Below are 47,545 nucleotides of genomic sequence, written 5' to 3' on the forward strand. Positions count from 1 at the left end.
GTAACATACGTGGCGATGATATGTTTTTGCTTGTAATGCTGCAACTTGTTCCATGGGTTGTACCACTTTTACCATTTGGAATCCTTATGTTTATGGCTGTATTACAGGCATTTGTGTTTATGATTCTTACTTATGTATATTTGGCAAGTGCTGTTTTGCTAGACGATGAGCACTAAAAGTTATAAACATAATGTATAAAACCGAAATGAGACGCTTTCTAGCGGTAATGGAGTTTTGTTATGGCTTTCTCTTTGGTGTAGCACTTTTTGGAGCAACACTCACTTTTCTCATTACGCCAGATTTTTTTCCAGCAGTTTTGTTTGCTGTGTGTGTTTTTGCATTTTTTATTTTTCTTGCTGCTATTGTGCGTTATTGCATTATACGTATAAAACTTGCTGATCAGATGTTGCAGGTAGCACTAGAAACACGAGATTTACAAGAGCAATGTTTGCAAGACAAGGCACTGCAGGTTATACAACACAATGAATAACCTATACATAAAAGATATAAAAAGCGAAACAATATTAAGATAAGGTTGTGTGTGTTGTACACATGATTCTCCAATACACGAATGTGTTTCGTTATGTAGCAGAGGATTAGGCTATGAAAACAAAAAAGAAGGATAAAGAGACACAACATATAACACTTTTGCATGATTATTTGGCGTTAGTACCACAAGAGCCAAACAAGAGGATGTATACTTTCTTCAATTTGCTTTATGTGCAAAATCCACCGCATTATATACTCTTAGAAAATCCACTGCAGGTATTAAAAGAAGAAATAAAAGATTGTGACATATATGAAGCCGCTAGTCTATTGCTTGCCTGCAATGAGAACAACCTTAATATATTTATTGTGATTCCAAGCTTTCTAAGACTATGTAACACGTGTTGCAAAAAATTTGACTCCATCCCCACAAAATATCATTTAGACTATATCAAATATCTACAGGCAAGCATTTTATATCATCTTGATTCTAAAGCAATACGACAAATAATAAAGCATATAAGAGTATTAAGAGAACATGGCATTATAAGCTTTCATGAACAAAAGTGTATTGGAGTGTTAGCTCAAGTTGATGTTATAGAATCACATGAAGCAACAAACACCAATTCAATCACTATGAATTCTTTTATACATTTATCTCCAGATAAAACGCCATTATATAACCAGTTTAAGGTTATTGCAAAAGCAAAAAAGTTTCTAAAAAGAATCTCATGGGCTAGAAACCTAATTTTTTTGTGCGAAGAAGATTTCACTAAAAAGGTTGTAGTTATAGGTGGACAAAAAACAGGTAAATCAACACTTATAGCAACTATGCTTTATGATGATAAAAAGTCTATTGAATCTAATATGCCATTAGAAGCAAAGGCACCTATTGAATACTACTATGGTAAAGGCTCTGCAAATGCGGTTTATATGCACCCAAATGATTTACAAACCCTACAAGAATCGCCATTAGCAGATGTTGCACAACATTATAAAACATTGCAGGAAAATTTCTATGATTGTCTAAAAAATGGTAATGAAAAAGTTCAATATGAAAAGATCTATGATTTATATCTTAAGAACAACAAAATTGACATTGTAGATCGTATTTTAGTACCACAGGATTACAATTTATTGCAATTTATACATTTCATTAACACACCATCGCTTATACCCCATACTTTTCGCCATTTACAAGTATATGGTCATGCTGCAAGAAGTGATATAGTTTTATATTTGGCTAGTTTTGATGAATTGAACATAACGTCATCTTATGACAAAATTATTGCTGTTTTATTACGTTTACTAAAAAAGGCAAATATTTCTCACATTCATTTTATTGTAACGCATATTGACAAGGCAAATATGACTTTACGAAAAAAACAAAACCTTTGTCAAAAGCTACAAAGTACAATAGAAGAGCGTCTTGTATGTACGCAAAAAGAAAAGCAAAATCAACTCACAAAGCTAAACTTTCATTTTATTGCTACAGAGGTTGCCTACTCAATGCGATGTCATGGTGTAAGTACATCAGAAAGTGGATTTGATATAACGACAAGTGGGATTTTAGAGCTAGAGTCTGCTGTTTTTACGCATACATTTAACACCCCATCCACACATTTTAATATTCAAATGTTAGAGCACATACTCACACTTTGTAAGCTATCCAATGAAACTATGCAGGCAAACCTCATAATAGAAAATAATAAAGAAGAGATAAAAACACAAATAAAACATATAAAGTCCTTATGTCAAGAAGTCACAAAAAGACTTCCGACACAATACTACTCCTTTTATGATGCATTTGCAAATTTACGTGACAATTTATATTCACAATTCATACAAGCCCTCAATTATGAGACAAAAAAGCGAGGGAATATTGATATACAGAAACTAAAAACTTCTATGATACAAAGTCTTATTGTTGGATTGAAAGAGCTTGCTAGAATTCTACAAGAACACTTTTTTACTTTTAAAGAGTTACACGAAATCACAACTCTATTGCAACCAAACAATACAGACTCTATAGCAAAATTTGCAATAACAAAAGAACATAAAAAGATTCTTGATCTTATTTTCACTCGATACACAAATAGTATTAAAACTGATTTTTTTGATGATAGTAATGCGCTTGTAGTAGAACATCTCTCATATCGATTAGATATTTTATTACCAAACACCATCAAAAAGACAGAGATACAAGAAGATTCTGTAATCAAACCATTAAAAGAAAGTTTTGATTATTACTTTTTACTATTAGAGCAAAATATCAATACGCTTTTTCACAATAAAATAAGTCTTTTTAACATTCAAATAGATCGGCTTGAATGTATTCTAGAATCTTGTTTTATCAAGTATTTTGAAGATCCTAAAGGATATGAAACAGAAGAACTCGATACACTCATTACAATGCTTACACATGGAGGAGGTAAATGAGCTTATTAAAGCAATTTATACAAGAATACGATGATGTATATTACACAAATCTTAATAAAGAAAATACAGACAATATTCTGCAAGAAATAAAACAGGCAGAAAAGATTATCAATATGCCAAAACTACATCCTACACCAGAGATAAAGCAATGCTACAAGCAACTAAAAGAACAATATAAAAGTGCATTAGTAATGCATCTTGTGGGTGATTGCCATTTAACTATGATTGCATTTTTAAATATACTTTTCAAAGATTCTCTTATACCTTTAAACAACTCTTTAGCACAAAAAAAATTTATCATTCGCTTTTGCCAAACCTCTTTTGTAAGAGCACATTATAAGCACAATAATATTAATATAAATCTCTACACACTAGATTACTCCTTAAGTAATTTAGAGGCGATTGAATATTTTGAAGTCTTTGTCAATTTAGACTTATTACAGGAATGTGTGATTATAAAAGAAAGTGATTTTAGCAATAAAAAAACTCTCAATGCTATAAAAGATTCAGATTGTATTTTATGGGTATTAAGTAAGCCTGAGAAATGCAAAAAGGAAGATTTATTAAAAATCATTAAAAAAAAGCCAAGTATCGCTATAGTTTCATATGACAAAAATAAAAAAGAAGAGCATGAAGCATTAGAGCAAATATCTACACTTAGAAAACAGCTAATTTCACAATATAATCTGCAATCTCTCCATGATTTGCATGTATGGAATCTATTTGAATCTCATAGGCTTGATGAGAAATTTACATTATGTAAAATCATTAACAACTTTGCTAAACAGCAGCTATCAGGCAAGATAAAAACATCAGGTAGCATTCTATCTGCATTAGAGCAAACAAAAAATCTCATAGAATCTTTTTATGCACAAAAAGAAAAAGACACATCAAAACAAGATATAACACAAAATACAATTATGCAAGACATTGTAGATAATATATATGAAGTTTTACAACAAGCAAGACTAAAAAGGGGAAATACTATCCTTAAAGTTGCACTTGAAAAAAATAAAAATATAGACAAGCATTATAAAATCATCTTTCAACACTATAAAAAGCTTGATGTAGCCTATCATAAGGCAAATGAGCATTTTATCACAAGATTAAATAAAGTATTTGCTGATTATCACCATGAAGTTTTTGTTACCATTGCAAAAGATCTAAAGAGATATTTAGATAGTATCATAGAGAGTATCTTAGATAATCTTGATACAATTAAAATAAAGACGAGGCCAAATCAGCTAAATTTGCTTGGTATGCTGACAAATCGTCGTATTGTATATGAGAGTTTCCAACTCAATAAAGACGAACTACTAAGGGAAATAAAAGATTCAAAAAGTCTTTTGGCAAGAAAACATAAAAATTTATTGCAAAAACTTGCAAAGCTTGATTCTAATATTACGCAAAGTATGCTAGATATTATGCAAAATTTCGAACAGGTACTCCAAGAATGGGGGGAAGAAACACATCATCTCATATTGCAAAAAAAGCCAAGTTATGTAAGCACGGATAGCTATATTGATCTTGAAGAATTTCAACTTGGAATTTTTCAAGACTTTACCAAACAGCATAAAGCAATTATAGATAATTCTCTTATGAAAATGCACACTGACATTGCAGCCATAAGGATATGGGTAGAAGCTACAAAAACTCTCTTGCTTGAGTGTCTTGTGTTACGCATAGATCAAAAGTTTCATGCAGATAAATCTCTAGTAAAACAGAACAATAAGATACATATAACCCCAATTGATAAAGCGTTCCTACGAGATTGCATTGTTGAGTTTTTACCTGAAAGAATTGAACAAATTTTTTGCTCCCTCCCTATTCTACATACAACTTTTGATTCTACTCCAAAACAACTCTTGCAAGTAACAAAAGAACATGAGAGAAATATCCGAGATAGAATAAGAGATATCATCGACTTACGCCAAACTCTCAAAGCTGGTACAAAAATTCTGGAAAATGCCATTGGAAATAGAGGAGAAACTAGCTTGGGCAATGAGTGATTAAGGAAATCTATAGGATTTTACCAAAAAGCCCTTAAGTCATATTTGCTTAAAGTCTATAATGCCATGAATTATAGAATCTAGTCTTGTTTCAGAAGCATTTGTCTTAGAGGTATTTAAGAATGCCTATTGCACACTAAATCCTATATCCAACAATATTTTATTCAATACTTTTTAATAGTCTAGCTCACTCATATAACCCCTATCTCACCTTACATCCATTTCCATTTCATATTGGGTGAAAACAGCTTGAATATAATTTGAAAATACATCATATTGCTATACAAAATCTTTCTTACAATAAAATGTCTTTACTTAAAATTCTTATATATTAAAATAATCTGCAATTATTTCTACACATGCAATCTGAAAAACTATAATAATATTTTAGATTCACCGCTTTTCACAAACTAGGACTTATGACTTTCACTCTCTATAGGATTATAAGTGCAAAAGATATTTGCAAGTTATAAGAATATTAAAAGAATTTCTTTATGCAAAGCTTTCAAGTTTTATATGCAATGTTTTATTGCAAATAAGGGGAGATTATTTATATCTTCTCATTGTGTCATATTTGCTTGTATAGTAAATCAATTGCACAATATATCTTAATCAAACACATTTTTATCCTGATAAAGCGAAGGGATACCAGATTGATTCAGCTCTCTATAAGAATCGCAACCTTCTTGCATACCAATATCACATGCTTTTCCATAAAACTCTTTTGCGAGTGAAAGATCATGTATCAAAACTTTTCCGCTTTTATGCAGATTACCAAGTGTAAAACATGCGTTGGGATATTTTAACTTGCATGATTTTTTGTACAGCATAGCAGCCTTGTCGTAATCCTGTCTAATACCTTTGCCATACTCATAAAGGTTGGCACTCATAAAGCATGATGGTGCATGTTTTTTATCACACGCTTTTTCAAAATAAGGGATTGCTTTTAGGAAACTATTATTTTGTGTTCTATATAAACCGACAAAATAACAACCATTCATATCCTTTGCTTCACATGCCTTTTCAAAATAAGGGATTGCCTGTCTTGTAGAATCTGCATACCAAAATATTTCCCCTATTATGCTACACTCATTTTTTGCCTTGCATTCACTTAAAGTTTTTAAACCGATTTCAATCACTATTTTGCATGATTCTGCATTCTTATTGAGGCATTGTTGTGTATGGACTTCCCAAGTTTCTTTACTGAAATTCTTTGGTTGCTGTATGCGAATAGAATCTATTATGCTTGCCAAACATACATGTAATGTAAATACCACAAAGAATATAAAACGCATAAGCTCCTACTTCACAAAAAGATCCCATACAATTTTACATTGTTTCTATATAAAATAAACTTAAATGAGATATATGCTGACAACTACTTATATCTTTTATACGATTTTGCAAAATAGATATGTTGAATTATGTTATACAAAGTCATGCGACTTTTGTATCTTATTGTCTTTTATTTTTGGCTTATTGCTCTTAAATATCTCTTAGCAAATATTCTAAAACTTTATAAAAGTTCTCTTTTGTAGTTTTGTCTAAACGTTCATTATTTGCATTATCCCCTTCATTATCTTTTGCCCATAAGATATGCTTTTTAAACGCAGATGAGATGCCACCACTTTTGGTTTCTAATCCATACTTTTCATAATCTTTTTTACTAAATAGAGATTCTATTTCTTTAAACTTAGAATCTATCTTGTTCAATTTAACGATTTCTTATATTTCTTTTCATCATAAATGAATGCTTATTCTTTATTACAATCCATTTGAATCCATGCAGATTCTGTATTGCTGTAATCTTGCTGTAAGCAAAAGTTTAGGCTTTGCGTTTCTAAAATATGATCATATATACGTTCATACATGAATGGATATTGCTGTTTTTTATGATATAGCGAATCAATTTGTGTGCTATGTATGAGTGCTTCATGGTGCAAAAACTTAGAATACTCATACTTATGATACAAAAAAGTGGACAGATAAAATGCAAAGATACACACACTTGCAAATGCAAACATTTTTATAGTAGATCGCATATTATAAAATGCCTTTGCATAAAAGTGTGTATATGTTGGTTTTGTACGAATATGTTCTAATGCAAGTATATGTAAACAATCTTTTAAAGGCATATTAAACAACGTTGTAATATCTTTGAAATCTAATAATAAATCTGCTTTGCCGCTAAAATCACAATAAAAGATCTCTCCAAAATCATCAATTAATGAGTAATAATCTTGCAATGCTTCTGTGCGATCTGTGATAATGCTTACTACCAATAAACCATATACATAATGACACAAAGCGTGTTTCTTAGAATCTTGAAAGATTATTGTATATCTTTTGAGATGTGGATAAAAAGCAAAAAGAGATGAAAATATTTCAAGTGGATTTAGGCATATTAATTTACCTGAATAATGCGAAGCGTAATGCTGCAGGATCTCATCTTTTATAGCAAAAAGTTGAAAGTTAAAATGCGTTTGTGTTTGGTGTTGCAAAAAATACCTACATTCATAATTATGTGGTATAGAACCGCTGTTTTTAGCTCTCAAGGGCACAATACTATCAAGCATACCCATTTGCCTTAAATCACCTTTTTCAATCTCAATATGAGTTGCCTTTAAATAATCTAGTGGCAATATACCATAATACATACGCATACTTCTTTTACAATATAACATCTTTGCTAGTGTGTGTGGCTTTGTCTGTTTATTATGTAATTGTGCCAATGTAGTATATGGAAGCTCTAAAATATATTGTAATGATGTTATTGTGGCAGGGATTTTTGAGTGAGTCTTATGCGTAGAGTCTGCGCTATGTTGCATTGTAGAGATATTCTGTGTAGAATCTATTTTATTGTCTTGAACATATTGAGTGTGAGTTTTAGGATATAAATTCATGAAATCTAGATTCTTTTTGTTTTCTGAAGAGATATTATTATGAACATGGGGTAAAGAATTTATATTGAGTGTTGTACTAATTTCTTTATGTTGGTTGGTATCAAGAATTTGAGGATACAAATTTTGTTTAGAAACATCATTGTCTTGCATATTGATAGACTTAGAGTCCAAATAACCATGATGAGGTATGCTAGATTCCATACCTACTTCCAAAGGGGTTAGGTTAAGATTTTTAGACATTTTGCTTTGATCTGTATGATTCACAAAAGATTTAGATGGATTATGTTGAGTTTTTAAGGAAGGCAAAGCCTCTTCATCTAAATCTGTTTTAGAATCTAATCTTTGCCTATTTTGCATTTTAAAATTATGTAGTGTATCTATATGTGCAGAATTTATAATGCTTTCAGCCTGTGTTGATGTATCATTCTGTGTGAAGAGAGGCTGCAAAAAGCTCTTATCCTGTGTATCCTTACTATACAGAGAATCTATTGATGGGGTTTCACTATGTATAGGCTTTGCATTCTTGGAATTGTTTGTATTTATAGATTTCTCAACTTGTGCGAAAGCATTGATATTTGATAGATTATTTGCGTTTGATTTTGTATGTAGATTACAACTTAAATCCACATATGTGTAGGTAGTAATATGCGTATGCCAAAATTCTCTAAATGCCCTATAGCTGTGTATAATGGCATTTAACATTTGCATTTATACATCCCCAAACCTTATCTTTATACAAAAGTTGTGCCACCATCAATTACAATAGTCTGTCCTGTCAACCAAGAGCTTTGTGTATTATCGCAAAGGAAGAATGCGGCTCCAGCCAAATCATTTGGCGTTCCCATTCTTTTTAATGGACTTTGTTCCTCAACCTTTGCCTTTACTTCATCGTAATCTGGAAATGCCTTCAATGCATCTGTATCAATTGGTCCACCACTTACCGCATTGACACGAATGTTAAACTCACCCAAGTCTTGTGCAGCGTATTTTACCATTGTTTCCACTGCATTCTTAGAGTTACCATGTCCTGCATAGTTTGGCATGTAGACAAGATTCCCTGTGGAACTAAGAGTTACAATATTCCCACCACCTACCTTTTGCATACGCTTAACCGCCTCTTGTGCACCCACGACGAAGGCCAACACAGTTGCTGTGTAAATATTATTTAATCCCTTAGGTTTTAAACGCATAAATGGTGCAAACCCACCAACTACGCTTCGTCCGTAAATAATAGCATTTGATATAAAGAAGTCCACTCTATCAAAGTCTTTATCAATTTGCTCAAATAGACCAACATACTGCTCTGGCTCCAATACATTAAGCGGATAGTATCGAGCTTTAATCTGATATTTAGACTCTAAATCTTGTGCAATTTTTTGTGCTTCCTCTTCATTCTTATTATATGTAAAAGCCACATTAACACCCTCTCGTGCAAAGCGATAAAGAATAGCTTTGCCAATACCTCGAGTAGCACCACTTATAACTAGAGTTTTGCCTTTCATATATTCACTTGTAAGTTGTTCTTTCATTTTTGCACCTCATAATGTTGTAAAGTTTTCTCAAGCAATGTCATACACGCCTTGCTTGGCTCACACAATGGCAGACGATATTCTAACGTAGGAATAAGCCCTTGTAAAAACATCGCTGCCTTAATAGGAATGGGATTGCTTTCAAAAAACAAAGCCTTATTTATACCATAAAGTTTATTAGAAATAGCTAAACTCTCATCAATTTTTTGCTCCATTGCAAAATGGCAAAGATCAGCAATCTCCTTTGGAAAAATATTTCCAGTTACTGATACGACACCACTACCCCCGCTACATAAAATCCCATGATTTAGCGCATCATCACCACTTAGAACATGAAATCTAGTGCTCAAATTAGTATTAGATTCAATTCCTTCTTTCTGCATATTGACAAGCGAATATACTTTATCAAGCATACCACTTGCTTCCTTAATTGCGTATATGTTTTTTGATGATTGAAAAAGTCTTATGGCGGTTTCTACTTCAATACTACATCCAGTTCGTGAGGGAACATTATAAAGCATGACTGGTATATCTACAGAATCTGCTATTGCTTTGTAATGTCTATAAATACCCTCTTGTGTAGGTTTATTATAATATGGAGCAACTGATAATATAGCGTCCGCACCGCATTTTTCCGCAAATCGTGCCAACTCAATAGCTTCAATCGTATTATTACTCCCTGCACCCGCTAATACTTTTGTATTCGTACCCTTACATGTTTGCACTGCAATTTCTATACATTGTTTATGTTCGCTATGACTCATGGTGGCACTCTCGCCCGTCGTGCCTGCTGGCACACACGCATCCATACCATATTTGATTTGTCGCTTTATAAGATACTCATAAGTCTGTGTGTCTATTTTTCCACACTTAAATGGGGTAATTAACGCACTCATCGCACCTAATGGCATATATTCCTCACTTTTCATAAGCAGATAGCTGTTATAATATCCAAAAAATGTTGAAGTTTATATGTATTATTCATTTTTCTCACACTATTTTATATTGGTTTACACAGATATGAGGCTGATAGCCTAGATTTTATTGGTATTCTCATTGAGATGCAACAATGTATTTCACAGCTATAAAAATAAACTTCTACCCTCATGCAAGATGACACCTTATAGATATAGTAAAAATTTATATCCTATATAATTTATAAAGTAAAGAAAGTCTGGAAATAATCTACATAAATCATTTTTGGTAACAAGCATATATATATATAAAGAGTCTATTAGGCTAAGAGTTTATTAGAACAAAGTGTATCTAGTATCATGTAAAGCATAACAGATAAACTCCTTCAAATTGTCAAAAAGTTAGGGTTTAGAATCTAGGATATGACATCACTATTTACTTATTTGCTAGAGTATAAAAGAGAGTTTGAGGCTAAAATGGTTAATATACACTTATCATTACAAAGCTATGTCAATGCCATAGTTCTATTCAAAACCATTATTATGTAAAGAAAGCGCATTATTGCAAAGTGTGCCCCATGCAGAAGTTGTGCCAAGCGCTACACATGCATCAAGAGCTTTTTTACTATTTTCCATGTATTTTAATGTATAGTTAATTGTAGCAATCTTATAGAATCTTTGCTGCCTATCATCAGTTGTCATTTTAAATTCTTTAATACGATCAAGCTGCTTTAATGCTTCTGTATAATTATTTTCATTTATCAGAGTATTGATATAAATAAAATTCACATAAGGACTATAATCATATTCCTTTATCCTATCCTGTAAAGCCAGTATTGTTTTTGCCTCTGTGCTTGCAGCAAGCGGATCTTTTTTGTGTTCAGCCTCATTTAATAATGTAAAATGAATTTCTAATATTCTCCTATCTGTTGGAAACCATTTATCCATCCTCTTGCTTAAACTTATTGCTTCGTGTCGCGTTGCTTCATCATTGTAAAAAGCATGAAACATTTTGAAACCAATATCATAGTATTGCGGTTTACCCATAGCAAATGCCAAATCCATAACATCGCGTCCTGCTTGAATTGCTTCTTTATTTCGACCAAGCGCAAAAAGCGTATTAGATTCTAAGTAAAGCCAACGCAATTGCTCCTCTCCGTCTTTAATGTGTCTGTGTAATTCTGAAAAAAGTTCATGAGCTTTTTGAAACGCAGTTTGGTTATAAAGACATTCAAAGGCTTGTAAACTCTCATGTATACCCAAATGGACCTTGTTTGCACGACTAAGCACGCCTGCTACACCATTACAATTATTTTCTTGTAAAAAAATCATAGTTTGATTGTCGATGGCAGCTTGAAGTATTTTGGAATCTTTTGGTAAGAGAGACTGCATTTGCAAAATGTCCTCATATTTTTTGTTTTCAAGATAGAGTTTTGCTTTTAGCTCCAATGCTTTTTTTGCAGTTTCTGTATTTGGGTAATTGGCAAGCACATAATCATAGCGTGCAAGTTTTGTTTCATAATCTCCTGTTACTTGGAATAATAAGGAATCATCCCTTGCTTTAACCTTTTCAGCTAACTTATCATTAGGATGATAGTGTAAAAAATCTAGATGTAGCTTATGTGCCCTATCAAAATCTCCAATCTTAGTATAAAATTCAGAAGACTTATTCAAGAGCTTTGCGTGTAAATCGCTATTATATGGGACATTCCCGCTTAAATATTCAGCAATGGGTGCTGCCATGGTATATTGCTCTGCTTCTTCAAGTTCGCTTAAAAGCTCCATCGTAGCATCTTTATCGATAAGAAAGAAAGCTGGAAACACATTATAGACTTTGTGTAACAACTCGTTTGCATACTCTACATCATCATTTCTTAGGCTAAATTTTGCCCATGATACAGCTATTTCTCCTGCAGCTTCAAGATCTTGTGCTTCTTTATAGGCTTCTCTATAAATAAGTGGCGCACGCTTTATATCGCTTGGAGATTTTAATGTATTTGCAATTTGCATTTTTGAAAGTGCTGCATAGCGTGTGCGTGAATATTCCTCAATTGTCCTATTAAGATAGTAGTAAGCTTCTTTCATCTTGTTTTGCGTTAAAAGTGTCTTAGACAAAAGATACATAACCTCTGGTATTTTATCATCACTTGCATATGCTTTTATCCAAGGAGTTGCAACCTCGGCAAGATAAGCTTGCGACTCTTTGCTTTTAGAATGACTTAGAGCAACAATCGTGTAATACATCATATCTTTTACAAACAAACTATTTGGATACGCTTTCAATGCCTTTGCAATTTTTTCAAGAGCTTCTGGATATTTTCTAGCATTCATCAATTCTCGTATTTCTAAAAACGCATCAAGATCTTTACCTGCGATATAATCAAGGGGTTTGCGGTTGATATCAAGTTCACTAATAGTTGGCGTTGCAGTTTTTGGTATAGAAACGGGAAAATTAATAGAATCTCTTTTTTCAAGGTTTTCATCAGGTTTTAAAAATGGTATTTTTGTATAATAGGCTACAATTTGATAGCTTTTGGAATCTGTTTGCCTTGTTACAGGGATTGGATTCTCCGTTTTTAAATCACTAAAGACAGAGAATAACTGCAACTTTACTCCTTTTTCTGGTGTGATCTCTATAATCATAGCTCTTTTTTCATCATCTTGTTTTTTTGCTTCCATAGTGTAGTTGAAGCTTAACATAGGACTTTTTGTTGGATTAAATCCGCTTTGTGGGATACCCACTATTCTGCACAAAATTTTCTCTACATCACCATTAATTTTTAGCTTTGATTCACAGCTGAAAGGATGTTCATTACGTAAATTTAAAACAGCAAATGTTTCTTTATTTTCTTTTCCGTAATTAAGTTTCATATCCAAGCCAAAGAGTGGCACATAGCACGCATAAAAATAGCATAATAATAGAATAATAGAAGATTGAAGTCGCAATAAAAATCCTTTGCCTCTACGCTTTTTATGTGTTTTCATGTGTGCAATTATACGATAAAACATTACATTTTCCTACCATTTTCCTGCATTTTACAAAAGAGTATTTTGTTTTTTTTGCTATGCTATAATCCGTTTTTTTGTAAAAAATTGCAAAATATATTTTGTCATATAAGGAGTAGATACTATGCAATTTAGCGGTAAAAATGTTTTAATCACAGGTGCAAGTAAAGGAATTGGTGCAGAAATCGCACGAACTTTAGCGGGGTTTGGTTTAAAAGTGTGGATTAATTATCGCAGTAAACCAGAGATTGCAAATACGCTAAAAGAAGAAATAGAATCTAAGGGTGGCAAAGCAGCAGTGATTGCTTTTGATGCAACAGATGAAGAGGCATTTATAAAAGCCTTAAATCTTATTAAAGATAGCGATGGAGAGCTTTCTTATCTCGTCAATAATGCTGGTATTACAAACGATAAACTCGCGTTACGCATGAGTGTTGATGATTTTTCAAGTGTTATTGATGCAAATTTGAAATCTTGCTTTATTGGTTGCAGAGAAGCATTAAAGATTATGAGTAGACAAAGACATGGTAGTGTTGTAAATATTGCTTCAATTGTTGGGGAAAAGGGAAATCCTGGGCAAACAAATTACGCGGCTAGTAAAGGCGGTATGATAGCAATGACAAAAAGTTTTGCACTTGAATCAGGTTCTAGAAATGTCAGATTTAATGTTGTTACCCCAGGTTTTATTGAAACAGATATGACTGCAGGATTAAGCGAGGAAGTGCGGAATGAATATGTCAAAAATATTCCGCTTTCACGACTTGGTAAACCAGAAGAAATCGCAAATGCGGTTGCGTTTTTATTAAGCGATTATTCTACATATATAACAGGTGAAGTCCTAAAAGTAAATGGTGGATTATACATGTAAATATAACGAATGTATCCGTTGTTAGTAGAGCTGTTTCAAGCAACAAAGAATGGTAGTAAACCACACACAAACATGGTAGAATACAAAACTTTGTTATTTAATAAAATCACTAAATGCTAGTAAAGGAAGCCAATGAGTTATGCAATTGATGAGATTATAACAGCATTGCAAGTAGGTGCAGTCCAAGTTGCAAATTTATTACAAAAGCGAGATGTCGAATACAGCGATACAGAGAATACAAGCGGCGATAATCAATTGAGGGTTGATATTCTTGCAGATAGACTCTTTGGTGATATCTTAGGAGAGTTAAACATCAAGGGTTTTGCGAGTGAAGAGAGGGAAGAAGCAGTTTGTTTAAAACAAAACCAATACGCCTATGACAATGATGCATTTGATATAAAATCCCACTCACTTTTGGTTGCTTATGATCCACTTGATGGCTCATCACTTATGGATAGCAATCTTACAATTGGTAGTATTTTTGGAATCTATGTCGATGAGTTTCAGGGAAAAAATCTTGTTGCATCTTTATACTTCCTTTATGGTCCGCGTTTAGAAATGGTTGTTGCAAAAGACTCTAAAAGTATGCATTATCTTTATGATTATACAAAGCATACATGGGAATTTATCCAAAGGTTAGAGCTTAAAGAAGAAGGCAAGTTAAACTCACCAGGGGGCACACAAAAGTATTGGTATGCCAAGCACAAGGATCTTATAGAGAGCTTTTTTCTCAAAGGATATAGATTGCGTTATAGTGGCGGTATGGTGGCTGATTTACATCAGATCTTATGTAAAGGTGGTGGTATTTTTAGCTATCCTGCTACAACAGATTCTAAACAAGGAAAGTTACGGAATCTTTTTGAAGTTTTTCCTTTTGCATATATTTTTGAAAGTGCTGGTGGCAAAGCTACAAATGGTAGTGAGAGATTACTCGACATACACACAGATTCTATACATGCAAGCACACCTTGTTTTTTTGGTAGTAACAATGAAATGCAAATTGTACATGAGACATACAAGTCATAATTTATTTTAATCATTTTATAAAGTCTTTCAGAGGAAGTAATGCAGTCACAAAAATCACAAGAAGTACATGATGAGATTCTGTTCATCGGTGATCCATCGCAACAAATACACATTCATAAACATGATGAGCATAAGGATGCATTAGAGGATACACAGATCTTGGAGTGTGTTTTTACTTTTGTGCGTAAAAGCACTTTGCATAGCAAGGCATTGCAAAGTATTCTTGTTCGTTTGCTTTACGAATTAAAACAGCTTCTTAACATCAAAGAAATATTTTACAAAGATAATGAATTAGATAGTTTTTATATCTATGTACAAGCAGATTCAACAAATATACTAGCACTTGCAGATAACCTTAGTCATAAGCTACCCTTGGGACTTGATTTCACATTTAAAGATATTAAACAGCTTGGTATCGATGAATTTAATCATGCAAAGACTAAAGAATGCGTGTTTATACACACAAGTAATAAGGGATTAGATTCTGATACTACAGAATCTCACATCAAAGATCATGTATCTTCATATCCTAATTTTACAAACTCTTTGGTATCAGATTCTAAAATGCCAAATTCTACTTCAATAACCACGCAAATTATTCATACAAACCATTCACAAATCAAACCTTTGGAATCTAAACAATGCCCATCCCTTTTACTACCAAATGTAGATGAGATGCACATACTACTTAAAGGTGATATAGAGCATAGTGTGGATATGATAGGTAATGATACCTTAAGGGTTGTATCCCAAGCACACGAAGTAAGCCATTTAGATTCTAACCTACCTAAACAAACCGATGAATGTGAAATACAAGGTGATAAAAATTTAGATCCTGCACAATCCACTTTAAAAAGTCTAGAATCTACTCAAATACTAGGCAGTCTGGATTCCACAAATAAAACAGTATCAATTACACGCTTTATCAAATTACAATCTCTTAATGTAAAACCCTATGATGCAGACAAGTTGGCAGTGCTCAATGAGGAGCAAATGGGGCATTTCATAAAATACGAGCTGATAGAAGCACTCGCTCAAATTCTCATGAATGATACAACAATTACATTAAAGCGAAATGCTATCACTTTCACGCTCTCACTAAGAAATATAATGCCAAATGAGATACAAGATGAAGCGCCATTTATACTTTTTGGCACATTAGATTCTGCACAGAGTTATTTGCGTATGAGTGAAGCACAAAAAAGCATGTTGGCAAGTTTTGAGAAGCCGTTTGTAAGCACACAGTGCAAAGAAGTATTTGCTAAGGAATTTGGTGCAGATACCATACTAGCTGGACTTTCTTCTGATATTATCGTGCTTTTGCTGCTTTCATATCTACAAAGCAAACATGAAATATCCTATCTATTTTATATGCCACATTCAGATTCTATGCAGGATTTAAAAGTCATGCAATCTCATGACGCCCTGCTATCCTATATAGATGCCTATCCATACACTTATGTAGATAAAAATAAAATACTAGAATCCACGTATAGTGTAGCTGAACACATTTATTTAAGCCATTTGCAAACACATAAGAGTTTGTATGCATTGCTTAGAAGCAATGCAGCTAAGTCTGCTAGATTTATTACTTTCTTATCAACCACACATAGGAGCGAATTTCTCATAGAAAAGCCGCAAAATACAGAATCTAACCTACAACAAATCTTAGATATTTCTTTTTTTACTGATTTGTACAAACATTTAGAAATCTTGCATAGTTATAAAAATGGTGATAAGTTGATTTTTAATTTCACAAAGGCAAATGCAGATATTGTAACAAAATGGAATCTTACGCAAAATGAGTTAGAAAAGCTTGGCATTCACGAGCTTATCAAACCCTCTGCGGTAACTAGAAAACAACATATAGAAACAAATAATTTACTTGACATACTAGAGCTTATTGAGCAGATTCTAAATATAGAATCTAGTGCATTAATTTATGCAAATCGTTGTGTAAGGGATAGAGGACCACGCATTGATTATAAGCTTATTAGACAAGGTGATTCTATCGTGCTTGATTATGCAAGGTTGTTGCGTAGTGTAATGAGTTTTCAACTTGCTGGGGTGGAGAATGAATTAATATGCTATGGTGTTATTGATTCTTTGGCAGAGTTTATAGGCACATTAGCAGGTGATATGATGCTAAATTATGGTATACAAGAGGTTTTTGTATGTGGGGATTTATTGCTTAAACAATGCTTCCTTGACAAGATAATCAAAGCTATCCCAAAGAATATGAATGTTGCATTCGCTGGGGTTGGTGGTACGGATTATTTGGACTAGTATGGTTATTTTAGGGATTGATCCAGGTAGCAGGAATTGTGGTTATGGCATAATTAATGTAGAATCTGGTAAGGCTAGTCTGCTTGATGCTGGCATCATTAAGATTGAGACAAGGGAACTGCAAAGTCAAATTGTGGAGTTTGTTGAAGGTATTGATTTGATCTTAAAGCACTATCAAATAGATGAAGTAGCAATGGAAGATATTTTTTATGCTTATAATCCAAAAAGTGTGATTAAACTTGCACAATTTCGAGGTGCAATTAGTCTGAAGATTTTGCAGGATTTAGGAAACTTTGCAGAATATACACCCTTACAGGTTAAAAAGTCATTAACAGGCAATGGCAAGGCTGACAAAAAGCAAGTTGCCTATATGGTAAAAATCTTATTAAAATTGCAATGTGATATCAAACCACTTGATATTAGCGATGCTTTAGCAGTAGCTCTCACCCATGCACAAGCATTAAGATATGGGAGATAAATGTTTGCTTTGTTGGAATACATTTTCATCGTGTTATTGCAAAGATGTATGCCCATGTAATAGCATAATATAAATTGAGTAAAAAAGAAAATGCGAATCTAAATTGCATAAGAATATTATCTAACCCCACTCCTTTACTTTGAATTTGTACTACAATTAGTCTTATTCTACAAAAGGAGCAGTCATGCCAAATCATGTAATGCAAAACCAAACAATAAGCGAAAGTGAACTTTATGGTTTTTTAGGTAAGTATGGGATTAAAACTCCAGCGTGCAAGAGCGTGGGTTTAAATGAAAAAATTACTTTTGATGCTTTTCCAGCTGTTATTAAAATACAATCACCAAAGGTAGTGCATAAAAGCGATGTAGGCGGCGTGATACTTAATCTTACAAGCAATGAAGAATTAGAAGAAGCTAGAAAAACGATTATTGCAAACTTAAAAAGACATAATATAACACTTGATGATAACGATGGTTTTATTGTTACGCAAATGGTATTTGGTGAAGAGCTCTATATTGGAAGCGTAGAAGATTCTACTTTTGGAAATGTTGTCTTATTTGGTAAGGGTGGAATCTATCTTGAGCTTTATAAAGACGTGTGTTATATTGAATCTAATGCCAGAGAAGATGAGATTAGAAGAGCTTTAGCTACAACAAAGATTGCTAAGCTTTTTGATGGTTTTAGAGGCTTTGATTACAAAATTGAATGGGTGATTAATCTTGTTAAAAGTGTGCAAAAAATGTTGCAAGACAATGAGATAAAAGAGCTTGATATAAATCCTTTGAAACTCACAAAAGATGGTCTAGTTGCAGTAGATGCTAGAATCTTAAAAGGCAAATCTCAATATACTGAAATACAAAGAGAAAAAAAGCGTCCAGATTTTTTAAAAAATGAACGGGTTGTAATCGTTGGTGCAAGCACAGAAAAGGGCAAAACAGGCTATACAATAGCTAAAAATGCACAAAGTTTTAAGGGAGAGTTACTTTATGTCAATGCAAAAGGTGGGGAACTCTTTGGCAGAAAGCTCTATAAAAGTGTAAGCGAAATTAGTGGAAATATCGATACTGCAGTGATTGTGGTTGGAGCAAAATTTGTTATTCCTACAATACATGAACTTATCAAAAAGCAGCTTAAAAATCTCATTATTATTACCGCGGGTTTCAAAGAAAGTGGGCATGATGCAGAAGAAGAAGAGATTGGCAGGCTAGCAACAGAACACAACTTTAATGTTATTGGTCCAAATTGTCTTGGATTCTATGCAAATGAAGAAAGGCTAAATATCACCTTTGGAACGGGTGTGGTGCATGATGGAAAACACGCGTTTGTATCACAAAGTGGTGCGGTTTTAGCAAGTCTTATGGATAGAGCAGCTGAGCTTGGACTTGGTTTTTCACATTTAATTAGTGTAGGAAATGCGGTAGATTTAAGGAGTGCAGAAATTATTCCAATGTTAAATAATGCAAAAAGTTGTGAAAGCATTGCGTTATATTTGGAGGGTGTAGCACGCGGTAAATCTTTGTGTGAGAGTATCAGAAATTGTAATAAACCAATATATCTCTTTAAAGCCGCAAAGTCTGAAGCCGCAAAAAAAGCAGCGTTTTCACATACAGGTAATCTGAGTGGAAACTATGCTATGTTTAATGGGATTATGCAAAGCTTAGGCGTTAAGGTTGTAAATACTCTAGATTCTCTGCTTTTTGCACCATTATTTAAAGATGTGAGAACTATTGCAGTAATCACAAATGCTGGGGGTCCAGGAACCGTTTTGACTGATGCGATAGCAGCACGCAATAAGGAATTATACGAGCTTAGTGAAGCACAGAAAAAAGAGCTAGATTCTGTATTACCACCGATGTGGTCGCATAATAATCCAATTGATGTCATAGGCGATGCCTTGCCAGATAGGTATGAAAATGCTTTAAAAATTGTGGATACATTCTCAAATCTTGATTTAATCTATCTACTTATCACACCACAAGATATGACTGATGCACTTGGCACAGTTAAGATTCTCAAGCAATATGCATTTCAGCACAAGGTAGTGCCTATTTTGCTTGGTGGAGAAAACGTGAAAGATGCTAGAGAATATTGCTTAAAAGAAGGAATATTGTATTTTACAAGTATTGCGCAAGCATGTGAATTTTTAGGGTAGTTTTGCATGTATCATCTGTATGCAACTTTAGGCGATATAGTGTTGTTCCAATAGTTATTTTTATAATCTTAATTGGGATAGTTTTTGTGCTTTATCTTAAAGTGTATTTGTGAAGAAATTACACTAAAAGTTAAAGTAAATCCTAGCAGGACTTTGATGATTGTTGCAAAAATATAGCTAAATCTTGAAGTTTAATGATAATAATTAGAATCTACAAAATGGATATTTGTCTTCAGGAAGGGTTATCATGCTATTTTTTGTGCCAACTCCGATAGGAAATTTATTGGATGTATCTTTGCATACTCTTATGGTTTTCAATAAATGCCAAGTAATTTTATGTGAAGATACGCGTGTAACAAAGAAGTTGCTCACCTTATTGTTACGCAATGATCTCATACAGCAATATTATCCAAATATCAATCCAAAAGAAAAGCAATTTATAAGCTTTCACAGCCACAATCAGGAAGATTTTCTAAAGAATGTAGATAAAGATTTTTTCACACAAGATATTGCCTTTTGCACGGATGCAGGTATGCCAAATATTAGTGACCCAGGAGCTTTGTTGCTTCGTTATATGCGAGAACATGGTATAGATTATGAGGTTGTGCTTGGTGGTGGTGCATTTAGTCATGCTTTTGTGTGTAGTGGTTTAGAAGGTGCATTTTATTTTGGTGGATTTTTGGCACATAAACAACATGATCGACAAAGATATTTAAAATCCTTGCTTGAATATCACAATGAAATGCATATAATCCTCTATGAAAGTCCTAAAAGACTTAGAGAATCTCTTGGCGACATAGCACTTATTATGCCACATTCTACACTTTTTATATATAAAGAACTTACAAAACTATATGAAACAGAAATCATGGGTACAGCACAAGAAATACTCAATAAATTGCCAAGCAGCATTAAAGGGGAATATTGCATAATTATCCAAAAAGATTCTAAAAATCTCTCTTCAGAGACTTCAAATACTCAACAAATTTTGCGATTAAATCAAGATGATATCTTAGCTCTTGATATACAGCCAAAACAAAAGGCAAAATTGTTGGCACAAGTGAGTGAAAAAAGTATAAAGGAGTGGTATGCAATATTAACGCAAGGGTAGACGTTGTAAAAAAGCGGTGAAGTTTTAGCTTTTTATGATAAATTAAGTTGAATTTTTATACAATTTAGAATAGTTTTTTGGTATCTTGTGAAAAAGGAAAAGTATGTTAAAGTTTAAGGGTTTTGAAGGCAGTTTAAAAAGTAAAAGTACTGCTAGTCGCACTTTTTTAAGTGGTGGTGTGAAGTCTTTATTGTGTGCTTTTACACTAAGTGGAGTGTTAGCTTCATCTGCATATGCTGGTAATACGGCTACAGATTTTATGAAGACTTCTATGTCAAAAATGTTTGATTATGTTAATAATTTTGAGTGTGAAGGTGGTGAAAGAAGCGCAATATGTAAGATTGATCGCTATGAAATTGGTAGGACGAGTGGCTTTGTATTGCGTGATTACAGATATACTGTTGATTATAGAGATTCACGTGTGATTGAAAGAATGAGTGCCAAGGTTGAGGCACCTAGAAACCATGATTTGAAGGCTTTTGTGCCAACGTATTTTGAATGCTCAGATTTTACCCAAATTCACAATGAAAAAAGTCAAGTAAATAAGCAGCTTGTTTGCATGGTAAGCAATGATTTATATAAATTAAACATCCGTTTAAGATCAAAAGCAACCTCGTCTCTGTTTGCTAATGTAGATTCAATGTCTTTGCTACAAAAAAGTGCAGCATTTTGGGATAAAATGCTAAAGGAAGTAGTCAAAGCAAGAGATGAGAAGCAATTGACTAAGAACATTAGAGATATATTAAGCGATATTGATGTAAATCTTTATGGTATAGACATTGCTATTACAAAACCTCAATTGCCACAAAAAATTTATGAGCATATTTTTGCTGATATGATTGATTATTCTGATGAAGCTTCAGATTATGCCAATAAAAGATACAACCAACAAGCACATGCAATCTATAACTCTGGTGTAGGTTATATATATGGCAATATAATGGGCTATGTATGGGGTAATGATACAATTGATGATCGCACAAAAGAAAGTCTTAATAAACTTTTTGTAGCATTAAGAGATTCTGCTATGCTTGATTCTAACATTAAGACTATATATATTACAATTACCAATCGCACAAACAAAGGATTTAATCTTAGTCGTGCGTATGATAAAGTTACACGAGATACAGAAAAATTGGATCAATCTGGTAAGGACGTAGCAGGACAAGTGTTGGATCTCTTTAATGGTGATGTGTTTAATCGATATAGAATTGAAGTTGGAGTGGCTCGTTTCAAATAACAGGGCTAACAGCATTTATTAATTTACACTAAGATAATCTCTATACTTTATAACATGAGCATGGTTAAGCATCGCACCATGCTTTCTTTTAATAAACTTTTTTAGATAAGCGTAAAGATACATAAGTGGCTAATCTTGCATAGTAATACAGAATAATTAAAGGAATTTTATGAAATTAAGTGAAGCAATCAATAAGGCTTTTGGTAACAATGCGGTATTAAAAAATTGTATTACCAACGATTTTACGCTGGAAGGGTTAGCACCCCTAGAATCTGCCACACAAAACCAGGTAAGCTATATACAACAGGATAAATACATTCAAGGGTTGCAAGATTCTAAGGCAGGTGCGGTACTAATTAGAGAGACTATACAAGATAAGGTACCAAGCCATATACAACCACTTATAGTTGATAATCCGCATCTCGCATTTGCTTTACTATCACAATTATTTGCAAAGGGTGATTTTATTGCAAGACCGCATGTAGATTCCAAAATTGATACGAGTGCCTCAATCGCAACCAATGTTGTCTTAGGAAATAATGTCAATATCGGTGCTAATACAGTAATTATGCCTGGTGTTGTGATTGCCGATAATGTAAGTATTGGATCAAATTGCAAAATTTATCCAAATGTTGTGATCTATCGTGAAAGTGTAATAGGTGATAGGGTGCTTATCCATGCTAACAGTGTTATTGGAAGTGATGGTTTTGGATATGCACAGAACGCACTCGGAGAACACGTAAAAATTGAGCATAATGGACGAACAATTATTGAAGATGATGTAGAGATCGGTGCGAATAATGTAATAGATAGAGCTGTTTTTGGCGAAACTCGTGTTAAAAAAGGAAGTAAGGTTGGACATAGTTGTGTTATAGCACACAATTCTGTTGTAGGAGAGCATTCTTTACTTGTTGCACAAGTTGGTTTGGCAGGCTCCACTACAACAGGACGCAATGTTGTTTTGGGCGGGCAAGTTGGCACAGCTGGACATGTGCATATTGGAGACTTCGTGCAAGTTGCAGGTAGAGGAGCAGTATCTAAGAATCTGCCACCAAAGAGCAAATGGGGTGGTCATCCTATTATGCAGCTTGATGACTGGATGAAATTTTATGTAAATTTGAGACGTATGTTGAAAGAAAAGAATGTATCTGAAAAATAATTTAAGATTCCACTATTTTACATTTTGCTCAACGTGATTAAAACTGGTGATGAACTTCTTCTTTGGTGTTTTGGTGTAATTCTTATGCTCTAGATGTTTGAAGTAAGAACTTTAAGCATTTTTACCCAAGTTAAATGTATAAAAACTAGTTGGTTGAAAGTTTTTGGATAGATTTAAGCTAGTTAGGTATATTATATTAATCTGTATGTAGTATAAGAATAGCGTAGTGCCTTTCTTACATATGCTTTCTCATGGATACTTTTATATGTATTATAATAGTGTTATTAAAGTTAAATGAATAATTACATTCTTTATTTTATACGATTTTCTATCATTGCAAAAAGACAACTTAGAAACTTTTATATTCTAAGCATGGTTTAAGTTTCATTGCATTACTATTCGCTACAAAATTAAGATTTTTATAATTCTTGGAGCTAATTGCATGAAACTTCTTATGATACTTGCCATGATGGGCTGGGGACTTGTGTGGCCATTATCAAAGATTATGAGTGAGACACTAAACCCAGAGCAGGCTTCATGTATTCGCTTTATTATTGTAAGCCTTAGTTTTTTACCAATCATGTATATCTATAAAATTCCATTTAAGATTCCTAAAAATGCCTTACTACCCGTATTACTCACGGGTTTATTTAATACAGCTTATAGCTACCTTATGTATATTGGATTGTTACATGGTGATGCTGGTAGTGCTGGTGTTATAGCAGAAGTTTTGCCAATCATTATTGCAGCCTTTTTGTATAGTTTTATCAAAAAAACAACATTATTAAAAAGAGAGAAATGGGCATTATTTTTTGGAATCTTGGCGGGTATTTTCCTTATTGATTTATTTGAAAACTGGCGTATGATACTTATGCCTTTTAACATCATTTTTCTACTTGCTGCATTGGTTTGGGCTATGCTTATTATTAGCTCTCGTTACGCAACTGAACATATTTCTGCTATATCATTAAGCTTTTATTCTAGTCTTTGTACAGCGATTTTGCTACTACCTAGCTTTTTATATTATGGCGTTGCACCTTTAAAGGAGGTTGGTGTGAGTTTTTGGATTCTAGCCCTTGTTACTGCACTTTTTTGCACAACTTTTTCAACAACGACTTATTATCGTGGGTTGTATGTACTAGGTGTAACACAAGGTGGAATCTATGCTTTGCTTGTGCCACCTTCAGCACTCTTATTTGCCTGGCTTATTCTAGGTGAATTACCCCAATGGCATACTATTATAGGCGGACTAATTTCTATTTTCACTATCTATCTTATGAATTATTATAATTCAAAGCATTTTAGAATCTTCAAACGATAAACTAATATTTTTTTGCAAGAAAACAAATAATATGGTATGTAAGAGTGTTATTGTGAGATTCTGTATATTGTGTAAGCCATGATTTTTTGATATAACATGTTTGCAAGGCATTTACTCCACCTTTTTTAATATGACGAAAAACTTCAAGCGGATTCTCAAACTGTAATGTAATACGTTCTTCATGCCATACTTTGCACTCAAAGCTATCTGCCAAATATTCCTTCATAACATGAGATTGCATATATGGCAGCCCAATACCCGTAACTTCTCTTATTTCCTTAAAATTATCCACACCAAAAGTCCCAATAAGAAGCCATCCATGTGCGTGCAACATATGCTTTAGATTCTCTAGAGTTTCAACAAATGGTAACCACTGCAAACATGCATTTGAAGCAATAAGATGAAATCGCTGTGAGAATACAGGTGTATCTTTCACACTACGCATATCAAAACAAAGATGCTGTGTATTCTGTGGAAGCCTGATATCTTTATATTTATTTATATCATTGCAAATATATTGTTTATAATCTAAGTGTCTAGTAAGCATATAAGTAAGCTCACATTGCCCACATCCAAATTCAAAGATATCTGGAAAGTCTTTTTTATGCGTATCCAAAAGCATTCTTAGTAAATATTCGCGCATATAAGCCTGAATTGGTGTATTGTCTTTGTAACTTTGTTGTGCTTTAAGAAAACTTTCTAGTCGATATTGCATAGTCCTTCCTATGTGTCAAAAAAAGATAGAAGATGTTGTATAGATAGCTTATATGCTCTAGCACTATCTTCCAATATCTTACAATAAGTTTGGAAAAAAGAAGTGTGTTATTGTTAGTCACACAGATTCTAATTAATGCGAGTAATGCGTGTTGCGTAATTACATAAAAGTTGTGTTGGAATTCATCTTTTAAATGTAAAATAAATATAGAATAAACATCTTTAGCTCCGCTTAGATTCACTCCAATAATAGTTTTTCTACAATCAGCTATATTAAGTTTTTTATTGTATAACAAAATATGATAGGGGTTAACATTATCAAATTTATCAATACGTATTTCCACCTTGCTAGGAATAATTTTAAAATAAAATGGTGTGTGCCACACATTAGAAAATCTTGCAATCATGTTAGCTTTTATAACACATGCCATGAGATTGAATGAAATGTATTGCTCCAGCTCTACATCCATGCTCAATAAAAAATCATTGCAATCATAAGACACAAACGTATTGACATAAGAATCTAACAAATATATACGATGTAGATAATGGCTTACAAAGCTTGTAAAAAAATATATAGAAGCCTTTTGTTTTAGGTCTTTATGCTGTAGGCAACGTTTGTACATATTTTCCCTTAGTATGCTATGTAGTGCAAGTAAAATAGCGGGTATTATACTGCATTATTGTATGATATTTGCAATTAAGGTGATATGTATCATGGCATTGAGCCGTGAGTATATGGGTATTTAATAATGAAGTTTATTAAGATATATAAGCTATAAGCTTTTCCATCCGTAAACGTAAATTGGTAATCTTTGTATAACATCTTTTATGTAAACTATATGCCTTATCAAAGTCTCATAGTTCTAATGCAGATCTATAGCCTAGTTTTTTCATCCACATTTATACATTATGTCCTTTTTCCTCATAAATCTTATTCTATGCTACTACTTTTATTCATCATTCACCATAATCGGAATATATGTGCGAGTGTAATAACGCTGCATCCATGCAGACATATCTTTGTTTGGCCATCCCTGTTTATCTTTATTGAGATATTGAGTTGATAATTGCATGGTTTCAATATCTTTTGATGTTAATATGATTTCTTTCAAGCCTTTTTCTTCTGCATGTTGGAATAATGAAATAAGTGTATCTTGTGTGTTGAGATTATAATATTTTACAAAATTACGTTCAAAAATATTCACATTCTGTAACATTGTACAAAATATAAAACCAACAAGTAAAAAATTGCTACACCATGCTTTTACAACATGTGTGCAAGCGGCAAACTCTAGTAATGCTAAGATCAACACAAGAGCAATCAACATAACCTCAAACCATATTCCTGGAACTTTAATACATGCAAATCCCACAGTTCCTAGTAGCCCTACAAATAATACAATAATTTTAAAATACAAGACCTCTGTTATTTCTCTCTTTTTTATCCAATGCACCACAAGGTAAATAAAGTATATAAAACCAATAACAATAATACACATATTAAACATATTAACTTCCCTGAAAACATATATCATATTTTCAAAGAGCGTTGTTTTTTCTACAACATTTAGTTGAGTCTGTCCTCTACCAGATATCATTGTTAAGATAAATGCAAGTGGCACAAGAATTAAAAACAATCCCATGTGATAATAAATGAAATAAGGGATTGCAAAACTACTGCGTCTCCAGTACATATACAGCAACATCAATAGTGTCAGACCAAATATAGGTAATGTCGAAGTTTCTATTTGAAAACTTGCCATGTAAACAAAGAAAAACAATAATCCGCTCTGCAAGTAAATATTATTACCTAGAAGCACAGTCTTTTTGTATATAAAAAAATATAAAATAGGCAAGAATATAAGTAAAGCTATGCCAGCACTACCAATATATGCTGCAGTTGTTATATAATCAAATCTACCATCAATAATAAGTAAAAAACTAAGAGAAACAAGCATAAAAATTAATCTAAATTGCTTTTTAGCATTGAGCAACCAAACAAATAATGAAGAACTAATAAAAAACATAAAGTAAAAAATAACCGTAAAAAATGACGCAAAAATATTAAATGCACGAATGGGACTCATGCCTAAAACAACAAACATCTCCCCAAGCGGTCGCATACTAAGAGACATAAAAAGATCCGCAAAATGTCTACCCCTTTGCCAACCAATTGTTATATCATAAAGCATATAAAAGCTATCATATACTGAACTCATAAGCCAGTTATCTCCATCCAGCGATATCATATTATATTGGGTGATAAGAAAAAGCCCCAATAACAAAATATAGAAAACAAAAAGATATGAATAGAGAGGTGGAGAAATGATTTGTATACCCATCCTTGCATCACATGTAGCTCCACTCACACAATTCTGTATCTTACTTACACAAGTTGGTATACTCACTCCAGCAAGAAGTATAACTATATAACTAGTAAACAACCAATATAACACACTGTCATTTAAAGAGCGTATAATCGGAATTGCTTCTATGTTGTTTTCTGTAATCTTTTGTGTACTCACTAAATTTCCAAATTTATCACCATGGTTTATCATATATGCATACTCTATATCTTTGCCTAGAACACTAAAATTTGGATATATATTGTAAATAAAATTTTTTCTGAAAATTTTACTATCTGGTGATAACGTAAAGCTATATACATATTTATCAATTTGATCATCAAGAAAAATATCTTCGTCTGTATAATAATCATCAATTTTCTTTGTATCTTTATGTTCTCTATTGTAAAGACTTATAGTCTCATGTTTGTTGATGTTTATCCTTATTAGATGTGCAGTTGTGTCACCCTGTGCTAAATATAGCACAACATATAATATTGATAATAAAATACATATAGATACAGCAAAGAGCATATTCCTCTTAATATTCATCACCAAGCCTTTTTAACTTAAAATAACTTTTCATTGTATCGAATTTGTGTTAATTAATGTGGTCATCCGAGCACAATAAGTGAGCAAGATTGATTGGGCGATAACGACAAAGCAACACAGAATTACGCATTCTACGTTTCTTGTTTCCTCTAGTTGATAATATTTTATCACCACAATCACAAGTAAATTATCTAAAAAGACGCGTAACACACACTTTTAAATCCTTTTTATCCTTAAAATAATTCTCAGTCATTCTATTGCTTTCATCAATAACGAGTGAAACATCTAAAATTATCATAAAATAAATAGTGTTTTTCGTGTATTTGGTACTTTTTTAAATCAAAATTCATTTTAAATACCGATAAAATCACCATCAATCGTACCTAAAGCTTGTTTATAACGCATTCTTCTCTATATTCAAAGCATACTATCCTATTAAATTTGTAGCCAAGATAACACACAACTTTGCGTTTGTTTATATTAATTTGATTAATAATACTCACTTACAAAGTTTATAGTTTTCTAAAGATTTTCCTTGCTAATAAAGTATAGACTGATCTCTATAGTTACTCTTGATACTCATCTCTTGCAATTTGAATCTGATTATCTTTTACTCCTTTTACAAAGACCTTATCTCCATCTTTTAAGCCCTCGATCTGATTGCTTTGCCAAAGTGCACCTTTATAATAAATTAATCCATTTTGAATTACACCCTCGCCGCATTCATCTAAGAAATTATCATTCAAATCTTCTGTCTTCTTACCTCGTTTAAATTTTCTTTTAAAAACAAATAAAGAAACAACAGAAATAAAAACAATGAGTAAAACTTGCCATACCAAATTGAATGGGATAAAAAGACTTAAAAGTCCAACAACTAAAAAAGCTAAAGCAAAAAATATTATATAAAAACTACCAAGCAAAAGTTCAGTAATCGCAAGTATAAAAGCTATAGCCAAAAGTAAATATGCATTAAGCATCCTTTCTGCCCATAGAATCTTTAAGTATGCTGATAGCACCAATTAAGTCAGCACTTTCATATGGCACTAAAATTTTATCTTTTGATGCACTTTTTGCAAATTCATTAAACGCTTCAACTCTATCTTTTGCGAGTAAAAATTCTGCGGCTAATGGGCTTTCTTGCATAGCCTTATTGATATTTTCCATAGCCTCTTTTTGTCCTTGTGCGATAGCGATTTGCTCATAACGCTTTGCATCTGCCATTCTCTCAATAGCTTCAGCGATTAAAACCTGCTCTTGTTTTTGTGCCTCTGCATTACGTATCATAGCCACCTTTTTAGCTTCCGCATTAAGCTCAATCGCTCTTTTTTCGCGCTCAGCTTTCATTTGTAAATTCATTGCTTCTTCTATACCTAAAGGAACAGAAATTTCTGAAATTTCAACACGCATGATTTTTACACCCCAGTTATCTGCGGCACCACCCAATGCAATTTGCAAAGCTCCATTAAGCCTGTCGCGACTACTTAGAGTATCATCAAGATTCATCCCACCAATCTCTCCACGCAAAGTTGTCATTGCAAGATTTGAAATGGCTTTTTTATAATCTTCTACATTGTAAAGTGCCATTTTTCCATTTGTTACCTTGAGATACACGATACCATCAACTGAAATATTGACATTATCCTTTGTGATAACTTGCTGTCTTTCTATATTGATAAGTTGCTCACGGATCGTAATGACTGCACGTGGAATATCTAAAAATGGGATAATTACATGAAAGCCACCACCAATCTCTTTGTTAAATTTACCTAAACGCTCAATAATCATAATATCACTTTGTGAAACTATCTTTATACTTAGCTTTAAAAAAACTCCAACTAATATTAGCAAAATAACTATCCAAAGATAAGACAAACTGATCCCAAGCATAAACCCTCCTTAAGGCAAAATGATAAGACAACTATTGTATTAAAAAATAACTAAGATTTTGTTTTAAATCATCTAATAACAATATTGTTCAGCATGGCTAGGCTTAAAACAATCTTACTTTAGTATTTTAATAGAGTTTTATTATCTTTATTCTTTTTTTGGTAATTTTTTGTGGCTTTTGATATTGAGAGTTTAAGGTAGTCTCATTGTTTAAGGAAGCTATTGATGTAAATGCTCCCACGTCGAGATAATAAAGAGGTATGATATAACCAAACTTAGCAGAATTAAAATTTAACCCAGCCATTTTACTTTGTCAAGCTTTTTTCACCCATACCTAAACACTTTGAATGTTTTTAAATGCAAAAAAGCTTAAACAAAATATGTTCTTCATTTAAATTCAATACCTCATCATTTATTCTATCATTGTTCTTTGATGGCATAAAATAAACTCATTTTTTAGAATTCTAAAAATAAGATTATTGTAGATTATACATTTTTTCCTCTACCTCTATATAGTAATTTGCAATTTCTTGATATGCTTTCTCCCATGCTTGCAAGATTTCATCAGTTGCATTTTCTTGCAACACATTTTTAAGTGCTTTTATTAAGCATTCACCAACAATTGGATAATGTTCTTTTTTTACATTAAGCTTAACATGTGTTTTACCAATAGATTCTATTTGTGAACGAATTGAATCTAGGTTTTCAATATTCATTGCAGCATTTAATACAGCCATAGCAAGTGCCTTTGGTTGCTTACCATTTTTTTGCTTTGTCATATCAAACATACCTTGCACTTGTGGATAATTAGTGAATAAAATGCTGTAAAACTCTTTCGTGATTGTTTCACCATGAGTTTTTAAAACAGGAACTGTGCTTTTTACAATTTCTATACTGTGTTTATCTAACATGAAAAATCCTTTATAATTAAACTTAAATTGATGCAATAGTAAATGATAATTTCGGAATAAAAATTGATATGTGTTAATAACTTTATTTTTTGTTTGTATTTTACAAAATCTATTAGTTAGTAATTTTTAAAATCAGCAAATCAGCATAAGATGAGATCTCTGATAGATCTAACATCTAGCAAATTGTAAGCTTTCATAGATTGAGAGTAGAGATAGTGCCCTCATACAATTTAGATAGCACTATTAAAGTTACATTAATGTATTGAATTAATAGGTTTCAAAAATATTTGCGATAGCATCAAGTCTGTTTGTTTTTGTTAATGCAAGCATAAGTAGAATACGTGCTTTTTGTGGGTTTAAGTCATGTGCACCAATAAATCCAAGTTTAGAATCATTACTATTTGCAAGCACAATACCAGATCCAACTCTTGAACTTTGCACAACCACTAAACCTTTTTGCATAAGATTCTTTAATACTTCTTTTTGATATTTATGAATACTACCAGCACCGCTTCCAGCTACAACAATACCTTTTGTACCAGCCTGAAATAAAGCTTTAGCAGCAACACCAGAACCATCATTCGCATAAGAGTATAAAATATCAACTTTTGGGAGAGTATCAATTCTGTCTATATTAAAAATGCTTTTTCTTGTATGTGGTTGCAATGGCACATAATTAAAAAATACATTTCCATCAAGAATATAACCCATATCGCCGCTATTTGGCGACTTGAAGGTTTCCACATTGAGTGCATGTGTTTTTGTGGCACCTCTTGCACTCTGAATCCTATCATTCATTGCAATCATTACACCTTTATTTTTTGCTTTTGGGTTTGCAGCAAGAGCAACCGCATTGTAAAGATTTTTTGGACCATCAGCACTCATTGCAGTGCTTGGTCGCATAGCACCCACTAGCACTACAGGCTTATCACTTTTAATCGTTAGGTGTAAAAAAAACGCGGTTTCTTCCATAGTGTCAGTGCCATGTGTAATAACAATGCCATCCACATCACGACTTGCTAAAAGTTTATTGATACGCTTAGCAAGAGTTAACCATATCTCATCAGTCATATCAGCGCTATCAATATTTGCGATTTGTTCACCTTTTATATTAGCAAGATTTTTAATTTCTGGCACAGCATTAATAAGTACATCAACGCCTACAACACCTGCAGTGTAACCTGTTGTTTTAATATTAGAATCAATAGAACCAGCAATCGTTCCACCCGTCGCAAGAATGACGATATTTGGTTTTTTTTCTTCTTGCATCTCTTCAATAGACAACGCTTGCAACATTACCATGTTTCCTACAGCTAACAGAAAAACTGCAAAAAAAAATCTTTTCATACAATACCCTTTAGGATAGATTTGGAATAAATCCATGGGATATTATAGCAAAATTTGTAACTTTTACATGATTACTGCTTTTTTGCTAGTCCTTTAAACAATTTATCTGTATTAAGAATTATTGTAAGCATTTGTGTATTTGCAATCTTTGTATCTACAAAATGGAATATAAAGCTAAAACGAGCAGTGCAATATGAATTTTTATGTTCCCAATACATTTCTAATCGATCATAAAATTTTGCTTGATAAAATGGCAAACCCCAATATAGAGATTCTCCATATTCATTAAAATACTTCATTTGTGGTTGTCCATAATATAAACTATTTTCAATGCCAAACCCTTTATATTGTGCCTTTAATAAAAAATCTAATCCAACATTATTTGAGAATGGATCAAGTCCGCTAGAATGTCTTCTTTTACGTTCTACAGAGCCAAGTATACCAAGACTAAAATTCATAGAATCCATGTAGGACATAAAATGCTTTTGTAAATCTAAGCCAGCAAATACATTATAATATAGCCTATCAAGTAACCATACATCTTTATTTGTGCTTAAAGGATTAAGGATATCATCATTCTTTGTATGATAAAGCAGGAATGAGCCGCCAAGAAAAATATTGTCACGCCATAAATTCTGCTGCACGAAACCCTGTGCCAAGAACTCATCAATTCTTTTTTGTAGATTTCCACCATACCAATCAAATATAAATTCTGCCTTCAGATCATTATCATTGCTTTGATATTGTAAGGCAAGCCCATTTGTCATAGGATTTTGTAGTAAAAAATCTTTGCGATAATAGAGATTAGGATATACTCCAATCCAATGCTTCCGTGGAAAGATTCCAAAATAGCCACTGAAATTCTTGTAATGTGTATCATAATAAAGACTTAAACCTGTATTTTGTGGAAATTGTGGGATTTTCTCGCCCATATTAAGAATGTAATACCCACCAACACGCAGATTTTGCCCATAAAAATGTAAGCCTATTTCAGGAAATATACTTGCTTGAAGCAATGTGCGTGTGTCCCAATATGGGAAGGAATCTTCCAAATTATCACCAAAAAACACAAAATCAAAACCATACAAAACATGTATATCTTTGTTATCATTGTTGTGATTTATAGTTTTAGTGTGTGGGATTGTTGTTGTAGGTTCTATATTGTTGGAATTGGTGCTTATGGATCCTGTTGTCATAGAGCTTGTATTTGCAAAATCTGTAATTACAGAATCTTTATGCTTAGATTCTGTTTTGGAAATGGTAGGATTTATTGTTTGTTTTGCATATATTATACTCGTCGTGATCGCACATATACACAAATGTATGCAGAGGTTTTTATACATTTTATTATCTCGCTTTTCTTAGTTTAGAGTTTAGAATCTATTTTTAGCTATTTCTTGCATTTATAACTTTTGTATTGTTCTACATATTTATTACTTAATTGTGTTCAATGCCCAAAATTATACCCTACTTTTATTCTTCTACCACTCTTCAAATATTTGAATTAACTAAATATTTTTCTCAAAATCTTAGATATTCATTCTATCGATACGAAATGATATAGAATCTATGCTATAAAGCTAAGAGATATTTAATTTATTTTTAGTATTCAGCACACAATTTCATACAAACTAAATAAAGTTTATATACATAAACTCATATTTTATGCTAAAATAACACTAAAAGTTTTACGAGGTGCTTATGGCAAAAAGTTTATATCAAACATTAAATATTAGTGAAAATGCGAGTGCAGATGAAATTAAAAAAGCATATAGGAAACTTGCAAGACAATATCATCCAGATGTGAATAAATCTGCAGAAGCTGAAGAAAAGTTTAAAGAAATAAATGGTGCGTATGAGATTCTAAGCGACCCACAAAAAAAAGCCGAGTATGATCAATATGGCGATAGCATGTTTAATGGACAAAATTTTAGCGATTTTAGTCGTTCATATCAAAGTGCTGATTTAAATGATATTTTAAAAAATATTTTTGGTGCTCGTGGCAGAGGTTTTAATGGCGGTAGTGCAGGATTTGGTTCATTTAATTTTGGATTTGATAATAATATGCACGATAGTATTGACTTGGATATTGAAGCACATGCGACTATACCGCTTAAGAGTGCGCTTCTAGGTGATACCTTGCGTTTACATTTAAATGGGTCAAGCTTTGAGTTAAAAATTCCAGAAGGCATTACAAGTGGTTCAAAGCTGCGTGCAAAAGGTAAAGGTAAAAAGCTTGGCAATATGGTTGGAGATGCAATAATTACTATCGATATAACACCAGAAGAAGGATATAGTATTGATGGTTATAACCTCACTCAAGTTGTAGAGGTGCCATTAAAAGCGATGCTTTTTGGAGATAAGGCACACATACAAACAGCACGAGAAGAAATGACAATTAAGATCCCAGCAAATACACAAAATGGAAAAAAAATGCGTATTAAAAATAAAGGCTTTAAGGATAGAAAAACAGGGCAATATGGTGATTTAATCTTGCAAGTATATGCAAAGTTACCAGATCCCAACACATTGAGCGATGAGTTAAAAGAATTATTGCAAAAAGAATTATAATTTTTAGAGAAGGATGTAGCATGGATGCAAGTTATGATGAACCGGTTTTTTTGATTAGTGTAGTAGCAAAGATACTTGATATTCACCCACAGACTTTACGACAATATGAAAAAGAGGGGCTTATTGAACCATCACGCACTGATGGAAAAATGCGTCTTTATTCACAGCGAGATATGGATAAAATTAAAACAATCTTAAAGCTTACTAGGGATTTGGGTGTGAATCTTGCAGGTGTGGATATTATCTTGCGATTGAAAGAGAGAATGGATGAGCTTGATAGCTTAAATGATGATCTACGCAATAATTTACACAAGCAACAAAACACAAAAAGTGTTTCAGGAGATTTAACAATTGTAAAAAGCTCTTATGAACTTGTCCTGCATTCAAAGAAGCAGTAAAAAGATTCTGTAAAAAGGAAAAATATGAAAACTTTATTTGGAAAAATTTTTGGCACACGTAATGATAAGATTCTAAAAGGCTATAAAAATCGTGTGCGTAAGATCAATGCACTAGAAACAGAGTTAGAAACCTTAAGTGATGAGTCCTTGCAACAAAGATTTCAGACTATTAAAGATGAAGTTGCACATAAACTTAGCAGCTTAGATAATGCTGATTTTTCTATACAAGTTGTAAACTCACTTTTAGACTCCAAGCTTGAAGAAGTCTTTGCACTCACAAGAGAGGCAAGTAAAAGAATTCTTAATATGCGACATTTTGATGTGCAGCTTATTGGTGGCATGGCTTTACATGAAGGAAAGATTGCAGAGATGAAAACAGGTGAGGGAAAAACACTTGTAGCAACTTTACCAGTTATATTAAATGCATTATCAGGTAAGAGTGTGCACGTTGTAACAGTGAATGACTATCTTGCAAACAGAGACGCAGCAACCATGCAACCACTCTATAACTTTTTTGGCTTTAGTGTAGGTGTGATTACAAATGCAATACAAAGCGATGAAGAACGCTTAAAAATTTATGCAAGTGATATTGTGTATGGCACAAATAATGAATATGGATTTGATTATTTACGTGATAATATGAAATACAATTTAGAACAAAAAGTGCAAAAACATCACTTTTTTGCTATCGTTGATGAAGTGGATTCTATTCTAATCGATGAAGCAAGAACTCCTCTTATTATCTCAGGTCCTATTAATCGCAAAATGGAAAACTATCAACTAGCAGATTCTGTAGCAAAAAAAATGCAAAAAGATTCTGATTTTAGCGTTGATGAAAAAAATCGTGTAGTTTTGACAACAGAAGATGGGATTAAAAAAGCAGAATCTCTTTTTAATGTAGAGAATCTTTACGCAATCGAAAACGCGTCTTTATCACATCACCTAGATCAAGCATTAAAGGCAAACTATTTGTTTGTAAAAGATAAAGATTATGTAGTCCAAAATGGCGAAGTCGTGATTGTAGATGAGTTTACAGGCAGACTAAGTGAGGGTAGAAGATTTAGCGAAGGGCTTCATCAGGCACTAGAAGCAAAAGAAGGCGTAGCAATTAAAGAAGAGAGTCAGACTCTAGCAGATATTACATTCCAAAATTATTTTCGCTTGTATGATAAATTAGGGGGCATGACAGGAACAGCCCAAACCGAAGCAACAGAATTTTTAGAAATATATAAACTTGAGGTTGTCTCTATACCCACTAACCTCCCTATACAACGAAAAGACTTAAATGACTTAATCTATAAAAGTGAGCATGAGAAATTCCAAGCAGTATTAGATAAAATCACAGAACTTTACAAGAAAGGGCAACCAGTGCTTGTTGGTACAGCAAGTATAGAAAAAAGTGAAGTGCTACATGAATGGCTTAAGAAAGCTAGAATCCCACATAACGTATTAAATGCAAAACAACATGAAAAAGAAGCAGAAATTATTAAAAATGCTGGACTAAAAGGTGCAGTTACTATTGCTACAAATATGGCAGGTAGAGGGGTGGATATTAAAATCGATGATGAGATAAGAGAGCTTGGTGGGCTTTACATTATTGGTACAGAGCGACACGAAAGCAGAAGGATTGATAATCAGTTGCGTGGTCGTGCGGGTAGACAAGGAGATCCTGGTGTCAGCCAATTTTATCTAAGCCTTGAAGATTCATTGCTTAGAATCTTTGGGAGTGATAAATTAAAAGGTATTATGGGTAAGCTTGGTATGAAAGATGGCGAGAGTATAGAATCTAGTATGATTACAAAATCTATCGAAAAAGCACAAAAAAAGGTAGAATCTTTGCATTTTGAATCAAGAAAACATCTACTTGAGTATGATGATGTGAGTAATGAGCAAAGAAAGGTGATATATAGATTCAGAAATGAATTACTTCAAAAAAACTTTGATATGGCAGGACGCATAGCAGAAAACCGAGAAACAAGTGTGCATAACCTGCTTGAACGCAATCAAATATTGCCGCATGATGTGCCAGAAAATTATGATATTTCTGCTCTTTTAGCTGTGTTAAAAGAAGAATATTTGCTCGATTTAGAAGAATCTTTGCAGGCAAAAACTTATCATGAAATACAAGAGATTCTTATATCTGCATTGAAAAACGAATATGAGAAAAAGTTTGCAAATACAACTCCTGAAATGCGTAATGAACTTGAGCGAATTATTTACTTACAAGTTGTAGATAATGCATGGCGAGAGCATTTATATTCTATAGATCACTTAAAAACTGGTATTGGTTTGCGAGGATATAACCAAAAAGATCCGCTTGTAGAGTATAAAAAAGAAAGCTATAATCTATTTTTAGAACTCATAGACAACATTAAGATTGAAGCTTATCGCACATTGCAAATCATTCAGTTTAATACGCAGGATATGCAGCAAGAAGAAGAGAAGATTCTCTCTAATTTAGAACACGATAATGATAATATCGTGCTAAATCATAGCGGACTAGAAGAAGAGATAAAAGACAAAAAACCAGCAAGAAATGAAATATGTCCTTGTGGTAGTGGTAAAAAATATAAGCATTGCCATGGCAAAAGCGGACCAAAAAGGGGTATGCTTGCAAAACAAGCAGAAGATGTGTAAATAAGCCAAGCATATATCAAAAGTGATCATAGTTTTTACTTGAATTTGAGACTAACCTATACTTAAATAATTTACTTAAACAATCTTGTGTTAGGCTTAAAAATCTTGCCATGAGCTATGTAGCTGTGTGTAAATTAGCAGAGTTTAGCCTATTCTCACTTTTATTTGTAAAACAAACAAGGGTAAGAGACTTTTAGATACATATCTCTTTTAAGCACATTTATATGTGCCTCACTGCTTCTATGTATTAACATACATTAATAAGTCTTTTAATACTTTTAAAAACCACAACATACAATACTAGATATAAAAACCATCTAATAAATATATTGCAAAAGTGTTTATCTTTGAGAATCTCTTTATAGATCTGTTTTTATGATATGAAGGATATAGAAGACTTCAGTATAGCCCTTTAGATATTTCTATAAAGTATACAATTTTTACTACATTATTTTATGTTTGCTTTACTTATTGGAGCCTAAATGCTCAATCTTGCTTATGTCTGTTTTGCTGTTGCAAATATGTCTTATAAGGACTTAAGGTATAAAATATTCTTTTGTTAGCCTACAAAGCAAAATAATTTAAGTATGCCATTGTATTGCATCTTGTAATGCTTTTTATCTTAATTTAGGGTAATATATTACATAACAAAGCTTTGTTTTTATACTGCAGTGCATAATATTCTCATGTCTTATATAATCATTAATATAACTATGTCATAATTTGGGACTCATTCCACTTTAATTTTACCTTAGGATTAAAATATGCAAAATATACGAAACATTGCTGTAATTGCCCATGTTGATCATGGTAAAACGACTTTAGTTGATGGACTTTTGAGTCAGTCTGGGACATTTGGCGAGAGGGAGCAAGTTGATGAACGCGTGATGGATTCTAATGATTTGGAGCGAGAGCGTGGCATTACAATCCTTTCAAAAAACACTGCTATAAATTATAAAGGCACAAAAATTAATATTATTGATACTCCAGGACATGCTGATTTTGGTGGGGAAGTAGAGCGTGTTTTGAAAATGGTTGATGGTGTTTTGTTGCTTGTAGATGCACAAGAAGGCGTCATGCCTCAAACTAAGTTTGTTGTTAAAAAGGCTCTTAGCCTTGGAATCCGTCCAATTGTGGTAGTAAATAAAATTGATAAACCTGCTGCAGAGCCAGATCGTGTAGTTGATGAAGTGTTTGATCTATTTGTATCAATGGATGCAAATGATGAGCAACTTGATTTCCCCGTGATTTATGCTGCTGCACGAGATGGTTATGCAATAAAAGATTTAGGCGATCCCAAAAAAGATCTTGAACCACTTTTTGAAGCAATTCTAGAGCATGTGCCATTACCAAGTGGAAGTGCAGAAAATCCACTTCAAATGCAAGTATTCACGCTTGATTATGACAACTATGTGGGAAAAATCGGCATTGCACGTGTGTTTAATGGACGTGTAAAAAAGGGTGAAAACGTGATGCTTGCAAAGAGCGATGGCGAGAAAGAAACTGGTCGCATAAGCAAACTTATTGGTTTTATGGGATTAGCAAGAACCGAGATAGAATCTGCTGAAGCAGGAGATATTGTAGCTATTGCAGGTTTTAATGCTGTTGATGTGGGAGATTCTATTGTATGTCCTAATAATCCAATGCCACTTGATCCTATGCACCTAGAAGAGCCTACAATGAGTGTATATTTTGCAGTAAATGATAGTCCATTGGCAGGATTAGAAGGTAAGCATGTAACTGCCAATAAGATAAAAGACAGATTATTAAAAGAAATGCAAACAAATATTGCAATGCGATGTGAAGAAATGGGTGAGGGAAAATTCAAAGTAAGCGGAAGAGGTGAGCTACAAATCACAATTTTGGCTGAAAATCTTCGTCGAGAAGGTTTTGAGTTTAGTATCTCACGCCCAGAAGTTATCGTAAAAGAAGAAAATGGTGTAAAGACTGAACCTTTTGAACATTTAGTCATTGATACACCGCAAGATTTTAGTGGAGCAATCATTGAGAAACTTGGTAAGAGAAAAGCAGAAATGAAAGCTATGAACCCCATGAGTGATGGATATACAAGATTGGAGTTTGAGATCCCAGCACGAGGACTTATTGGATATAGAAGCGAGTTTTTGACAGATACAAAGGGTGAGGGTGTCATGAATCATAGCTTTTTGGAATTCCGTCCATTTAGTGGTGGAGTAGAATCGAGAAAAAATGGTGCGTTAATTTCTATGGAAAATGGTGAGGCAACTGGATTTTCACTCTTTAATATTCAAGAAAGAGGGGTGCTGTTTATTGCTCCGCAAACCAAAGTGTATGTAGGTATGGTTATTGGTGAACACAGTCGCGATAATGATCTTGATGTGAATCCTATTAAAGCAAAGCATCTAACAAATATGCGTGCAAGTGGAAGTGATGATGCTATCAAGCTTGTTCCACCACGAGATCTGACATTAGAGCGAGCATTAGAGTGGATAGAAGATGATGAGATTTTGGAGGTAACACCACAAAATATTAGAATCAGAAAAAAGATTCTTGAGCCAAATATGCGTAAAAGAGCAAAGGCAAAATAAAGTTTATCTTTTTACTAAAGCTATCTTATGTATAAATTAGCAAAGGAGTATATAATGAATAGGTTTCTAGAATCAATATATTTCCGCCATTCATGTAAGCTTTTTGATGAGGATAAAAAGATTCCAAAAGAGGTTTTTGATGAGATTCTAGAAGTAGGTAGGCTTTCTCCTAGTTCTTTTGGATTAGAACCCACAAGATTACTTGTGCTACGTAGTGATGAGGCTAAAGCCGCACTTCGTCCATTATGTTGGAATCAACCTCAAATTACAAGTGCAAGTGAGGTTGTTGTATTCAAAAGCTTGCAAAATGATCTGGTTCCACCAAGCAACTATACAAAGCAAAGCACCTTTAGACGTAAACCCGATTTAGGTGCATATCAGGCATTTTGTGATCGTTTGGGTGGATATTTGAGAGAGCGAGGGTTAGACTCTTATGAATCTCTCTCGCATTGGAGTGCAAAGCAAGCTTATATCATGGCAACTTATATGGTGGCATATGCGAGTTACTTACAAATTGATACTTGCTATATTGAGGGGTATGAGAAAAAAGCGGTAGAAGAACTCTATGGGCTTGATCCATTTAAAGAGCAGGTAAGTCTCATTGTATGTTTTGGCTATCGTGGCAAAGAACAACAGCAGCGATATAGAATCTCACTTGATGATTTAGTAGAATATAGGTAAATATCAAGAATCTGCATATCTATCTTGCTATGTTGTATAATATAGATCAAGCTAAATTCCTAATGAATAAAATCTAGATTCCATATTGAATACATAAAGCTTTTAAGGCTAAATCATATAACTTTCATAAAGAAATATAACGTATAAAAGGTTTTTATAAACTATAGGTATTATTGAAATATATGAGATTTATTGTATTTATAGATTGTCGTCTTTAGAGTGGATTTATTACCCATAATAGTCCAAATAGATTGGCTAGATAATGATCAATAAGAGGTCTATTTTTTAGTGTCATAACATTTTATAAATAAAATAGTTTCATATGTTTTATAAGCAAATCTTAAGATAAGAACGAGAGGAATATTTCAAGTAAATCTTATAAGTAACGCATGGAAAAGAGATGATATAAAGTTAAACAAAATCGCAGGTAATGTAGTCTCATATTCATAGTCTTTCAATAACAACAGGAATATTAGAAATACTAAAATCTGTATTTAATACATATCTAATATTATTTCTACTGATTATATATATAACTATAATTAATATAAAATTAAGATTATTATAAGTATAATTCTTAAAATTGAAATTAAAGGATATTATATGGGGGACTTATCTCAACAACATAATCATGTAAATAACCTAACAAATAGCACACCAATATCATATGCTTTTATTGCAATGCTTATGAGTGCTAATTTGAGTCTTGCAGATACAAATCTTGATAAAGAAAATATAAAGCAAGATTCAAAACAACAAACAATGACATCAGATGATAAAAAAGCCTACAAACTTAAATCTGTTGTGACAACATCTACAGGTTTTTCACAGGATAAAAAGGTAGCTCCAGCTTCAATTACGGTTATATCAAAAGAGGAAATTTTGGAGCGTCCCATAAAAGATTTAGGTGATGCTGTGCAAGATGTCCCTGGTGTCTATGTAGAACAAACTAAAACAGGACAAAATCAGATTTATATGCGTGGACTTGGATCTGACTACACACTAATTCTTATTGATGGTAAGCGGCAAAATGTAAATTCTGCCTTCAATCAAAATGGTTTTGGTGGCGTACTTACAAGCTTTATGCCGCCTTTATCAATGATTGAACGTATTGAGGTGATACGAGGTCCTGCAAGTATTATATATGGGACAGACGCTATGGGAGGGGTTATTAATATCATCACAAAGAAGAATCCGCAAAAGCTTACTGGAAGCGTCATGATTGAATCAACAATTCAAGAACAACGAAAAAATTGGGGTGATAATTATGGTGTTAATACCTATGTTGCAACGCCAATTGTCAAGGACGTGCTATCATTAAGCGTTAGAGGTGCATATAAATATTCACAACCAAGTTATTTTTATAATCCAATTGGTACAAGTAGTAATGGCAATCCATACACTACACATTCACCAGGTAGATGGTACTCCTATAATGCAGGAGCAAGGCTTGATTATATTATTAATAAGCATAATAGCATCTATCTTGATGGAGAATTCTATCATATAACCAATACAACTCTTAATACCTCTAGTCGCAATGTTAGCTCAACGAGCGACTTTGATAAAACTAATGTTGTACTTAGCCATGATAGCGAATATGATTGGGGGAAATTGGCTAATTATGTCCAATACTCTTTAACACAAAGGATACCGCAAACAACCACTGGGTTTGGTAATGTATCTGGACCACTCAATTATAATAGCATATATCAAAATCACGACATTGTGCTAAGCTCCATGTATAATCATGACTTTAACCTTGAAGATTGGGGGGATTTAGGATTAACAAGTGGGATATATTATCTTTATGAGCGACTTATCCTCAAAAGCAGTAATTTTGATAGAGATATGCATCAACTTGCACTTTTTGCTGAGGGACAATGGTTTATTAATGAGTATTTCTCGACAACACTTGGTCTTCGCTATAATTATGCTAATCTCTATGCAGCCATGCCAAATCCAAGGCTTTACATCAATTATAACCCATTCTCATGGCTTACCTTTAAGGCTGGTGTAGCAAGTGGCATGAAGATTCCAAGTTTGCAAGAGAGCTATAATGGACTTTATCAGATTGATACCTCTGGTATTTATTATTATGGTACCAAAGATTTACAAGCAGAAAAAAGCTGGAATTATGAATTAAGCACAATTATTGATACAGAACCTGCATACATCACCTTGACTGGATTTTACACAGATTTTAGAGATCAGATTCAAACAATTCAAAATGTTTCACCAGGAGCAAGTTTACCTGGTGGCTTTGTATGTGCTAGCTCTGCTACAACATGTCAATATCTTAATAATGTTGATCAATCTCTTGCAGCAGGTGTAGAGTTTAGCTTACAAACAAAGCCCTTCTATGGTGTAAGCTTTGATGCGTCTTATGCTTTCACTTATACAGAACAGCTAACAGGGTTGCAAAAAGGGAAACCAGTCAATAGCATTCCGCAACACAAACTTATGACAAAGATAACTTATAAATATCAAAACTTTAGCACATATTTGCGTATGCAAGGTAATTTCAAAACTCCAACTATTGCAACTGGTAAGGGTGGTGATCCAACAATTCTTGTAGGACAATATTATAAAGACTATATATTGCTTGATATGGCGTTTAATTATACATTTTTCAAATATTACACACTTACGCTTTCACTCAATAATCTCTTAAATACAAATTTTATTGATTATGCAATAGGGAATGTTAATAACGCCCAAACTTATGTTAATCGTTATCAACGATTTTTACCTGGACGCAATTATTGGTTAAGTTTTAAGATTGATTTCTAAGATGAATTAAAGGATAGAGTAGCATAGAGATATTGTGTTTTAACTTTTATTTTAGGTGTAAATTCAAAGCGATCTAATATCAAACTATTTAAGTAAATAAGCCATTATCGCCCAAAATATCTAGGCTTAGGATGGGGTAGTAGTTAGATGCAAAACATAATGACTAGAACATCTGACTATTGTCAATGGGTTCACAGAAATATATGTTATCATTATTTATTGGGTTTTAATTTTATAAGCATAGAGAGAGGTGCAAATATGATGCAACATGTTTAGAATCGATTAAAACATACTTGTAACAATATGAAATCCAAATACAACATCCAACAACTATCTACGTGATTGAAATTCTAGATTCTATCCCACAAAATCAGTTAGGTTTATCAAAAAGATTCTGGATTGCCATTTTTAGCTTTATGTAAGCAGCCATTTAATCCTATAATGTTTGCAGTTTATCTTTTAGTTTTATTCCATATTGGTTAAAGTTGATTTTCACACTATCTACTTTCTTTACTAAAGAATAAAGGTTATTATTCATTTGATTGTGTATTACTTATTTTGAAAAACCTTAACAAAGATTATTTTCTATAGAATGTTTTAAAACATCAAATACTTCTATACTTCCATCACCATATTCTATAGTAAAGTCTCTTTCTTCAATGGCTTTTTGATTATTTTTTAGAATTTTTAATGCTTGTTCTTTTTGATTAAGTTCTATAAGTAGTAAAACTTGCATTAAGGTTCTATCTTGCCAAATAGTATCTTCATTTTCTTCATAATTGTAAATAAAATCATAAAGCCCTTTTATTGTGTTAGTAGTATCAGTTTTAAAAGCTTCAATAAGAGTATCTATGCTTTCTTTATAAGCTTTTAAAAAGCTATGATAAGAATCACTTGGCATATCATCTAATCCAGATTGTTTTAAATCGTTCAAATTGGTAAATTCCATACTTTTAAAAGAAAATGGAAAAGATCTAACGCCATGTTGATTTAAAATTTTAAAATCCAAATTAGGCTCATCAAGTCCTATTGTCCTACATAAAATTTCATCACTTTTCATAGATTTTACTCTAAAAGAAACACTAAAACTTATGTAATCATCTTCTTCTTCTAAATAATGTTCAAAAGTAAAAAGTAAGTCGTCAAAAACACCATAAGTGATAAATTCTTCTGTTTTTAAACCATATTGTGCTGAAAATTTGTCCAGTTTTTTGCAAAATTTTAGAACAATATCATCTAAGATTTCTTGTTGCGTCATTTAAATTCCTTTGTAAAATTATTTTACTATTTTTTACTTTGTTTAATTTGAAAATTAAAAACCCACTATAAGATTAAATTAAATCATAAGGAAAGTATTTGTATTGTTTAAATTCTTCTTTATCTAAATTCATTAGCTTTACAATTGCTGCACCTTCAAGATCCCAAGTATCTAGAGGATCTCTTAATCTTGTATGTTTTTTCATATATTGATGTAAAAACTCAATATCCTTAGTAGCTACAAATTCTTTAATAAGCTCGTGTTCTTTGCGAATACATTTGCGTTCTAAATTTAAGTTTTTACCCTTAGATCCTATAAAATGTAAAAACCAATCTCTATTGAGAATATCTCTTCTTTTTCTCTCATCTTCTTCTATTAATTCTAATACACAAGCACTATCCATATCTAATAATACTCTAATGCAAAGTTCAAGAGCATTTCCTCTATAATAACCAATATCAATTCCTACTTCTAAACGATGTTCTTGTTTTAATAATACGTATGCTTCTAAATCTTTTTTAACTAGATTTATATCATCACCACGAGAGTATTTATCCATAGCAATACATTTTTTTCTATCTGTTATACAAAAAAGACAAGTTTCTCTTTTTCCTAATGGAAGTTCTAAAAGTATTTTTTCGGATTTTTTAATTTTTTCTTCACACTCTATTATATGTTTCGTAAAATACGCTTCATCTCTCTTAGTATCTCTTAGCATTTTTTATCCTTTATTATGGTATTTGTTTGATAAAACCTAATTGCATTAAGTCTTCTATGGAAATAGGAAGTTTAATTTGTGTTCCTTCACCTTCTTGATCAAAGTATGGAGATATTTTACCTTCTTTTGGGGAATGGAATTTGTTTTCTTCTTTTAAATTTTTAATATCTTTTTTTAATTCTTCATTCCCACTCATTTTAATCTTTCTATCAATACTTTCTGCATTAATATCTTCTAATACTTCATATCTTTTATAGGTTTTTTGCATGGCTTCGTTATTTTCATAAGGCAATGATCTTTTTTCATAAGGTATTGTGCAGCTTTTAATTTACCTCCTATCCCTTCCCATCTTATCCTATCATACTCAATCTTAGCAAGAGGACTAGCTTGTATTTTAGCTAAAGCAAATTTAATCTTATTCTTTTTAGGTATAGCAAATATAGGATAGCCTTTTATACTCACTCCTATCAAACCCATTTGTAAAACAGAATGTTTATGATTAACTTTTTCTAGTTATAAAAAGCCTTGTGGGTTTTTAAACCCACTAAGATTAAATTAAATCATAAGGAAAGTATTTGTATTGTTTAAATTCTTCTTTATCTAAATTCATTAGCTTTACAATTGCTGCACCTTCAAGATCCCAAGTATCTAGAGGATCTCTTAATCTTGTATGTTTTTTCATATATTGATGTAAAAACTCAATATCCTTAGTAGCTACAAATTCTTTAATAAGCTCGTGTTCTTTGCGAATACATTTGCGTTCTAAATTTAAGTTTTTACCCTTAGATCCTATAAAATGTAAAAACCAATCTCTATTGAGAATATCTCTTCTTTTTCTCTCATCTTCTTCTATTAATTCTAATACACAAGCACTATCCATATCTAATAATACTCTAATGCAAAGTTCAAGAGCATTTCCTCTATAATAACCAATATCAATTCCTACTTCTAAACGATGTTCTTGTTTTAATAATACGTATGCTTCTAAATCTTTTTTAACTAGATTTATATCATCACCACGAGAGTATTTATCCATAGCAATACATTTTTTTCTATCTGTTATACAAAAAAGACAAGTTTCTCTTTTTCCTAATGGAAGTTCTAAAAGTATTTTTTCGGATTTTTTAATTTTTTCTTCACACTCTATTATATGTTTCGTAAAATACGCTTCATCTCTCTTAGTATCTCTTAGCATTTTTTATCCTTTATTATGGTATTTGTTTGATAAAACCTAAT

The 47,545-nt window shown here is 32.6% G+C and carries 37 protein-coding genes (1 of these 37 only partly in view); 19 read left to right on the forward strand and 18 right to left on the reverse strand.

Features of this window, described 5'->3' with window-relative positions; all coding sequences use genetic code 11:
* The 4 genes from LS81_RS02400 to LS81_RS02415 all read left to right on the forward strand — a co-directional run.
* Nucleotides 1-176: the 3' end of a F0F1 ATP synthase subunit A gene (locus tag LS81_RS02400; RefSeq protein ID WP_034344652.1), read on the forward strand. Its footprint begins 505 nt before the window's first position; only the last 176 of its 681 coding nucleotides appear in the window; the start codon falls outside the window, past its left edge; it ends in the stop codon at nucleotides 174-176.
* 29 nt (nucleotides 177-205) lie between these two features.
* Nucleotides 206-490 (forward strand): hypothetical protein, encoded by a 285-nt coding sequence (locus tag LS81_RS02405; protein WP_237022191.1) that lies wholly within the window; start codon nucleotides 206-208, stop codon nucleotides 488-490.
* A gap of 113 nt (nucleotides 491-603) precedes the next feature.
* Complete coding sequence (locus LS81_RS02410; RefSeq protein ID WP_034344648.1) at nucleotides 604-2,925, forward strand: hypothetical protein; 2,322 nt, start codon at nucleotides 604-606, stop codon at nucleotides 2,923-2,925.
* The gene (locus tag LS81_RS02415) at nucleotides 2,922-4,934 is read left to right on the forward strand and encodes a hypothetical protein (RefSeq protein WP_034344645.1); all 2,013 of its coding nucleotides are present in this window, start codon (nucleotides 2,922-2,924) and stop codon (nucleotides 4,932-4,934) included. Before LS81_RS02410 ends, LS81_RS02415 begins: the two co-directional genes overlap by 4 nt.
* A gap of 608 nt (nucleotides 4,935-5,542) precedes the next feature.
* On the opposite strand, the gene LS81_RS02420 is transcribed toward LS81_RS02415, so the two are convergent.
* The 6 genes from LS81_RS02420 to LS81_RS02445 form a co-directional block, all read right to left on the reverse strand.
* Nucleotides 5,543-6,229, reverse strand: coding sequence for a tetratricopeptide repeat protein (locus tag LS81_RS02420; protein WP_034316784.1), 687 nt, complete (start codon nucleotides 6,227-6,229; stop codon nucleotides 5,543-5,545).
* Nucleotides 6,230-6,419: 190 nt separating this feature from the next.
* Nucleotides 6,420-6,647, reverse strand: a complete 228-nt coding sequence (locus LS81_RS02425; protein WP_034344643.1) for a hypothetical protein — start codon at nucleotides 6,645-6,647, stop codon at nucleotides 6,420-6,422.
* A 41-nt stretch (nucleotides 6,648-6,688) separates the two neighbouring features.
* The gene (locus tag LS81_RS02430) at nucleotides 6,689-8,545 is read right to left on the reverse strand and encodes a hypothetical protein (protein ID WP_034344640.1); all 1,857 of its coding nucleotides are present in this window, start codon (nucleotides 8,543-8,545) and stop codon (nucleotides 6,689-6,691) included.
* 23 nt (nucleotides 8,546-8,568) lie between these two features.
* Nucleotides 8,569-9,366, reverse strand: a complete 798-nt coding sequence (locus LS81_RS02435) for an enoyl-ACP reductase (RefSeq protein ID WP_005219380.1) — start codon at nucleotides 9,364-9,366, stop codon at nucleotides 8,569-8,571.
* On the reverse strand, nucleotides 9,363-10,277 hold the full coding sequence (gene dapA, locus LS81_RS02440; protein WP_034344635.1) for a 4-hydroxy-tetrahydrodipicolinate synthase: 915 nt from the start codon (nucleotides 10,275-10,277) through the stop codon (nucleotides 9,363-9,365). Before dapA ends, LS81_RS02435 begins: the two co-directional genes overlap by 4 nt.
* A 528-nt stretch (nucleotides 10,278-10,805) precedes the next feature.
* Nucleotides 10,806-13,265, reverse strand: a complete 2,460-nt coding sequence (locus LS81_RS02445) for a tetratricopeptide repeat protein (protein WP_237022193.1) — start codon at nucleotides 13,263-13,265, stop codon at nucleotides 10,806-10,808.
* A gap of 145 nt (nucleotides 13,266-13,410) precedes the next feature.
* On the opposite strand from LS81_RS02445, the gene fabG reads away from it, so the two are divergent.
* The 9 genes from fabG (at nucleotide 13,411) to LS81_RS02490 (ending at nucleotide 24,927) form a co-directional block, all read left to right on the forward strand.
* Complete coding sequence (fabG, locus tag LS81_RS02450; protein WP_034344632.1) at nucleotides 13,411-14,154, forward strand: 3-oxoacyl-ACP reductase FabG; 744 nt, start codon at nucleotides 13,411-13,413, stop codon at nucleotides 14,152-14,154.
* Between the two features lie 144 nt (nucleotides 14,155-14,298).
* Entirely contained in the window at nucleotides 14,299-15,180 is an 882-nt protein-coding gene (locus LS81_RS02455; protein WP_199769738.1) for a class 1 fructose-bisphosphatase, read from the forward strand.
* Nucleotides 15,181-15,219: 39 nt separating this feature from the next.
* Nucleotides 15,220-17,466, forward strand: a complete 2,247-nt coding sequence (locus tag LS81_RS02460) for a hypothetical protein (protein ID WP_034344626.1) — start codon at nucleotides 15,220-15,222, stop codon at nucleotides 17,464-17,466.
* A gap of 1 nt (nucleotide 17,467) precedes the next feature.
* Complete coding sequence (gene ruvC, locus LS81_RS02465) at nucleotides 17,468-17,944, forward strand: crossover junction endodeoxyribonuclease RuvC (RefSeq protein ID WP_034344623.1); 477 nt, start codon at nucleotides 17,468-17,470, stop codon at nucleotides 17,942-17,944.
* Between the two features lie 184 nt (nucleotides 17,945-18,128).
* Nucleotides 18,129-20,096: an acetate--CoA ligase family protein gene (locus LS81_RS02470; RefSeq protein WP_233715853.1), complete on the forward strand. Its 1,968-nt coding sequence runs from the start codon at nucleotides 18,129-18,131 to the stop codon at nucleotides 20,094-20,096.
* A 247-nt stretch (nucleotides 20,097-20,343) separates the two neighbouring features.
* The gene (rsmI, locus tag LS81_RS02475; RefSeq protein ID WP_034344620.1) at nucleotides 20,344-21,207 is read left to right on the forward strand and encodes a 16S rRNA (cytidine(1402)-2'-O)-methyltransferase; all 864 of its coding nucleotides are present in this window, start codon (nucleotides 20,344-20,346) and stop codon (nucleotides 21,205-21,207) included.
* Between the two features lie 103 nt (nucleotides 21,208-21,310).
* Nucleotides 21,311-22,447: a hypothetical protein gene (locus LS81_RS02480; protein ID WP_034344617.1), complete on the forward strand. Its 1,137-nt coding sequence runs from the start codon at nucleotides 21,311-21,313 to the stop codon at nucleotides 22,445-22,447.
* A 169-nt stretch (nucleotides 22,448-22,616) separates the two neighbouring features.
* Entirely contained in the window at nucleotides 22,617-23,606 is a 990-nt protein-coding gene (lpxD, locus tag LS81_RS02485) for a UDP-3-O-(3-hydroxymyristoyl)glucosamine N-acyltransferase (RefSeq protein ID WP_034344615.1), read from the forward strand.
* A gap of 442 nt (nucleotides 23,607-24,048) precedes the next feature.
* Nucleotides 24,049-24,927: a DMT family transporter gene (locus LS81_RS02490; RefSeq protein WP_034318187.1), complete on the forward strand. Its 879-nt coding sequence runs from the start codon at nucleotides 24,049-24,051 to the stop codon at nucleotides 24,925-24,927.
* A 1-nt stretch (nucleotide 24,928) separates the two neighbouring features.
* Here the strand turns inward: LS81_RS02490 and LS81_RS02495 are convergent, their stop codons facing one another.
* From LS81_RS02495 to LS81_RS02530, 8 genes are all read right to left on the reverse strand, one after another.
* Complete coding sequence (locus LS81_RS02495; protein WP_034344612.1) at nucleotides 24,929-25,642, reverse strand: methyltransferase domain-containing protein; 714 nt, start codon at nucleotides 25,640-25,642, stop codon at nucleotides 24,929-24,931.
* The gene (locus LS81_RS02500; RefSeq protein WP_034344610.1) at nucleotides 25,614-26,267 is read right to left on the reverse strand and encodes a hypothetical protein; all 654 of its coding nucleotides are present in this window, start codon (nucleotides 26,265-26,267) and stop codon (nucleotides 25,614-25,616) included. The genes LS81_RS02495 and LS81_RS02500 overlap by 29 nt, the downstream gene beginning before the upstream one ends.
* 327 nt (nucleotides 26,268-26,594) lie before the next feature.
* On the reverse strand, nucleotides 26,595-28,541 hold the full coding sequence (locus tag LS81_RS02505; RefSeq protein WP_034344607.1) for a hypothetical protein: 1,947 nt from the start codon (nucleotides 28,539-28,541) through the stop codon (nucleotides 26,595-26,597).
* Between the two features lie 566 nt (nucleotides 28,542-29,107).
* Nucleotides 29,108-29,518 carry an NfeD family protein gene (locus LS81_RS02510; RefSeq protein ID WP_104696438.1) on the reverse strand — a complete coding sequence of 137 codons (411 nt, stop codon included), beginning with the start codon at nucleotides 29,516-29,518 and terminating at the stop codon, nucleotides 29,108-29,110.
* Complete coding sequence (locus LS81_RS02515) at nucleotides 29,511-30,428, reverse strand: SPFH domain-containing protein (protein ID WP_034344604.1); 918 nt, start codon at nucleotides 30,426-30,428, stop codon at nucleotides 29,511-29,513. The genes LS81_RS02510 and LS81_RS02515 overlap by 8 nt, the downstream gene beginning before the upstream one ends.
* A 476-nt stretch (nucleotides 30,429-30,904) precedes the next feature.
* Nucleotides 30,905-31,339: a globin domain-containing protein gene (locus tag LS81_RS02520; protein ID WP_034344601.1), complete on the reverse strand. Its 435-nt coding sequence runs from the start codon at nucleotides 31,337-31,339 to the stop codon at nucleotides 30,905-30,907.
* Between the two features lie 267 nt (nucleotides 31,340-31,606).
* Entirely contained in the window at nucleotides 31,607-32,635 is a 1,029-nt protein-coding gene (locus tag LS81_RS02525) for a type II asparaginase (protein WP_081955948.1), read from the reverse strand.
* Nucleotides 32,636-32,757: 122 nt separating this feature from the next.
* Entirely contained in the window at nucleotides 32,758-34,029 is a 1,272-nt protein-coding gene (locus LS81_RS02530; protein WP_034344598.1) for a hypothetical protein, read from the reverse strand.
* A gap of 358 nt (nucleotides 34,030-34,387) precedes the next feature.
* Here LS81_RS02530 and LS81_RS02535 point away from each other — a divergent pair, with 358 nt between their 5' ends.
* The 6 genes from LS81_RS02535 (at nucleotide 34,388) to LS81_RS02560 (ending at nucleotide 44,333) form a co-directional block, all read left to right on the forward strand.
* The gene (locus tag LS81_RS02535) at nucleotides 34,388-35,257 is read left to right on the forward strand and encodes a DnaJ family protein (RefSeq protein WP_034344595.1); all 870 of its coding nucleotides are present in this window, start codon (nucleotides 34,388-34,390) and stop codon (nucleotides 35,255-35,257) included.
* 20 nt (nucleotides 35,258-35,277) lie between these two features.
* On the forward strand, nucleotides 35,278-35,655 hold the full coding sequence (locus LS81_RS02540; RefSeq protein ID WP_034318541.1) for a heat shock protein transcriptional repressor HspR: 378 nt from the start codon (nucleotides 35,278-35,280) through the stop codon (nucleotides 35,653-35,655).
* Between the two features lie 24 nt (nucleotides 35,656-35,679).
* Entirely contained in the window at nucleotides 35,680-38,292 is a 2,613-nt protein-coding gene (secA, locus tag LS81_RS02545) for a preprotein translocase subunit SecA (protein WP_034344592.1), read from the forward strand.
* Between the two features lie 764 nt (nucleotides 38,293-39,056).
* Complete coding sequence (typA, locus tag LS81_RS02550) at nucleotides 39,057-40,859, forward strand: translational GTPase TypA (RefSeq protein WP_034344589.1); 1,803 nt, start codon at nucleotides 39,057-39,059, stop codon at nucleotides 40,857-40,859.
* A 54-nt stretch (nucleotides 40,860-40,913) separates the two neighbouring features.
* Nucleotides 40,914-41,540, forward strand: coding sequence for an NAD(P)H-dependent oxidoreductase (locus LS81_RS02555; protein ID WP_034318552.1), 627 nt, complete (start codon nucleotides 40,914-40,916; stop codon nucleotides 41,538-41,540).
* 603 nt (nucleotides 41,541-42,143) lie between these two features.
* A complete protein-coding gene (locus LS81_RS02560) occupies nucleotides 42,144-44,333 on the forward strand; it encodes a TonB-dependent receptor domain-containing protein (protein ID WP_052096439.1) in 2,190 nt (729 codons plus the stop codon).
* A 568-nt stretch (nucleotides 44,334-44,901) separates the two neighbouring features.
* Here the strand turns inward: LS81_RS02560 and LS81_RS02565 are convergent.
* From LS81_RS02565 to LS81_RS02580, 4 genes are all read right to left on the reverse strand, one after another.
* Nucleotides 44,902-45,591 (reverse strand): hypothetical protein, encoded by a 690-nt coding sequence (locus LS81_RS02565; RefSeq protein ID WP_034344588.1) that lies wholly within the window; start codon nucleotides 45,589-45,591, stop codon nucleotides 44,902-44,904.
* A 73-nt stretch (nucleotides 45,592-45,664) separates the two neighbouring features.
* Nucleotides 45,665-46,309 carry a PoNe immunity protein domain-containing protein gene (locus tag LS81_RS02570; protein ID WP_034344586.1) on the reverse strand — a complete coding sequence of 215 codons (645 nt, stop codon included), beginning with the start codon at nucleotides 46,307-46,309 and terminating at the stop codon, nucleotides 45,665-45,667.
* A gap of 13 nt (nucleotides 46,310-46,322) precedes the next feature.
* Nucleotides 46,323-46,601 carry a hypothetical protein gene (locus LS81_RS11675; RefSeq protein ID WP_170177196.1) on the reverse strand — a complete coding sequence of 93 codons (279 nt, stop codon included), beginning with the start codon at nucleotides 46,599-46,601 and terminating at the stop codon, nucleotides 46,323-46,325.
* Nucleotides 46,602-46,859: 258 nt separating this feature from the next.
* Nucleotides 46,860-47,504: a PoNe immunity protein domain-containing protein gene (locus LS81_RS02580; protein WP_034344586.1), complete on the reverse strand. Its 645-nt coding sequence runs from the start codon at nucleotides 47,502-47,504 to the stop codon at nucleotides 46,860-46,862.
* Nucleotides 47,505-47,545: the final 41 nt, after the last annotated feature.

Source organism: Helicobacter trogontum (assembly GCF_000765905.2).
Classification (GTDB): Bacteria; Campylobacterota; Campylobacteria; order Campylobacterales; family Helicobacteraceae; genus Helicobacter_A; species Helicobacter_A trogontum.

Bases quoted from the DNA above. Each gene is read 5' to 3' on its own strand.
- LS81_RS02460 (WP_034344626.1), top strand. From the start codon at position 15,220: ATGCAGTCACAAAAATCACAAGAAGTACATGATGAGATTCTGTTCATC.
- secA (WP_034344592.1), top strand. From the start codon at position 35,680: ATGAAAACTTTATTTGGAAAAATTTTTGGCACACGTAATGATAAGATT.
- LS81_RS02500 (WP_034344610.1), bottom strand. From the start codon at position 26,267: ATGTACAAACGTTGCCTACAGCATAAAGACCTAAAACAAAAGGCTTCT.
- LS81_RS02415 (WP_034344645.1), top strand. From the start codon at position 2,922: ATGAGCTTATTAAAGCAATTTATACAAGAATACGATGATGTATATTAC.
- lpxD (WP_034344615.1), top strand. From the start codon at position 22,617: ATGAAATTAAGTGAAGCAATCAATAAGGCTTTTGGTAACAATGCGGTA.
- typA (WP_034344589.1), top strand. From the start codon at position 39,057: ATGCAAAATATACGAAACATTGCTGTAATTGCCCATGTTGATCATGGT.
- LS81_RS02515 (WP_034344604.1), bottom strand. From the start codon at position 30,428: ATGCTTGGGATCAGTTTGTCTTATCTTTGGATAGTTATTTTGCTAATA.
- LS81_RS02495 (WP_034344612.1), bottom strand. From the start codon at position 25,642: ATGCAATATCGACTAGAAAGTTTTCTTAAAGCACAACAAAGTTACAAA.
- LS81_RS02435 (WP_005219380.1), bottom strand. From the start codon at position 9,366: ATGAAAGAACAACTTACAAGTGAATATATGAAAGGCAAAACTCTAGTT.
- LS81_RS02560 (WP_052096439.1), top strand. From the start codon at position 42,144: ATGGGGGACTTATCTCAACAACATAATCATGTAAATAACCTAACAAAT.
- LS81_RS02470 (WP_233715853.1), top strand. From the start codon at position 18,129: ATGCCAAATCATGTAATGCAAAACCAAACAATAAGCGAAAGTGAACTT.
- LS81_RS02580 (WP_034344586.1), bottom strand. From the start codon at position 47,504: ATGCTAAGAGATACTAAGAGAGATGAAGCGTATTTTACGAAACATATA.
- LS81_RS02530 (WP_034344598.1), bottom strand. From the start codon at position 34,029: ATGTATAAAAACCTCTGCATACATTTGTGTATATGTGCGATCACGACG.
- fabG (WP_034344632.1), top strand. From the start codon at position 13,411: ATGCAATTTAGCGGTAAAAATGTTTTAATCACAGGTGCAAGTAAAGGA.
- LS81_RS02430 (WP_034344640.1), bottom strand. From the start codon at position 8,545: ATGCAAATGTTAAATGCCATTATACACAGCTATAGGGCATTTAGAGAA.
- ruvC (WP_034344623.1), top strand. From the start codon at position 17,468: ATGGTTATTTTAGGGATTGATCCAGGTAGCAGGAATTGTGGTTATGGC.
- LS81_RS02565 (WP_034344588.1), bottom strand. From the start codon at position 45,591: ATGACGCAACAAGAAATCTTAGATGATATTGTTCTAAAATTTTGCAAA.
- LS81_RS02445 (WP_237022193.1), bottom strand. From the start codon at position 13,265: ATGAAAACACATAAAAAGCGTAGAGGCAAAGGATTTTTATTGCGACTT.
- LS81_RS02410 (WP_034344648.1), top strand. From the start codon at position 604: ATGAAAACAAAAAAGAAGGATAAAGAGACACAACATATAACACTTTTG.
- LS81_RS02570 (WP_034344586.1), bottom strand. From the start codon at position 46,309: ATGCTAAGAGATACTAAGAGAGATGAAGCGTATTTTACGAAACATATA.
- dapA (WP_034344635.1), bottom strand. From the start codon at position 10,277: ATGCCATTAGGTGCGATGAGTGCGTTAATTACCCCATTTAAGTGTGGA.
- rsmI (WP_034344620.1), top strand. From the start codon at position 20,344: ATGCTATTTTTTGTGCCAACTCCGATAGGAAATTTATTGGATGTATCT.
- LS81_RS02405 (WP_237022191.1), top strand. From the start codon at position 206: ATGAGACGCTTTCTAGCGGTAATGGAGTTTTGTTATGGCTTTCTCTTT.
- LS81_RS02480 (WP_034344617.1), top strand. From the start codon at position 21,311: ATGTTAAAGTTTAAGGGTTTTGAAGGCAGTTTAAAAAGTAAAAGTACT.
- LS81_RS02540 (WP_034318541.1), top strand. From the start codon at position 35,278: ATGGATGCAAGTTATGATGAACCGGTTTTTTTGATTAGTGTAGTAGCA.
- LS81_RS02490 (WP_034318187.1), top strand. From the start codon at position 24,049: ATGAAACTTCTTATGATACTTGCCATGATGGGCTGGGGACTTGTGTGG.
- LS81_RS02420 (WP_034316784.1), bottom strand. From the start codon at position 6,229: ATGCGTTTTATATTCTTTGTGGTATTTACATTACATGTATGTTTGGCA.
- LS81_RS02555 (WP_034318552.1), top strand. From the start codon at position 40,914: ATGAATAGGTTTCTAGAATCAATATATTTCCGCCATTCATGTAAGCTT.
- LS81_RS02520 (WP_034344601.1), bottom strand. From the start codon at position 31,339: ATGTTAGATAAACACAGTATAGAAATTGTAAAAAGCACAGTTCCTGTT.
- LS81_RS02535 (WP_034344595.1), top strand. From the start codon at position 34,388: ATGGCAAAAAGTTTATATCAAACATTAAATATTAGTGAAAATGCGAGT.
- LS81_RS02525 (WP_081955948.1), bottom strand. From the start codon at position 32,635: ATGTTGCAAGCGTTGTCTATTGAAGAGATGCAAGAAGAAAAAAAACCA.
- LS81_RS02510 (WP_104696438.1), bottom strand. From the start codon at position 29,518: ATGCTTAATGCATATTTACTTTTGGCTATAGCTTTTATACTTGCGATT.
- LS81_RS02505 (WP_034344607.1), bottom strand. From the start codon at position 28,541: ATGAATATTAAGAGGAATATGCTCTTTGCTGTATCTATATGTATTTTA.